Consider the following 57,671-nt stretch of genomic DNA (forward strand, 5'->3'; position numbering starts at 1 on the left):
GTATACCTTTCCAAACACCCAAAACGAAGCGGCCCCCGGCTCTGTACAGGCAGAGACAGGGGCCGCTTTTGGCACAAAAACCCCCGGCCTTCTCGCTGGGAGAAAGCCGGGGGCGTTCTGGATGCGGGGACAGACTTAGTAGGTGATGCCCTGGGCCAGCATGGCGGCGGCCACCTTCAGGAAGCCGGCGCAGTTGGCGCCCACCATCAGGTTGCCCTCCTGGCCCACTTCCTTGGAAGCGTCGTAGCTGGCGTGGAAGATGCCCTCCATGATGCCCTTCAGCTTGGCGTCCACTTCCTCAAAGGACCAGCTCAGACGCTCGCTGTTCTGGCTCATCTCCAGACCGGAGGTGGCCACGCCGCCGGCGTTGGTGGCCTTGGCGGGTCCGTACAGCACGCCGTTGGACAGATAGACCTCGATGGCCTCGGGGGTGCTGGGCATATTGGCTCCCTCGCACACCACGGTGCAGCCGTTCTTCACCAGGATCTCAGCGGATGCCTTGTTGATCTCGTTCTGGGTGGCGCAGGGCAGCGCGATGTCGCAGGGGGTCTCCCAGATGCGGGTGCAGTCGGCCACATAGGTGGCGCCGGGGTGGGTCTCGGCGTACTCCTTGATGCGGCCGCGGCGGACCTCCTTCAGATCCTTGACGTAAGCCAGGTCGATGCCGTTGGGGTCGTAGACGTAGCCGTTGGAGTCGCTCATGGTGACCACCTTGCCGCCCAGCTGGGTGGCCTTTTCGCAGGCGTAGATGGCCACGTTGCCCGAGCCGGAGATGACCACCGTCTTGCCGGCAAAGCTGTCATTGCGCATGCACTTGAGAGCCTCGGCGGTGAAGTAGCACAGGCCGTAGCCGGTGGCCTCGGTGCGCACCAGGCTGCCGCCGAAGGTCAGGCCCTTGCCGGTGATCATGCCGCCCTGGAAGCTGTTGGTCAGGCGCTTGTACTGGCCGAACATATAGCCGACCTCGCGGCCGCCCACGCCGATGTCGCCGGCGGGACAGTCGGTGAACTGGCCGATGTGGCGGTACAGCTCGGTCATGAAGCTCTGGCAGAACCGCATGACTTCCATATCGCTCTTGCCCTTGGGGTCAAAGTCGGAACCGCCCTTGCCGCCGCCCATGGGCAGGGTGGTCAGGCTGTTCTTGAAGATCTGCTCAAAGCCCAGGAATTTCAGGATGCTCTGGTTGACCGAGGGATGGAACCGCAGGCCGCCCTTGTAGGGGCCGATGGCGCTGTTGAACTGCACGCGGTAGCCGCGGTTGACCTGCACCTTGCCCTGGTCGTCCACCCAGGGCACACGGAAGGTGATGATCCGCTCGGGCTCCACCAGCCGCTCGATCAGGCCGGCCTTCTCGTATTCGGGGTGCTTTTCCACCAGGGGCTGGATGCTCTCCAGCACCTCGATGACCGCCTGCAAAAACTCAGGCTCGTGGGCGTTGCGCTGTGCCAGGCCCTCATAGACCCGCTTCAGGTATTCATTCGTCAGCATTGCATTTGCTCTCCTTTCCCAGATGCAGGGCATACAAAACGCAGCTCCTGTGCACTTGACAGAAGCTGCCCTGTGCACGTCCTTGTGCGTTGCATCCCCGATTCTTACACCAGACTTTGCGTGAAAGCTGGCCGTTCCCTCTTGCAAGGTACTTTATTATTATAAAGCATTTGGAAAAAGTTTTCAATAGAAAATCTGTCTCCCGGATTAAAAAAACAGAATAAAATGCAAAACCACTTCACAAAAGCAAAAATGGAACCCAAAAAGAAAAGTCTGCTTCACAATGTAAAGCAGACTTTGGGCAGGACGGGAAGTTGGAAAGCCGGCGCGGTCACAGGGGCTTGACGGCCCGCACGGCGATGAAACAGGGGATGCCCATTTCATGCAGGCGGCCGGCGCCGTTGGTGTCCTCGTAGAGGGCGGTAAGGCAGAAGCCCGCGGCCAGCTGGCCGCCCAGCTGCTCCTCCATGGTGTGGGAGAACTGGACGCCGCCGTCGTTTTCCTGCAGCTCACGCATCTGGTCGGGGTTTTTCAGAGGATTAAAGGGGAGGCTGTTGACCACCCGCTCCTCGGCCTCGTCCACCGTGTAGCCGAAACCGTTGTCGTAGCCCCCCAGCAGCGCCCCGCCGGGCTTGAGCACCCGGTAGCACTCCCGGAAAATGGGCTCCACCTTCTCCACATAGCAGTTGGAGACGGGATGGAAGATCAGATCGAAGCTGTCATCCGGAAAGGGGAGGGGCTTTGTCATATCGGCCCGCACGATTTGGACCGCATAGCCCTCCCGCCGGGCCACCATCCGCTCGCTTTCCAGCTGCTTTTCGGAGTAGTCCAGTACGGTGCACTCGGCCCCCAGCGCCGTCAGAATGGGGATCTGCTGGCCTCCGCCGCTGGCAAGGCCCAGCACCTTTTTGCCCCGCAGGTCGCCGAACCAGTCGTGAGGGACCGGTTTGGTGGGGGTCAAAAGCAGGTCCCAACGGCCTTCCAGCGCGTCGGCGTACTGCTGGTGGGTGATGGGGATGCCCCATTCCCAGCCGGTCTCCACCCAGCGGTCGATAGCCTGGGCGTTTATGCTTTGGTAGTCCATAGGGACCCTCCTTTCCGTGAGGCGGCTTTACTTGAGCAGGCCTTCCACTGCGTCGGCGGCGCCCTCCAGGACCTGGCCGCCGTAGGCCTCGATCCGGCCTGCGTCCGCCAGCTGGGCCAGCTGGGGATCGATGGGCATTTTGGACAGGACCTTCAGGCCATGCTTGGCGGCGATCTCATCCACATGGCTGTCCCCGAACAGGGAGATGTGTTTGCCGCAGTCGGGGCAGACCAGGTAGCTCATGTTTTCCACGATGCCCAGAATGGGAATGTTCATCATCTGGGCCATGTTGACCGCCTTGGCCACGATCATGCTGACCAGCTCCTGGGGGCTGGCCACCACGATGATGCCGTCCACCGGCAGGCTCTGGAAAACGGTCAGGGGCACGTCGCCGGTGCCCGGGGGCATATCCACAAAGAGGAAATCGACGTCCTTCCAGACCACGTCGGTCCAGAACTGCTTGACCGCCCCGGCAATGACCGGGCCGCGCCAGACCACAGGGTCCTCCTCGTTCTCGACCAGCAGGTTGATGCTCATGACGTCGATGCCCATCCGGCTCTGGATGGGCCAGCAGCCCTGGCTGTCGGCCATGGCCCGGCCATGGATGCCGAACAGCTTGGGGATGGACGGGCCGGTGATGTCGGCGTCCAGGATGCCGCAGCGGTAGCCGCGGCGGCGCATGGCGCAGGCCAGCAGGGCGCTGGTCATGCTCTTGCCGACGCCGCCCTTGCCGGACACCACGCCGATGACCTTTTTGACGCTGCTGTTGGGGTTGGGCGCCTCATGCTGGGGCGCCTGCTGCCGGGAAGGGCAGTCCGCCCCGCAGCTGGAACAATCATGGGTGCATTCTTGGCTCATTCTCTCATGCGCCCGCAGATGGTGGGCGCTACCTCCTGTTCAATTTGGTATGATGGCTTGCCACATTATAATAGCACAAACCCGGGCGAGATACAAGGCGGGGCATACCCGGGCCAAAGCCGGCATACCTTGTCAGGAAGGAGGGATGCGCCGTGCGGCAGAGTTATCTCAAAAATGCGGCCCTGCTGACCGTGTCCGACGTGGCCTTGCGGCTGGCGGGCATGGGGCTGCGGATCTATCTGGCCAACGCCCTGGGAGGCGAGGGGATGGGACTATACCAGCTGGTGCTGGCGGTCTATTCGCTGTTCGTCACCCTGGCTACGTCGGGGGTGTCGGTGGCCTCCACCCGGCTGATGGCCGAGGAGATGGCCTGCAGCCGCCCCCGGGCCCGCGGGATGCTGACCCGGCTGTGCGGTGTGGCCCTGGCGCTGGGACTGGCGGCCATGGCGGGGCAGTGGTGCCTGGCCGGTCCGGCGGCCCGGTGGTGGTTGGGGGATGTGCGCGGGGCCAAAGCCCTGCGTGCGGCCGCCCTGGGGATGCCCTTTATGGCAGTGGCGTCGGTGCTGCGCGGCTTTTTTATCGCCCGTGGGCAGGTGGGACCCAACGTGGCCAGCCAGCTGGCCGAACAGGCGTTCCGCATCGGGGTGATGGTGGCCGCCCTGGAGGCCACCGAAGGGCTGGACGTGGGGACCCGGTGCGCGGTGGTGCTGGGGGCCACGGCGGCAGGGGAGGCCCTGTCGGCCGCCCTGATGGCCGTATTCTGCCGGCGCGACGCCCCGGAAGCCTTTGGCCATGACCGGGCGCAGGCTCCACAGGCCGCAGGGCGCCGCATCTGGGAGATCTTCTGGCCGGTGGAGGGAGGCCGGTGCCTGGCCAGCGCCCTGCACACCGCCGAGAATATGCTGGTGCCCGCCTGCCTGGCGGTCTACCTGGGACAGCGCAGCACAGCCCTGGCCCAGTACGGCACCCTGAAAGGGATGGCCCTGCCGCTGGTCAACTTCCCCTTTGGGCTGCTGGGCAGCCTGGGGGTGCTGCTGATGCCCGAGATCACCCGGGCCCATATCCGGGCAAACCGGCCCCGTCTGACAAGCCTGCTGCGGAGGATGCTGCGTCTGACCGTCTATTTTTCGGCCTTTGTGGGGATGGTCTTCTGGGTGTGGGGACAGCCTTTGGGCCTTGTGCTGTACGGCAGCCGGGAGGCGGGGGCCTATTTGGAGATCCTGGCACCGGCCCTGCCGCTGCTCTACCTGGAAAGCATGGTGGACAACGCCATGAAGGGGATCGGGGAGCAGCGGGCGGCTTTCCGGTACAGCGTGTGGGACTCGATGCTGCGGATCGGGGCGGTGGTCCTGCTGCTGCCCCGGCAGGGGATGCGGGGGTTTTTGCTGGTGATCCTGCTGTCCAGCCTGTTCACCTGCGCGGCCAACACCCGGCGGCTGCTGGCTGCGGCGGGCATCCGGGTGGAGCTGGCCCGCTGGCTGGCAGGGCCGCTTGGGGCGGCGGCCGCCGCCGGGGCCGCGGGCTGGGGGCTGCGCCGGGCGCTGGCCCCCCTTCTGTCCGCCGGGCAGGGGATGCAGCTGCTGGCTTTGGCCCTGGGCGGGGCGGGCATGGGGGCGGTGTGTCTGGCCGCCGGCTGGCCCTTCGGACTGGGGGCCGAGATACGGGCGGCCTGCCGCGGCGGAAGAAACGCTGAAAGTTCTGGACACAGCCGGGAAAACTGAGTATAATATAAGATGTTTATCTGCGGGGGACGGTCTGGCCGGCGGCCCGCAGACAGCAATAAACGGCGCTGAGCCGCCGGAGAATAAGAGGACGTATCTTGAAAAAGGAAACCAAACGCAAGGGGTCGATCTTGCTGCGGCGGGCGCTGCTGTTCTTGATCGATCTTTTGATCGTATGCTTCAGTTTTTATCTCGGGCTGCTGCTGCGCGCCGACGGTGCGCCGGACGTGGATATCTGGTGGCCCCACAACCTGGCTCTGCTGTACGAGAACCTGCCCTGGATCGCGGCGCTGTATATGCTGTCCTTCGCGGCGGGGGGCCTGTACTCCATCCTGTGGAAGTATGCCGGCGAACGGGATCTGATCCGCCTGTGCGTGATGGTGGCGGTGCCCACGGTGGCGGTGTATTTCGTCAACCGCCTGTTCGTCCATGGCGTGCTGTTCAACTCGGCCAACTGCATCGCGGCGGTGTTCATCCTGCTGTTCGTGGGCGGGCTGCGGCTGGCCTGGCGGCTGTTTTTGGACCATCCTCTTGGGGCGGCCCTGCGGGGCGTGCCCACCAACGACCCCAACCGTCCCATGCTGATCGTGGGCGCGGGGGAGGCCGGCGCCTGGGCCATCAACGTGTGCAAATCCAACAAGACCTATGGCCGCCCGGTGGTGGTGGCGGACGACGCCCCCGAAAAGCTGAACAAGACCATCCACGGGGTGCCGGTCAAGGGCACCCTGGAGGATATCCCCGAGCTGTGCACCCGCTACAACATCTATGGCATCATCATCGCCATCCCCACGCTGCGGGGCAGCCGTCTGAACCACGTCATCGACCTGTGCATCTCCACCCACTGCAAGGTGCAGGTCCTCAGCGACCCCCAGTCGGTGGGCACGGGCAGCGCCCCCCAGCAGGCGTTCCGTGAGCTGAACACCGCCGATTTCCTCTCCCGGGACGAGGTCACCTTGGACACCGAGAAGATCAGCGGCTACCTGAAGGACAAGGTGGTGCTGGTGACGGGGGGCGGCGGCAGCATCGGCAGCGAACTGTGCCGCCAGGTGATGCGCTTCGGCCCGGCCCGTCTGCTGATCTTTGACATCTATGAAAACTGCGCCTATGAGCTGCAGATGGAATTGCAGCGCAAGTACGGCCGCCAGGCCCCCATCGAGGTGCTGATCGGCTCGATCCGGGACAAAGAGCGGCTGGACGAGGTGTTTGAGACCTACCACCCCCAGGTGGTGTTCCATGCGGCGGCCCACAAGCATGTGCCGCTGATGGAAGTCAGCCCCGCCGAGGCGGTGAAAAACAACGTCATGGGCACCAAGAACCTGCTGACCAGCGCCAGCGAGCATCATGTGGAGCGGCTGGTGCAGCTGTCCACCGACAAGGCAGTCAACCCCACCAGCGTCATGGGCTGCACCAAGCGCATCTGCGAAATGCTGATCCAGACCTTTGCCCAGCACACCGAGATGAAATGCGTGGCGGTCCGCTTTGGCAATGTGCTGGGCAGCCACGGCAGCGTGATCCCGCTGTTTGAAGCCCAGATCAAGCAGGGCGGCCCGGTGACTCTGACCGACGAGAACATCGAGCGCTATTTCATGACCATCCCCGAGGCGGCCCAGCTGGTGCTGCAGGCCGGAGCCCTGGCCGAGAGCGGCAGCATCTATGTGCTGGATATGGGCAAGCCGGTCAAGATCATCGACCTGGCCCGGCAGCTGATCCGCTTTTACGGCTATGAGCCGGGGGTCAACATGGAGATCAAGGTGGTGGGCCTGCGCCCCGGCGAAAAGCTGTATGAGGAGCTGATGATGGACGAGGAGCAGGACAAGATGCGCCGCACCGAGCACAACAAGATCTTTGTGGCGCCTCCCCGGGACATCAAGCTGGACGTGTTCTACCAGCAGCTGCAGGATCTGTTCCAGGCTGCCGAACACAACGATGAAAAGGTCGTGCAGCAGCTGCAGAAGATGATCCCCACCTTTACGCCGGTGCGGGAACAACTGAAAAAATAAAGACGAGAGGGATGTCGATTTATGATGGACAAGAAACCGTTCCTGACCGAGGCGCAGGCCCAGCAGATCCTGCAGGACGTGCCCACACCCTTCCACATTTACGATGAAAAGGGCATCCGGGAGAACGCCCGCCGCATCAACGAGGCGTTCAGCTGGAACAAGGGCTTCAGGGAATACTTTGCGGTCAAGGCCCTGCCCAACCCCTATATCCTGCAGATCCTGCGGGAGGAGGGCTGCGGGGTGGACTGCTCCTCCTTCACCGAGCTGATGCTCAGCGAGGCGGTGGGCTTTGCGGGGGAGGAGATCATGTTCTCCTCCAACCAGACCCCCAGCGAGGATATGAAGAAGGCCGCCCAGCTGGGGGCCTACATCAACCTGGACGACGCCACTATGGTGGACTTCCTGGACCGTGTGGCCGGCGTGCCCGAGACGGTGTTCTGCCGCTACAATCCCGGCGGCACCTTCAGCCTGGGCGAGAGCGAGGAGGGCTTCCAGGTGATGGACCGGCCCGGCGAGGCCAAGTACGGTATGACCGAGGAGCAGATGGCGGACAGCTTCCGCCGTCTGAAGGCCAAGGGCGCCCGGACGTTCGGCATCCACGCGTTCCTGGCTTCCAACACCATCTCGGATGAGTATTATCCCCAGCTGGCGGCCATCCTGTTCCGGCTGGCGGTGCGCCTGTCCAAAGCGGCGGACGTCCATATCAAGTATATCAACCTGTCGGGAGGCGTGGGCATCCCCTACCGTCCCGGCCAGCCCGAAAACAACATCTACGCCATTGGCGAAGGGGTGCGCCGCCAGTTCGAGGAGATCCTGGTGCCGGCGGGCATGGGGGATGTGGCCATCTTCACCGAGATGGGCCGGTTCATGACCGGGCCTTACGGCGCCCTGGTGTCCACCGCCATCCACGAAAAGCACATCTACAAGGAGTACATCGGTCTGGACGCCTGCGCGGCCAACCTGATGCGCCCGGCCATGTACGGGGCCTACCACCACATCACGGTGCTGGGCAAGGAGGACGCCCCCTGCGACCACACATACGATGTGGTGGGCGGTCTGTGCGAGAACAACGACAAATTTGCGGTGGACCGGATGCTGCCCCGGATCGACATCGGGGACCTTATCTACATCCACGATACCGGCGCCCACGGCTCGGCCATGGGCTACAACTACAACGGCAAGCTGCGCAGCGCCGAGGTGCTGCTGTGCACCGACGGCGAACACCGCCTGATCCGCCGGGCCGAGACCCCCCAGGACTACTTTGCCACTCTGGATTTCACCCCCTTCTACAAGGAGATGTTCCCCGGCGAGGACGAAAAGAAGTAACCTGGGCTTATCGGAAAAGTCCTCCGGCTGCCCGGTCGTTGGGACCCGGCAGGTACACCATCAGGCAACGAGGCGAGAGAGATGTTTTTTGGTTTTCAGCTGACCTGCGGCATGATGCTGCTCTATTATGGCTACACGGTGATGAAAAATCCCCGGGTCTGGGGCGACCAGGGGCGCAACGCCATCAAGCCCGAAAACTTTGCCGAATATGCCCGGCAGAACGGCCTGTTCTTTATGAAAGCGGGGTTCGTCATCTGCATTGTGGGTGCCCTGGACGCCCTGGGCTGGCTGGACGGGCTGCTGTATGTGCTGCTGTATGTCTTTGGACTGGCCTTTGCCTTTGTGCCCCTGAGCCGCTGGTGCAAGGAACATGAGGGCCACGCCTGGCCCTGGCGCCATGTGGAGAGCGAGAAAAAGCGGATCCGCCGCCTGCGCAGAGAGCAGGAAGAACAGCAGGCCGGAGAGGACCCGGAAGGCCCTTCCCAAACATAACAAGCATAACAAGATAAGGCCCTTTCCCATACGGGAAAGGGCCTTTTTGTTTGCTGACGCAGGAGCGGGCGGCTCAGAAGTTTTCCTGGGGACGGTATTGCAGCGCCTCCAGCAGGGCGTTCACCTCGATCTGTTCGGTGCCGGCCAGGTCGGCGATGGTGCGGGCCACCCGCAGGATGCGGTCGTGGCTGCGGGCGGACAGCCCCAGCCGGTCAAAAGACTTCTTCAGCAGCTGGTCGGCGTCGGGCTCCATCTGGCATACCTCGCGCACCTGGCTGGCGGACAGGCGGGCGTTGCAGGGAACGTTCTGGTAGCCCAGGGCTTCGAACCGCTCGGCCTGGATCTGGCGGGCGGCCAGGACCTGCTGGCGCATCTCGGCGCTGCTTGTCTGCTGGCCCGTGCCATGAAGCTCGCTGTAAGAGATGGGGGCCATCTGGACGTACAGATCGATGCGGTCCAGCAGGGGACCCGACACACGGCTGCGGTACTGCTGCACCGCGCGCGCAGAACAGGTGCAGGGCCGGGTGGGATGGCCGAAGTAGCCGCACCTACAGGGATTCATGGCGGCCACCAGCTGGAAGTGGCTGGGATAGGTGGCGCTGCCCGCCGCCCGGCTGATGGTGATCTGCCCGTCTTCGAGGGGCTGGCGCAGCACTTCCAGGCTTTCCCGGGGAAATTCGGGCAGCTCGTCCAAAAACAGTACGCCCGCATTGGCCAGGCTGCACTCACCCGGACGGAACTGGCTGCCGCCTCCGGCCAGGGCTGCCGGGCTGGCCGAGTGGTGGGGACTGCGGAAAGGCCGGGTGGTGATCAGGCCGCTGCCCCGGGGCAAAAGGCCCGCCACCGAATAGATCTTGGCCGTCTCGACCGACTCCTCCCGGGTGAGGGGCGGCAGGATGCCGGGCAGGCGTTTGGCCAGCATCGACTTGCCGGTGCCGGGCGCGCCGATCATCAGGACATTGTGGCCCCCGGCGGCGGCCACCACCATGGCCCGGCGGGCCATATCCTGTCCCAGCACATCGGCAAAGTCGGGGCAGGCGTCCGGGCCGCTGTCCGGCACAAAGGGGATGGCCTCGGTGGGCGGGATGAGCGTCTCGCCTTCCAGCGCCTCCACCACCTGGGTGACCGTCTGGGCGGGGTAAACGCACATCCCGGTGCTGCCGCAGGCCTCGGCGGCCTCCGCGGCATTGTCAGCGGGCAGATAGAGGGCCTGCACCCCGGCCTCGGCGGCGGCCAGGGCCATGGGCAGCACCCCGGCCACGGGCCGCAGGGAACCGTCCAGGGCCACCTCCCCCAGAAAGGCGGTGCCGGGGGAGGGGACACGGATCTGGCGTGAAGCGGCCAGCACCGCCAGAAGCAGGGGCAGGTCGTAGACGGGACCGGTCTTGCGGACATCGGCGGGGGCCAGGTTGACCGTCACCCGGCCTGCGGGCCAGCGGTAATGCAGGTTGCGTGCGGCTGCCCGCACCCGGTCGGCGCTCTCCCGCACCGCCGAGTCGGGCAGTCCCACGATGGCAAAGGCGTCCATCCCCAGACAGACGTCCGCCTCCACCACCACCTTGAATCCTTGCAGGCCGTTCAGGCCAAAACTTTGCAATACAGCGTACATGGGTGCCCCTTTCTGCCGGTCAGTCCGGCTGTTTGGAATGGTCGAGGGCGTCGAACTGCCCCAGGATCTGGGGATCTTTCAGTTTGATGACCTTGCCGGTGAGGTAATGCAGGGTGTTTTCTTTGGGAATATCCAGAAAGCTGATCCGCACGGCGCACAGCGCCTGGGTGCGGGCGCCGGCACGCTGGTTGGCTTTGCGGTTGCCGTATTTGATGTCCCCCAGTACGGGCCGGCCCAGGTAGGCCAGGTGGGCCCGGATCTGATGGGTGCGCCCGGTGACCAGGCCGATCCGGCACAGGGCGTACGGCCCGGCGGTGCGCAGCACGTCCACGTCGGTGACGATCTGCTTGCGGCGGCCCGCCTGGTCGGGGTGGGCGTGTATGCTGACCTTGTTGGCTTTTTCGTCGTGCTCCCACCAGGCCGTGAAGCGGCCCCGGGGCGGGATGCCCACCGTGATGGTGTAATACTCCTTCTTCAGCCGGTCGGTGCGTATGATCTCGTTCATGTCGCGCAGGGCGGCATAATTTTTGGCCGCGATCACCAGGCCCTCGGTGCCGCGGTCCAGCCGGTTGCACAGGGCGGGGGCAAAGCGGTTTTCCCCGCCGGGAAGGTATTCCCCCTTGCCGGCCAGATACTGGGTGAAGGCGTCCACCAGGTTGGCGTCCCCGGTGCGGTCGCTGTGGCACAGCAGATGGGCGGGCTTGTAGAGGACGGCGATGTTTTCGTCCTCGTACACCACCTGCACGCTGGGCTGGCGTGTCCTGGGAGGTTTGGCGGGGCGGGGAGCCGCCGTCCCGGACGGGAAAAACTCGTCGTTGATGTACAGCTGCACCAGATCCCCGGCGGCCAGCCGGTCCTCGGGGGCGGCCCGTTTGCCGTTGACCTTGATCCGCTTGTTGCGGAAGCTCTTGTACAGCAGGCTGGTGGGCAGCCCCACCGTCACACTCTGGACGAAGCGGGACAGCCGCACCCCCGCGTCGTTGGATGTTGCGGTAAATTCTTTCATGGGCATTCTCCTCATTGATTTAAGTCCATGATAAACGATTTTCGCCCCTGCGTCAACGGGCAGAACGGATCTGGGACGCCAAAATGTTGCAGCATCCGACCGAAAGCGCTTTCGGGAAGAGGCTTTCAGGAAAATTTGCCCGGAGGGCTTGAGTTTTTGCACAAAGAAAAGTATCCTTATAGTACAGGACGGTTGAGAGAACCGATCGAACGGGCGCGCTGCGCAGGCAGCCGCCTGAGGAAGGAGCAGGAAATTATGGCTGGCAAAAAACAAATCCATGCAGGGCACCGCCAGCGGATGCATGACCGTGTGAGCCAATATGGGCTGGAGAGTCTGGCCGAACATGAGGTGCTGGAATATCTGCTGTACTTTACCAACGCCCAACGGAACACCAACCCCATCGCCCATGCGCTGTTGGAGCAGTTCGGGGATCTGGCAGGGGTGCTGGAGGCGACCGAGGCGGAGCTATGCCAGGTGGAAGGGGTCGGCCCCGCCAGCGCCAGGCTGCTGCATCTGCTTCCCCAGGTCTGCACGTGTTACAACCGCAGCCGGACCAACGACCGCCGCAAGCTGCAGACGGTGGAACAGATGGGCAGCTACATGATGAACCGTTTCCGCGGCCTGAACAAGGAACGGGTGCTGCTGGTCTGCCTGGACAAAAACCGCCGCATCACCAATACCTCCTGGCTCAACGCCGGCAAGGACGATCAGGTGGACCTGCCCGTACAGGAGGCCATCGCGCAGGCGGTGCGGATGCGGGCCTGCAACGTCCTCATCTGCCACAACCACCCCAACGGCAACGTGCTGCCCTCCCGGCAGGACATCGAGGCCACCGCAGAGCTGGCCCGGGGAATGTACCTGGTGGGGGTGCGGCTGCTGGATCATATCATCGTCACCGAGAATGAGTTCATCTCCCTGCGCCAGCGCAACGAAATGTCCGACCCCGGCGGGATCAAGCTGGATCTGTTCGCCCCCCGGGAAGTATAACGTCTGCCCGGGCCGGAAACGCCGGCCCGCTGGCTTTGCGCGCCCTGCCGCTGCCCGCCTTTGACAGGCTGGCCGGCAGGTTTTCTTTTAAAAGCCACTGTACATAATAAAACAAATGTGGTATAATCTGAGACGATTACACAACTATTGATTGTTAAAACCGGGTAAAAGCACCCTGAGGGAGGGATGCGTTATGGAAGAAAGACCATTCAAACTGGTGTCGCCTTATCAGCCCACCGGCGACCAGCCCGAGGCCATCCAGCAGCTGGTGGCGGGGGTGCAGCGGGGGGACCGCTGCCAGACCCTGCTGGGCGTCACCGGCAGCGGCAAGACCTTTACCATGGCCAACGTCATTGCCCAATGCAACCGGCCTACCCTGGTGCTGGCCCACAACAAGACGCTGGCCGCCCAGCTGTGCACCGAGTTCCGGGCCTTTTTCCCTGAGAATGCGGTGGAGTATTTCGTATCCTACTACGATTACTACCAGCCCGAGGCCTATATCCCCAGCACCGACACCTATATCGAAAAGGACAGCGCCATCAACGATGAGATCGACCGCCTGCGCCACTCGGCGACGGCGGCTTTGTCTGAGCGGCGGGATGTGATCATCGTGGCGTCGGTGTCCTGCATCTACTCCCTGGGCGACCCCATCGACTACCGCAGTATGGTCATCAGCCTGCGGCCGGGCATGGAGATGAGCCGGGAGGAGCTGTGCCGCCGTCTGGTAAACCTGCAATATGAGCGCAACGACGTGAACTTTGTGCGAAATAAGTTCCGCGTGCGGGGAGACACGGTGGACATCTACCTGGCCTATATGAGCGAGCTGGCCATCAAGGTGGAGTTTTTCGGGGACGAGATCGACCGCATCACCGAGTTCAACCCCGTCACCGGCGCCCGGCAGAACGTCGTCAAGCATGTGGCCATCTTCCCGGCCAGCCACTATATCGTCAGCGCCGAGAAGAAGGCCGCCGCCATCGAAAAGATCCGGGCCGAATGCGACAGCCAGGTCAGGCAGTTCACCGCCCAGGGCAAGCTGATCGAGGCCCAGCGGATCGCCCAGCGCACCAGCTACGACATCGAGATGCTCAACGAGGTGGGGGTGTGCAAGGGGATCGAGAACTATTCGGCGGTGCTGTCGGGGCGCGCTCCGGGCAGTATGCCCACCACCCTGCTGGATTATTTCCCCAAGGATTTTTTGCTGTTCGTGGACGAGAGCCACGTCACCCTGCCCCAGGTGCGGGCCATGTACGGCGGGGACTACGCCCGCAAAAAGACCCTGGTGGAGTACGGCTTCCGGCTGCCCTCCGCCTTTGACAACCGCCCCCTCAAGTTCGAGGAGGTGGAGAGCAAGCTGAACCAGATGATCTTCGTCTCGGCTACTCCCGGACCGTATGAGCAGGCCCACAGCACCCAGGTGGCCCAGCAGGTGATCCGGCCCACCGGCCTGCTGGATCCGCCCATCTCGGTGCGTCCGGTGGAGGGCCAGGTGACCGACCTGCTGGGGGAGATCAACGCCCGCACCGCCCGGGGCGAGCGGGTGCTGGTGACCACCCTGACCAAAAAGATGGCCGAGGATCTGACCGATTACCTGACCGACCAGGGGGTCAAGGTGAAATATATGCACCATGAGGTGGACACCTTCGAGCGGATGGAGCTGATCCGGGACCTGCGGCTGGGCACCATCGACGTCATCGTGGGCATCAATCTGCTGCGGGAAGGCCTGGACCTGCCCGAGGTCAGCCTGGTGGCCATTCTGGATGCAGACAAGGAGGGTTTCCTGCGCAGCGAGACCAGCCTGATCCAGACCATCGGCCGGGCGGCCCGCAACGCCGACGGCCTGGTGATCATGTACGCCGATACCGTCACCGACAGCATGGAGCGGGCCATCACCGAGACCGAGCGCCGCCGCGCCATCCAGATGGCTTACAACGAGGCCCATGGCATCGTGCCCCGGACCATCGTCAAGGAGATCCGGGACTCCATCGAGATCAGCGACAAGGCCGAGAATGCCAAAGCCGGCACCCGCCGCATGGGCAAGAAGGAGCGGGAGGCCGCCATCGAGCGTTTGACCCGCGAGATGAAGGAGGCTGCAAAGCTGCTGGAATTCGAGCACGCGGCCTTCCTGCGGGACCAGATCGACCGGCTGCGCCGGGGCGAGAACCCCACCGTGGACTCGGACGCCGAGGCCGAGCGCCGCGCAAACCATGCACAGACACAGAGAAAGGGACGAAAACATTTTGGCAAACGATAAGATCGTCATCAAGGGCGCCCGGGAGCACAACCTGAAAAACGTCAGCCTCACCCTTCCCCGGGAAAAGTTCATCGTTATGACCGGGCTGTCGGGGTCGGGCAAGTCCAGCCTGGCGTTCGACACCATCTATGCCGACGGCCAGCGCCGCTATGTGGAGAGCCTGTCCAGCTACGCCCGGATGTTCCTGGGCCGGATGGACAAGCCCGATGTGGACGAGATCACCGGCCTGTCGCCGGCCATCTCCATCGACCAGAAGACCACCAGCCACAACCCCCGCTCCACCGTGGGCACCGTCACCGAGATCTACGATTACCTGCGCCTGCTGTACGCCCGCATCGGCGTGCCCCACTGCCCGGTCTGCGGCAGGGTGATCAGCCAGCAGAGCGTGGATGAAATGGTGGACGCGGTGCTCAAGCTGGAGGAGGGCACCCGCTTCCAGGTGCTGGCCCCGGTGGTGCGCCAGCGCAAGGGCACCCAGCAGAAAGAGCTGGAGGCTGCCCGGCGGGCCGGCTATACCCGCGTCAAAGTGGATGGGAACCTCTACGACCTGGACGAGGAGATCACCCTGGAAAAGAACATCAAGCACACCGTGGAGGTGGTGGTGGACCGGCTGGTGATCCGCAAGGGGGTGCGCAGCCGCCTGGCTGACAGCCTGGAAACCGCCCTGAGCCTGACCGGCGGGGTGGCCGAGGTGGAGGTGATCGGGGGCGAGACCATGACCTTCAGCCAGAATTTCGCCTGCCCCGAACACGGTGTGTCCATCAGCGAACTGACCCCGCGGCTGTTCTCCTTCAACAATCCCCAGGGCGCCTGCGATACCTGCACCGGCCTCGGCATTTTTATGAAGGTGGACGAGGACCGCATCATCCCCAACCGCAGCCTGTCCATCCGGCAGGGGGCCATCAAGGCCAGCGGCTGGTACTATGCCGAGGGATCGGTGAGCGAGATGTACTACAAGGCCCTGGGCAAGCGGTACGGCTTCACCCTGGATACCCCCATCCGGGACTTCAGCACCGAGGCCCTGAACGCCCTGCTCTACGGCACCAACGGCGAAAAGCTGGAGCTGCACCGCACCAACGAGTTTGGCAGCGGCAAATATATGGCGGCCTTTGAGGGGATCGTGGAGAACCTGGAGCGCCGCTTCCGGGACACCGGCAGCGAGTGGATGAAAGAGGAGATCGCCGGGGTGATGTCGGGGGTCAAATGCCCCGCCTGCCAGGGGCAGCGGCTCAAGCCGGTGGTGCTGGCCGTGACGGTGGGGGATATCAACATCAGCCAGTTCTGCGAAATGTCCATCCGGGAGGAGCTGGCCTTCATCCGGGCCAACGAGGACAAGCTGACCGAAAAGCAGCGCCAGATCGGCGGGCAGATCCTGAAGGAGATCCGCACCCGTCTGGAGTTTTTGCAGAGCGTGGGGCTGGATTACCTGACCCTGGCCCGCTCGGCGGGCACCCTGTCGGGCGGCGAGAGCCAGCGCATCCGGCTGACCACCCAGATCGGCAGCGCCCTGTCGGGGGTGCTGTATGTGCTGGATGAGCCCAGCATCGGCCTGCACCAGCGGGACAACGACAAGCTGATCGACACCCTCAAGCATCTGCGGGATCTGGGCAACACGGTGATCGTGGTGGAGCACGACGAGGACACCATCCGGGCCGCCGACTACATCGTGGACGTGGGTCCGGGGGCAGGCGTACACGGGGGCGAGATCGTGGCCGCCGGCAAGGTCAAGGATATCTGCAAGGCCAAGCGCAGCGTCACGGGAGATTACCTTTCGGGGCGCAAGCGGATCCCGGTGCCCGCATCCCGCCGCACCGGCAGCGGGCACGTCCTGCGGGTGAACGGCGCCCGGGAGAACAATTTGCAGGACATCACGGTGGATTTCCCGCTGGGCACCTTCACCTGTGTCACCGGCATCTCGGGCTCGGGCAAGTCCAGCCTGGTGAATGAGATCCTCTACAAGACCCTGGCCGGCGAGCTGAACGGCGCCCGCACCCGTCCCGGCAAGAGCGACGGCGTGGACGGGCTGGACTATGTGGACAAGGTGATCGGCATCGACCAGCAGCCCATCGGGCGGACGCCCCGTTCCAACCCGGCTACCTACACCGGGGTGTTCAACGACATACGGGCGGTGTTTGCCCAGACCCAGGACGCCAAGATGCGGGGATATGGGCCGGGACGGTTCAGTTTCAACGTCAAGGGCGGCCGGTGCGAGGCCTGCGAGGGCAACGGCATTTTGCAGATCGAGATGCATTTTCTGCCCGACGTCTATGTTCCCTGCGAGGTGTGCAAGGGGGCCCGCTACAACCGGGAGACCCTGGAGGTCAAGTACAAGGAAAAGACCATTGCCGACGTGCTGAACATGACGGTGGAGGAAGCCGTGGTCTTTTTTGCCAACCAGCCCAAGATCGCCCGCAAATTGCAGACTTTGCTGGATGTGGGCCTGGGCTATGTCACCCTGGGTCAGAGCGCCACCACCCTGTCGGGCGGCGAAGCCCAGCGGGTCAAGCTGGCCAATGAGCTGGCCCGCCGCTCCACCGGCAAGACGGTGTATATCCTGGACGAGCCCACCACCGGGCTCCACATCGCCGACGTGCACCGGCTGATCGAAGTGCTGCAAAAGCTGGTGGACGCGGGCAATACGGTGATCGTCATCGAGCACAACCTGGACCTGATCAAATGCGCCGACCATATCATCGACCTGGGCCCCGAGGGGGGCGCGGTCGGCGGCAGGATCGTGGCCACAGGCACCCCTGAACAGGTGGCCGCCGTGCCGGACAGCTTTACCGGGCAGTACCTGCGCCCCCTGCTGGAGCGGGACCGGGAAGCCCGGGCCGGCGGGCCGGAAGAAATTTGAAAAAAGCTGTTGACAAACCACCGGCTTCTGAGTATAATATTGTTCGTCGCCCCGGTTCGGACGGGCCGGGGCAGATATCCGGGTGTAGCGCAGTTTTGGTAGCGCGCTTGAATGGGGTTCAAGAGGCCGTGAGTTCGATTCTCGCCACTCGGACCAGAAGCCGGGCTGTATTTCGCAGGAAATACAGCCCGGCTTTTTCGTTGTGGAAAAGGAGGGAACGGGTATGGATTGGTTTTGGGCGCTGCGGGCCCGGCTGGGGCTGGACCCGGCGGTCAACAAGGGGATCGAAGGGGAGGACGCAGTGGCCGGGAAGCTGGCCGAGAAAGGCTGGTTCCGGGTCAAGGGGCTGTGCCTGCGCAACCTCTATCTGCCCGCGGGGCAGGAGGGGACCGCCGAGATCGACCTGGCCTATCTGACCCGCCGGGGGATCTATGTGATCGAAAGCAAGAATTACAGCGGCTGGATCTTTGGCCGGGAGGAAGAGGCGGAGTGGGTGCTATCGGTGTATGCCGGCAGGGACTGGCTGGGCCGCATCAAGACCGAAAAACATCCCTTTTACAATCCGCTGTGGCAGAACCGGGGGCACATCCGCGCTCTGGAAGCGCTGACCGGCCCCGATGTGCCCCTTTGGTCGGTGGTGGTGTTCCCGGGCCGGTGCCATCTGGCCGATGTGGAGTGGGACAGCGAAGATACCCAGGTCTGCCTGCTGGAACAGCTGCCCCGCGCCCTGCGCCGGATGGGGCGGCGGACCCTCAGCCGGGGGCAGGTGCGGCGCCTGTACGAGCAGCTGCAGCCCTACACCCGGGCCAGCTGGGGGGAGAAAAAGGCCCACATCCGGCAGGTGCGTCGGCTCGAAAAGGCCCGGGCCCGGGACGGCGGCCCGGGGCGCTGCCCCTGGTGCGGCGGGGCGCTGGTGCTGCGAACGGCCCGCCGGGGCAGCCAGGCCGGACGGCAGTTCTACGGCTGCATCCATTATCCGGACTGCACCTATACACAGGAACTTTGAAGCGAAAAACCATGCGCCTGCCCTTTGGGGCGGGCGCTTTTGGCTGTAAGGCTGTCAACCCCCCGGAGCGCAGAAATAAAAGGTAAAAAATTGTAAAGTATACACAAATTTAAAGGTAATACTATGGGGTAATTGCGAAAATATGGTGAAAGTTTGCCCTCGAACTATTTACAAAAAGGTAACAGACGCGCTAAAATAGAGACACAATCGTTGATCGGAAGGGAAGATGGCAAACGTGCAAACACAGAACCGATGGCGCCGCCGCATGGCCGCGCTGATGCTGACCGTGATGCTGCTGGTGCCCTGTATGCCCCGGGCCCTGGCAGCCGATCTGAGCGTAGACGCAGGGTTTTATCTCAAGCAGAGCCGCAGCGGCACCTGCACCCTGACCGCCGCCGCCATGATGCTGCGCCGCCGCGCCTATCTGGACGGCCTGGCCGACTGGGTGGACGTGACCGAAAACAGCGTCCGGCCGCAAGCCTGGGCCAACGGCCTTTCCCACAGCTTTACATACAAGGCCATGAAGGTGCGCTATGCCACCCTGCCCGCCGACCAGGGCGCCAAGACCCAGGCCCTCATCGACCTGCTGGCGGCCCATCCCGAAGGCATCGTCCTGTATGACCGCAGCCAGCCCCACGCCATCCTTCTGACCGATTACACCAACGGTGTGTTCTATTGCTCCGACCCGGCGGGCAACATCACGGCCGGGCGGGTACCCATCGACAGCGCCAGCGTGTCCATTGCGGGTTCCTCCTGCTACTGGTACATCGCTGAGGACCAGAACGCCGCCTCCGCCGCAGCCCAGAGCATCGAGCTGCAGCTGGTGGGGGTGACCTATCCCGTCAACGTCCACACCGGTTCGGGCCTGAGCCTGAACGGCGCCGTGTCGGCCTCCAGCGGCAGCACCCTCACCGAGGTGGCGGTGCTGATCGAGGACACCGCCGGCAACACCGTCATGAGCGCTTCCGCCAGCTTGACCGGCACGGAATCCAGCTGGTCTTTGCAGCAGGTGGACGATCAGATCCGGTTCGGCACCCTGCCCGCCGGCAGCTACACCTACCTGATCATCGCGGAGGACGCCGCAGGGGACAGCCTGTGCTTTGCCAGCAGCTTTACCGTTTCGGACGGCCCGACCGCCGACGGCTGCTACTGGTCGGTGCAGGACCCCGAGGGGGCCATGCTGCAGCAGGAAGCCCCTGCCGCACAGGAGCCCGCAGCGGAAAGCTCGCTGGGCAGCCAGGTGGCCGCCTTCCTTGAGGGTCTGGGCAGCCTTTTCTGAGAGCCAAACAAACCATGAAGCGGCCCCGGCGCTGTCTGACTACGCCGGGGCCTCTTTTTCTTCCATCATTCCTCCCGGATGACGGTGCCGGGGAAGTAATGGGCCAGGATCTCCTGCCAGCTGCTGCCCTGCTGGGCCATGGCTCTGGCGCCCCATTGGCTCATGCCCACCCCGTGGCCGTAGCCCCGCGTGGTGATGGAAAAGTCGTCCCCCTGCAGCTGGATGGAAAAGCAGGCGCTGCGCAGCCCCAGAGCGGCCCGCAGCCGGGTGCCCTCCACCATTTGCCCGCAGACCGGCAGGGAGGCTACATAGCCCGACGGGGTGTAGCTGGCCGCGCCGAACCAGGCGGAGGGGTCGATGCCGGCGGTCTGGATGCCCAGAGCCGACGCCAGGGCCGCGCTGACCTGCTGGGCCGACAGCTGCACCGTCACTTCATAGCCGTCGGCCTGCCGGTCGGAACTGCTGTCCACTGCGGTCAGGTAGGGCAGGGGAGCATCCCAGACGTTCTCGCTGGCCTCGGTCTGGCCGTTGGAGATGGCAAAGTAACTGGCCCCCGCCGGGGCTCCGTCGTAGTACAGCACCGCCCCCGCCACCTGGTCGATGAGGGCGGACAGGCGGGCGTAGTTTTCGGCGTAGGCGGTGCCCCAGTAGCTGCGCAGCACCGGGTCGGTCAGACAGCCCTGCCGCCGGGCAGGGTCTACCGTCAGCCAGGGGCCTTCGGCATCGGCCCGGTGGTCCCGGCAGTAGAGGATGTAGCTGTGGCTGGCCACGGCCTGGGCTTTCAGGGCCTCGTCGGGCCAGCTGACGGGCATCTCGGAGGCCACCGCCCCGATCAGGTAATCCCGCATGGAGAGGGTGAGATCCTGGCCGCTGTCCTGGTCCCGGAGCAGCACCTGCTGATCCGTGCTGCCGGACGGGGCCAGCCCTCCGAGGCTGCCCGGTTCCAGGGAGGAAGCCTGCGCCTGGGAGGAGGCCGGGGAAACGGGGGCGGCAGTGCCCAGCAGCCTGCGGGCCAGCAGATAGCCTGCCAGGGGCAGGGCGCTGCCCAGCGCCAGCAGGAGGGCGAATAAAAGAGCGATGGCTTTTTTCATGCCGAAACAGCCTCCTTTGGGGGTAAGGGATGGTCAGAATCAGGATACCACCGCCCCGGCGCAAGAAAGGACGAAACCCGCCCTGCGCTCAGAAAGGAAATATGAGGAGAGTGTGAATAAAGTCGGAACTTTTGCTCTGCATGGAGGGTTCGGACGGTTTTGACTTGAATTTACTTAACAAAAGCGATATTATAGGACCATCTACCACATTTTCGGAAAGGAGATCTGGTATACTGTTACAGAGGAGTTTGGAATCGAAAGACCGCGGGCCGGGGGCCTGCCGGGAACTTTGGAAGGGAAGGGATATGCCATGATGAACACCAATGTGGGAAACCATGACCACGAGGCCATGAAAGGGCTCTGTGAGGAGTACCTGGCCAATAACTACATCGACCCCGAGACCAGTGAGCGGCTGGGGGTCAAACGGGGATTGCGCAACCCGGATGGCACCGGTGTGCTGGCCGGCCTGACCAACGTCTGTGACGTTGTGGGTTACCGCAAGGACCAGGAGGGGCACATCATCCCCATCCCCGGTCGGCTGATCTACCGCGGGGTGAACATCAATGAGATCGTGGACGAAGCCTACCGCAACGACCGCTTCGTCTTTGAAGAAGTGATCTGGCTGCTGCTGTTCGGCAGCCTGCCCACCAAGGCGCAGCTGGACTCGTTCTGCAACATCCTGGCCGAGCACCGGGCCCTGCCCGACGGCTTCATGGACACCATGAACGCACCTTCGCCCAACATCATGAACAAGATGCAGCGCTGTGTGCTGGGCATGTACTCCTACGACGAGAACCCGGAGGACCTGAGCCTGGAGAACCTGCTGCACCAGAGCATCACCCTGATCGGCTGTATGCCCACCATGATGGTCAACGCCTACCAGATGAAGCGCCGGGTCTACGACAAGCAGAGTATGTTCTTCCATCTGCCCCAGCCCGGCCACTGCACCGCAGAGCACATCCTGAGCACCTACCGCCCGGACCAGAAGTTCACCCATGAGGAAGCCAAGCTTCTGGATACCTGCCTGCTGCTGCACGCAGACCACGGCGGCGGCAACTGTTCCACTTTCTCTACCCGCGTGGTGTCCTCTTCCGGATCGGACACCTATTCCGCCATCGCGGCGGGCATCGGCGCCCTCAAAGGCCCCAAGCACGGCGGCGCCAACCTGCAGGTCAACCGGCAGCTGAAGGATATCCTGGCCCACGTGGAGGACCCCGACGACGATGAGGAAGTGCGGGAATACCTGCGCCGCATCCTGCGCAAGCAGGCCGGGGACGGCAGCGGCCTGATCTACGGCATGGGCCACGCGGTGTACACCATCAGCGACCCCCGTGAGGTGATCCTGAAAGAGCGCGCCCGCCACCTGGCCTATGAGAAGGGCTTTGAAAAAGAGTACAATATGCTGTGCAGCGTCGAGCGGCTGGCCCCCGCCATCTTTGCGGAGGAAAAGGGCAGCTCCAAGCCTGTGTGCGCCAACGTGGACCTGTTCAGCGGCCTGATCTACCAGATGCTGGGCATCTCGGAGGACCTGTACACCCCGTTGTTCGCCATCGCCCGTCTGCCGGGCTGGTGCGCCCACCGCATTGAGGAAGTCATCTTCGCCAACCGGATCATCCGCCCGGCTTACAAGTACCTGGGCGTCCGGCAGCGCTATAAGCCCCTGGAGGAGCGGTAAGCCATGCAGAAACGTGTCGTCGGCTGTCTGGCGGCGGGGGCAGCGCTGGGAGCGGCCCGCTTTGCCGACCTGGCCCTGTGGACCGACCGTGACACCGGCCTTGTGACTGCGGGCTGGGTGGGATGGCGGTATCTGGCCCTGTTCGCATTTGTGGCGGCGGTGCTGCTGGTGTCCTGGCGGGGCAGCTGGCAGGCCGGGCCTGTGGTCCGGCCCGGGGGCCGGGTGCCGGCCGGGGCGCTGGATGTGTCCGCCGCCCTTGCCGCCCTTTGTATGCTGGAACAGGCGGTCGGGAGCTTTGTCCAGGCCGAAGGGGGCGCCAGCCTCGTCCGCGGGGCGCTGGCCGTGGTGTGCGCCCTCTGGCTGGCTGCCCTGGACTGGTACTGGCTGACAAACCGCAGGGAAAGCCCCGCCGCCCCGCCGCCCTGGATGGCCTGGCTGGGTGTGGCGGGCAGCCTGGTGTTCGTGTGGGATATCCTGCGCAGCTTTATGACCAACGGCTCGAGCTGGCACCGGGTGGCACAGACGGCGGCGGTGTGGCAGCAGCTGGCTGCTTTGCTGCTGCTGTCCGCTTTGCTCCGGGCCGTCTGCCTGCCCGGAGAGCCCAACCCCCGGGCGGTGGGGCGCTATGGGCTGCTGGCGTTCGGGCTGTGCCTGTGCTGGCAGCTGCCCCAGTGCATCCTGCTGCCGGGCGGCCCCGGAGACTGGGCCCTGTGCGCTTTGGGGCTGCTGGGAGGGCTGTGCGCCGTGCTCTGCGCGGGGCCGGGACTGGAAAAACGGGGCAGCCACGCGGCTGACTGAATCAACAAAAATACCAAAAAATCCTGAACAAAATCAGCCAGAATCTATAAAAACAAAAATCCGCTCGTTATTTCTTTGTCGGACACTTGCAGGTTTCGCAATTTTGTTCTATAATAAAGACACCGTGAAATTTATCCGGATTCCAAGGGTAAAAATTTTAGGAGGTACTATACAATGGCTGTAAGAGTTGCTATCAATGGTTTTGGCCGCATTGGCCGTCTGGCTTTCCGTCAGATGTTCGACGCTGAGGGCTACGAGGTCGTCGCGATCAACGACCTGACCAGCCCCAAGATGCTGGCCCACCTGCTGAAGTACGACACCGCTCAGGGCTCCTTCTGCGGCAAGATCGGCGAGAACAAGCACACCGTTTCTTCCACCGAGGACTCCATCGTCGTTGATGGCAAGGAGATCAAGATCTACGCCATTAAGGACGCAAAGGACTGCCCCTGGGGCGAGCTGAACGTTGATGTCGTGCTGGAGTGCACCGGCTTCTACACCAGCAAGGAGAAGAGCATGGCTCACATCGCTGCCGGCGCCAAGAAGGTCGTCATCTCCGCTCCTGCCGGCAACGACCTGAAGACCATCGTCTACTCGGTCAACGAGAAGACCCTGACCAAGGAAGATCAGGTCATCTCCGCTGCTTCCTGCACCACCAACTGCCTGGCTCCCATGGCTGATACCCTGAACAAGACCTATCCCGTCGTCTCCGGCATCATGACCACCGTGCATGCTTACACCGGCGACCAGATGATCCTGGACGGCCCCCAGCGCAAGGGCGACCTGCGCCGCGCTCGTGCCGGCGCTCAGAACATCGTGCCCAACAGCACCGGCGCTGCCAAGGCCATCGGCCTGGTCATCCCCGAGCTGAACGGCAAGCTGATCGGCTCTGCCCAGCGTGTGCCCGTTCCCACCGGCTCCACCACCATCCTGGTGGCTGTCGTCAAGGGCAAGGACGTCACCAAGGAGTCCATCAACGCCGCTATGAAGGCTGCCGCTTCTGAGTCCTTCGGCTACAACGAGGATCAGATCGTTTCTTCCGATGTCATCGGCATGCGTTACGGCTCTCTGTTCGACGCTACCCAGACCATGGTCGCCAAGATCGACGATGACACCTATCAGGTTCAGGTCGTGTCCTGGTACGACAACGAGAACAGCTACACCTCTCAGATGGTCCGCACCATCAAGTACTTCGCTGAGAACTGCTAAGTACGGAGGGTACTCCAAAGACCTAATCAGGGCCGCAGCCTTTCGGGGCTGCGGCCCTTTTTGGTCGGCGCACTGGACAAGCGGCCTGCAAAAGTGGTTTAATAGGATTGTATCCAACAAGATCCCCAGAGGGAGGCGAGCCGTTATGTCTGATATCACCCGGGAGAGCGGGCGGGGCAGTTTCCGCCTGCTGTATCCGCCCGATGTGCCGGCGCGGGGAGCGCCTTTGCCCGACGCGGGCTTTTTCCACACCCTGCAGATCGACCAGATGGTGTCGGTGCGCAGAGAGAGCTGGCGCGGCCTGCCCGACCTGCGGCTGGAACAGTTTTACGCCGCCGACCCGGCGGTGCTGGCCTGGCGGCTGGACGTGGTGGCCGATTTGGTGGACAGCGAAGCCCTGCGCAGCCTGCTGCAGGATGCGCTGCCCATGCTGCGGGACGCCGCCGAGATGCGCAAGGTGCTGAACAGTTCCTCCTCCACGGTGGAGAGCAGCCTGGCCTCGGTGCGGTATCTGGAGATCTATCTGGAGCTGGTGGAGCTGTTCCACGCCCGGCTGGCGGCGGCGCAGATCCACAGCGACGGTTTTGCGGCCCTGCGAAACGAGGTGGAGGCCCGGCGCAGCAGCCGGGATTACCAGACCCTGAGCCGCCAGCTGGAACAGACCCAATACCAGATCGGCCATGTCAAGAGCATCGCACTGGGGGTCAACCTGGACGGTACCCTGCGGGTGACCGATGTGGGGGTGCTGTCCATCAACACCGAAAAATACCGCCAGGGCAGCGTGCTGGACAAGCTGCTGGGCCGGGACAAGGCCGGCCCCATGGTGTGCATCTCGGGCTTTGCCAACCTGGCCAAGACCGCCCGGGAGGAGGAAAAACACGCCCTGGACCAGGCGGTCTGCCGGGCGCTGGACACCGCCTTTGCAAAGACCATCCGGAGCTGGGAGCCGGTGATCGACCAGTATTTCCGGGACGAGACTGCTTTCTTCATCGGGCTGCTGGACGATTTTCGATTTTTGTCGGCGGCGGTCAGCTTTTTGCTGCAGCTCCGGGCGCTGGGGTGCCCCTTGTGCCGCCCGGAGATCCGCCCCATGGAGGAAAAGGCCCTGCGGCTGAAGGATGTCTGCAACCCCATGCTGGCCCTGCGCACCGAGGGCCAGGGCCCGGTGGTGTCCAACGATTTCGGCTACGACGAGAAGGGCCGTTTCTATCTGGTCACAGGTCCCAACCACGGAGGCAAGTCCATCTTCTGCTACTCGGTGGGGATGGCCCAGGCCCTGTTCCAGCTGGGGCTGCTGGTGCCGGCCCGGGAGGCCGTCATGAGCCCGGTGCACTGTATCTATACCCATTTCCCCACGTCGGATGAGGACAACTACGGCAAGGGCCGGCTGGAGAGCGAATGCGCCCGGATGAGCCAGATCCTGCGGCAGCTGCAGGGGGATGACCTGCTGCTGATGGACGAGAGTTTCAGTTCCACCAGCCTGCTGGAAGGCAGCTACATCGCGGGAGAAGTGCTGTCGGCCATCGCGGTGCTGGGCTGCGGCGGGGTGTATGTCACCCATATCCATGAGCTGACCCAGCAGGTGGACCGGTTCAACGCCGTGCCGGGGCGCACCGGCTGCATCGACAACCTGGTGGCCCAGATGGAAAACGTAGCCGATGGCACCCGCAGCTACCGGGTGCTCCGCACCACCCCCGACGGCCTGAGCTATGCCAAGGACATTGCGCGCAAATACGGCCTGAGCCAGGAGGAGATCCTGGCAGAACACGGCATCCGCCTGCCGGACTGACGGGACATAAAATGGACCCCATCCATGCACTGCACGGATGGGGTTTGCGTTTTTGGGTCAGAATTGGGCAGGGTAGAGGCCCTGCCGGGTGAGGGCGGCCAGGGCGGCCACCACTCCGGGCTTATCTTCCCGGTAGGTGACGCCGTACCACTTGTCGGCGCTGTGCAGTACCTTGAGCTGGGCCTTGTCCTCCGCGATCAGCTGGGAGATGACGGAGGGCAGGAAGTATTCGCATTTGAGGGGGTTTTGGGGCAGTTCTTCGGCCAGGAAGCGGGAGAAGCGGGCCTCGGCCTCGGCCAGGAAGCTGGCCCCCAGCCCCCACAGCCCCATGCTGACGGTGGTGGAGCCGGGCAGGGTGACCCAGCTGTCCCCGTCGGCGTACTGGATCAGGCCGTCCCGCTGGACGATCCTGGTGCGCTCGGTGACGCTTTGCAGCATACCGTCGGGGCCCACCTGGCACACCCCCCGGGAGACGCTGCCGTTTTCGGTGACGGTGTTTTGCAGCTGGTAGCCCACCATGCAGTACTGGTAGCGGGCGCCGTCGGTGTGGGTGGACAGGTGATCGTAGACGGCCTGGAAGGCCTGGGGCCCGTAGTAGTCATCCGAGTTGATGACCGCAAAGGGACCTTCGATCAGGCTGCGGGCGCTGAGCACCGCCTGTCCGGTGCCGAAGGGCTTGGTCCGCCCGGCCGGGACGGTATAGGGGGCGGGCAGGTCCTCCAGGGCCTGGAAAGCGTAGCCCACCTCCATCAGGTGGGACAGCCGGTCCCCGATGGCGGCGCGGAAGTCGGCTTCGTTTTCTTTGCGGATGATGAAGATGACCTTCTCAAAGCCGGCGCGCCGGGCGTCGTAGATGGAATAATCGATGATCAGCTGCCCGGCGGGGCCCACCGGGTCCAGCTGTTTCATGCCGCCGTAGCGGCTGCCCATGCCGGCAGCCAGCACGACCAAAACGGGTTTTTGCATCATGTAACCTCCTTTGTGTGGCGCTGTCTCCATTATAGCCCCGCAGGGCGGCCGCTGGCAAGACCCGCCGGCCCAAAAGCCGGGGCGGCGGCGCTTTTTTGACAGTCTGGATACTTTTGCCCGGCCGGCAGGGGAATGTTTGGCAGGGGGCGGGCAAAGAACTTCTTGCTTTGCGCCTTTGAATTGTATATAATAGAGGTATCCACGGGGAGACCCGATGATGACAAAACTCACTTCAGGCAAAATAAGATTTGAGAGGAGTTTAGAACAATGGGTTTAGGTAAGAAGACGATCGACGACGAGAATTACTGCGGCAAGAAGGTGCTTGTCCGCTGCGACTTCAACGTCCCGATGAAAGATGGTGTCATCACCAACGAGAACCGCATCAACGCGGCCCTGCCCACCATCCAGAAGCTGATCAACGACGGCGCAAAGGTGATCCTGTGCAGCCACCTGGGCAAGCCCAAGAACGGCCCCGAGGCCAAGTTCAGCCTGGCGCCTGTGGCCAAGGCCCTGAGCGCAAAGCTGGGCAAGGACGTTGTCTTTGCCGACGATGACAACGTGGTGGGCGACAACGCCAAGGCCGCTGTGGCTGCCATGAACAACGGCGACGTGGTGCTGCTGCAGAACACCCGCTTCCGCAAGGAAGAGACCAAGAACGTGCCCGCATTCTCGGAGGATCTGGCCAGCCTGGCCGACGCCTATGTGGACGACGCCTTTGGCAGCTGCCATCGCGCACACTGCTCCACCGCCGGCGTCACCGACTACATCAAGGATACCGCTGTGGGCTACCTGATGGAGAAGGAGATCCGTTACCTGGGCAACGCGGTCAACGATCCCGTCCGTCCCTTTACCGCCATCCTGGGCGGCGCCAAGGTGGCCGACAAGCTGAACGTCATCTCCAACCTGCTGGAGAAGGTGGATACCCTGATCATCGGCGGCGGCATGGCCTATACCTTCATCAAGGCTCAGGGCTACGAGATCGGCAAGAGCCTGTGCGATGACAGCAAGATCGACTACTGCAAGGAAATGATGGAGAAGGCCAAGGCCAAGGGCGTCAAGCTGCTGCTGCCCGTGGATACTGCCTGCGTCAAGGACTTCCCCGATCCCATCGACGCTCCGGTCGAGACCGTTGTCTATCCCATCGACAAGATGCCCGCCGACATGGAGGGCTGCGACATCGGCCCCGAGACCATGAAGCTGTTTGCCGACGCGGTCAAGGCGTCCAAGACCGTGGTCTGGAACGGCCCCATGGGCGTGTTCGAGAACCCCACCCTGGCTGCCGGCACCCTGGCTGTGGCCAAGGCTATGGCTGAGAGCGATGCCACCACCGTCATCGGCGGCGGCGACAGCGCTGCAGCGGTGCAGCAGATGGGCCTGGGCGACAAGATGACCCACATCTCCACCGGCGGCGGCGCTTCTCTGGAGTACCTGGAGGGCAAGGAGCTGCCCGGCATCGCGGTCATCCAGAACGCATAAGGACAGTCGCTTTTTCACAACCGTATGTGATGGGTGCGGCGGCGATGCGCCGCCGCGCCCTTTTGTTTGCAGCAGGTTGCGAGGACCTGCCAGGGAAAAGATAAGGAGAGATCAAGATGGATAAAGCAAAGCGCAAGGCCGTTATTGCCGGCAACTGGAAGATGAACAAGACCGCCACCGAGGCTGCCGCCCTCATCGACGAGCTGATCCCCGCCGTCAAGGACGCATCCTGCGAAGTGGTCATCTGCACCCCCTACACCGACCTGGTCACCGCCGTGGCCAAGACCAAGGGCACCAACATCCATGTGGGCGCCGAGAACGTCCACTTTGAGAAGTCGGGCGCCTACACCGGCGAGATCAGCGCCGATATGCTGGTGGACCTGGGCGTGGAGTACGTCATCGTGGGCCACTCGGAGCGCCGCCAGTATTTTGCCGAGACCGACCAGACCGTCAACAAGCGTGCTCTGGCTGCTCTGAACGCCGGCCTCAAGACCATCATCTGCGTGGGCGAGAGCCTGCAGCAGCGGGAAGAGGGCGTGACCGAGGAGCTGGTCCGGATGCAGACCAAGATCGCCCTGCGGGACGTCACCGCCCAGCAGATGGCCAACGTCATCATCGCCTATGAGCCTGTGTGGGCCATCGGCACCGGCAAGACCGCCACGGCCGACCAGGCCCAGGAAGTGTGCGCCCAGATCCGCAAGGTGATCGGCGAGCTGTACGGCGAGGAAGTGGCCGAGGCCACCACCGTCCAGTACGGCGGCAGCATGAACGCCAAGAACTGCGAGGAGCTGGTGGGCAAGAAGGACGTGGACGGCGGCCTGATCGGCGGTGCCTCCCTCAAGGCAGCCGACTTTGCGGTGATCGTCAACGCCGCTTCCAAGGGCTGAGAACGGCCTTTGGCTGCACCAAATAAACCAAGGAGTTAAAAATCATATGGCAAAGAAACCCATGATGCTGTGCATCCTTGACGGCTTCGGCTGGGTGCCGGACCAGACGTATGGCAACGCCATCGTCGCCGCCAAGACCCCCTATATCGACCATCTGTTCGCGACCTGCCCCCACGTCACCATTGGCGCATCGGGCATGAGCGTGGGCCTGCCCGACGGCCAGATGGGCAACTCGGAAGTCGGCCACACCAACATCGGCGCGGGCCGCATCGTCTACCAGCAGCTGACCCTGATCACCAAGTCCATCCAGGACGGCGAGATGCAGAAAAATGAGGTGCTGGTGCGCAACATGAAGGCCGCCATCGACCATGGCAAGGCCATCCACTTTATGGGCCTGATGGGCACCGGCGGCGTCCACAGCCACGAGGACCACCTGTTCGGCCTGCTGGATATGGCCAAGGCCCTGGGGGCCAAGGACGTGTACGTCCACGCCATCATGGACGGCCGTGACACCGACCCCCACGACGGCGAGCACTTCCTGCAGAGCGTCCAGAACAAGCTGGATGCGCTGGGCATCGGCACCATCGCGTCGGTCAGCGGCCGCTATTACGCCATGGACCGCGACAAAAACTGGGACCGTGAGGAGAAGGCCTATGCCGCCTTTGTCTACGGCGAGGGCGACCACGCTGCCGACTGGAAGGAATGCATCCAGCGCAGCTACGCCAACGGCGTCACCGACGAGTTCGTGGTGCCCTGCGTCACCTGCGAGGGCGGCCGCGTAGCCGAGGGCGATACGGTGGTGTTCATCAACTTCCGCCCCGACCGCGCCCGCGAGATGACCCGCATCTTTGTGGACGATGACTTTGACGGGTTCGAGCGCCGGTACGGCCGCTTCCACGTCAACTACGTCTGCATGACCGAGTACGATGCCACCATGCCCAACTGCGAGGTGGCCTATCCTCCCGTGGACCTCAAAAACGTCATGGGCGAGTATATCGCAAACCTGGGCATGACCCAGCTGCGCATTGCCGAGACCGAGAAGTACGCCCATGTCACCTTCTTCTTCAACGGCGGCCGCGAGGAGCCCTTTGAGGGCGAGGACCGCTGCGTCATCCCCAGCCCCAAGGTGGCCACCTACGACCTCAAGCCTGAGATGAGCGCCCCCGAGGTGGCAGAGGAGTGCGTCAAGCGGATCGAGAGCGGCAAGTATGACGTGATCATCCTGAACTTTGCCAACTGCGACATGGTGGGCCACACCGGCGTCTTTGATGCCGCCGTCAAGGCTGTGGAGGCTGTGGACCAGTGTGCCGGCAAGGTGATCGACGCAGTGCTGGCCGCAGGCGGCAAGGTGATCCTGACCGCCGACCACGGCAACGCCGACAAGATGAAGAACGAGGACGGCACCCCCTTCACCGCCCACACCACCAACCCCGTGCCCTGCGTGGTCATCGGCGCAGGCAATGACTTCCAGCTGCGGGAAGGCGGCGTGCTGAGCGACCTGGTGCCCACCATGTTCGAGCTGATGGGCATTCCCCAGCCCAAAGAGATGAGCGGCAAGAGCCTGATCGTCCACGCATAAGGCCCGGCCCGTTCGAGCACACAACAAACAAGGCCCCGCAGGCGGCGTCGAAGGACGCGGTCTGCGGGGCCTTTTGCAGGGTGAGGGATACTTTTATTTGAGGAGGCCGTGGATATCACGAATACTTATAAAAGCCTTCCCCCGCGATGACGCCCAGTTTGCCTTTGTCGAGGTACTCCTCTTTCAGAAGTTTAGCCAATCTGGCGTGCATACAGGTGGGGTCGGTGTGGGTGTCCCGGTGGTTCATTATCACATGGATGATACCTGTAATACAAGTATACATAGAAAGAATGGAAAGTCAAGGGCGGGTTAGAGGGCAAAGGTCAGTCTGTCAGCTGGTCCGGACGGCACGCCGGCCCCGGCGGTGCAACACCGCCGGCAGCGGTCTGAAAAACCGACGTCGGGCGGTAAAAAGAAACAGAAAAAATTGGAACTTCCTCTTGCATTCCGGCCGGTTTTTTGGTATACTATATCAGCCGCTTGGCGTGGGCGCCTGAAACGGCCCCGATGCGGGCCTGCCTTGACGGCCAGCGAGTACAGAGAAAAGGATGAAAAATATGTACGCAATCATCGTTACCGGCGGTAAGCAGTACCGCGTGGAGCAGGGCGACATCGTCTACATCGAGAAGCTGGACGCTGAAGCTGACTCCGAAGTGAAGTTTGATCAGGTCCTCGCTGTGGGCGAGGAGGGCTCGGTCAAGGTGGGCGCTCCCGTCGTGGAGGGCGCCAGCGTTTCTGCCAAGGTCATCAAGAATGGCAAGGGCAAGAAGCTGAACATCATCACCTATCGTCCCAAGAAGCACAGTGCTCGCCGTATGGGCCATCGTCAGCCCTACACCAAGGTTGAGATCACTGCGATCAACGGCTAAGGAGGAAGTTTACAATGGCACACAAGAAAGGCGTAGGCAGCACCAAGAACGGCCGCGACTCCATGGCCCAGCGTCTGGGCGTGAAGCGTGCCGATGGGCAGAAGGTCCTGGCTGGCAACATCCTGGTCCGTCAGCGTGGCACTCACATCCATCCGGGTGAGAACGTTGGCAAGGGCAGCGATGACACCCTGTTCGCTCTGGTGGACGGCACCGTCCGTTTTGAGCGGGTGGGCAAGACCGGCAAGAAGTGCAGCGTCAAGCAGTAACTTCGCGCGGGCCTGAGAAACTGCAGATCAAAGAGCCGGACCAGGTTTCGTGGCCCGGCTCTTTTGCTTGTGTCCCCACATCCCTGCCCATGCAGAGAAAAGGAGAAAACTATGGCAGTACAGACGAATTTTATTGATATCGCCACCATCTGGCTCCACGCGGGCAAGGGCGGCGACGGGGCGGTCAGCTTCCACCGGGAAAAGTTTGTGGCGGCGGGCGGCCCGGACGGCGGCGACGGCGGCCGGGGCGGCGACATCCTCTTTGTGGTGGATGACAACCTTTCCACCCTGATGGATTTCCGCTACAAGCGCAAATATGTGGCCCAGGCGGGCGGCAATGGCCGCGGCAGCAACTGCCATGGCGCCAACGCCCCCGACCTGGTCATCAAGGTGCCCATGGGCACCGTCATCAAGGACGCAGCCAGCGGCCTTGTCATTGCGGACCTGTCCGACCACCAGCCGGTGGTGGTGGCCAAGGGGGGCCGGGGCGGCTTTGGCAACGCGCATTTTGCCACCCCCACCCGCCAGGTGCCCAAGTTTGCCAAGCCCGGCCTGCCCGGCGAGGAGCTGCAGGTGACGCTGGAACTGAAATTGATCGCCGACGTGGGCCTGATCGGCTTCCCCAATGTGGGCAAATCGACCCTGATCTCCACCATCAGCGCGGCCCGGCCCAAGATCGCCAACTACCATTTTACCACCCTGGTGCCCACCCTGGGTGTGGTGTCGGTGGGGGAGGGGGCCAGCTTTGTCTGCGCCGACATCCCCGGCCTGATCGAGGGCGCCAGCGAGGGCGTGGGCCTGGGCCACGACTTTCTGCGCCACGTGGAGCGCTGCCGCCTGCTGCTCCATGTGGTGGATGTGTCGGGCAGCGAGTGCCGCGACCCCGCCGATGACTTTGAAAAGATCAACCAGGAGCTGGCCCGCTTCAGCCCGGCGCTGGCGGCCCGGCCCCAGATCGTGGTGGGCAACAAGTGCGATCTGGCCACCCAGGAACAGATCGACGCCTTCCGCCAGTATGTTGAGGCCAAGGGCCTGACCTTTGTGCCCATCTCGGCGGCCACCATGCAGGGAGTCAAGGCCCTGCCCGGCCTGGTGTACAACCGGCTGAAGGACATCCCCCCGGTGCCGGTGTTCGCGCCCGAATACAAAAAGCCGGAGGCCAAAGCCGACGGCCGGTCCTTCACCATCACCCGGCTGGAGGCCCACCGCTGGTCCATCGACGCTCCCTGGCTGGAGCGCATCCTGGCCGGCAGCAACGTGGACGACTACGAGAGCCTGCAGTTCTTCCAGCGGCAGCTGGGTGAGAGCGGCATCCTGGACGCCCTGGTGGAAAAGGGCGTGGAGGAGGAAGATACCATCCTCATCGGCGATTACCAGTTCGACTATATCTTCTAAGGAGGGCGCAGTATGGAAAAGATGCCCGCCCAAAAGATCGACCTGCGGGAGATCAGCCCCCTGGCTCTGGCCTTTGTGGGGGACAGCGTGCTGGAGCTGCTGGTGCGCCAGCGCCTGGTGGAATACCACCGGATGGCCCCCGGCCGCCTGAACGCCGAAAAGGTCAAGTATGTGTCCGCCCGGGCCCAGTTCCGGGAGGAGCAGCTGCTGGAGCCGCTGTTCACCACCGAGGAGATGGACGTATTCAAGCGGGGGCGCAACGCCAGCCGCACCGCCGTTTCCAAGCACGCCACCCCCGAGGAATACCGCGCCTCCACCGGCTTTGAGTGCCTGTTGGGCTGGCTGTACCTGCGGGGGGATACTGCCCGCATCGGCCAGCTGTTCGAGGCCATGTGGGCCGGCTACGACCCCGCAGAATGACAAAAAAGCAGGCCAGGCCGGATGTATGCGTCTGCACATATCCGGCCTGGCCGCTCTCAGCTTTGCAGGATCAGAGGAAGGAAAAGAACGTTTCGCCCTCTTTGGGGGACGGGTCAGCGGCAGTTTTTGCTGCTGGTCTTGGTGCTCTTGGCGTTCTTCGCGCCCTCGTCATCTGCGCCCTTGGTGTACTGGTTGGGATGCTTGTGCTCGTTGGATGCGGCGTTGATGGTGCGGCTGTTGCCGGCCGTGCGGGTGTTGTTCTGGCTGCCGGACTGGGTCTTGCAGTTGTTGCTGCGATTTTCCATGGTGTGATTGCTCCTTTCGGATGTTGGATCGGGATGAGGTCGCTTGCCTGCAGGGGCTTTTGCCCCCGCTGGTGATAGTTTGGCCGAAAGGGGCGGCAATATTCAAAGACTTTTGACAGTGAAAAGGTGGTATCCTGTGCCAACAGAATATTTTGAAGCTAGGGAGCGGGCCCTGCTGGGAGAACGCTATGACCGGCTGTACGCTCCGCCGGGCGCAGAGCCTGCCCGGGGCGTGACCGTCTCGGCGCTGCGGATGAGCCCCGAGGCTTTCCGGGCCGGGGCGGGCTTTGGACTGGAGGCGTCCCCTTTCTGCGCCGCGGGCTTTGTGGTGACCGAACCGGGCTTTAAGCCGGGGCGCCATCCCTGGCACCATGCGGGGGTGTTCTACTCCCAGGAACCCTCGGCCTCGGCGGCGGCCCCCTTGCTGGGGGTGCGGCCGGGGATGCGGGTGCTGGACCTGTGCGCCGCGCCCGGCGGCAAGACCAGCCAGCTGGCGTCCGCTCTGGCGGGGCAGGGGCTGCTGGTGGCCAACGAGTATGTGGCGGCCCGGGCCGAGATCCTGAAAAGCAACCTCGAGCGGATGGGGGTATCCAACGCTGTGGTGCTCAACGAGAGCCCCGAGCGGATCGCCGCCGCCCTGCCCGCCTTTTTTGACCGCATCCTGGTGGATGCGCCCTGCTCGGGGGAGGGGATGTTCCGCAAGGAGCCTGCCGCCCTGGCCCAGCATTCGGAGGCCCTGGTGGCCCAGTGCGCGGCCCTGGGAGCGTCCATCCTGGACAGCGCCGCGGAGGCCCTGGCCCCCGGCGGAGAGATCCTTTACTCCACCTGTACCTTTGCCCCGCAGGAGGATGAGGGCCAGGTGGCGGCCTTTCTGGCGCGGCATCCGGAATTTGCCCTGGCCGACGTGATGGAGCGGGCTTTCGCGCCCTTTGGCAGTCCCGGCGAGGCCAACCGCACCGGCGGCTTGCCGCTGGATGTGTCGCTGGTCCGCCGGATCTGGCCCTGCCAGGGGGGCGAGGGACATTTTATGGCGCGTCTGGTCAAGGCGGGGCCCCCGCCCGACATCGACCGCGCCGCCCAGGAATCCCTCTGGCTGGCGCGGATGCAGCGTCCCGCCGCCGAAAAGAAAAAGCCTGCCCGGCCCGCCCGGGGCCGCAGGGGGGCCGAGGCCGCCGCGCCTGCCCAGGTACTGGAGGCATGGCGCGCCTTTGCACAGGAGACGTTCCCCGCCCTGGCGGGCCGGCCCGCCGTGGCACTGGGGGAGAATGTGCTTCTGCCTCCCGCCTGCCCGCCCCTGGGGCTGCACATCCTGCGGGCCGGGGTGCTGGCGGGCGAGGTGCACAAGGGAAGGTTTGTGCCGGGGCATCACCTGTTCACCGCCTTTGGGGCGTTTTGCGCCAACATCGAGGCCCTGGACAGGGCGGACCCCCGCTGCGCAGCCTACCTGTCCGGCCAGGAGATCCCGGCCGGCACAGCCCGGGAGGGCTGGTGCTGCGTCACGGTGGACGGCTGCCCCCTGGGGGGCGGCAAGGCGTCGGGGGGCAGGGTGAAGAACCACTACCCCAAAGCCCTGCGGCTGCTGGGCTGAGCCAATTTTCTCTTGAAGACACAGCCCAGTTGTGCTAAAATAGATAAGACACTGCAACATGACATTTTGTACCATGTAGATGTTTTAAATCGCTAGGAGGCTTACCCCATGTCAGGACATAGCAAATGGAACAACATCAAGCGCAAGAAGGAAAAGACCGACGGCGCAAGGGCCAAGGTCTTTACCAAGATCGGCCGCGAGATCAGCGTCGCGGTCCGGAACGGCGGCCCTGACCCGGCCTCCAACGGCAAGCTGGCCGACCTGATCAGCAAGGCCAAGCGGATGAACGTGCCCAACGACAACATCCAGCGGATCATCAAGAAGGCCGAGGGCGGCGACAAGACCGAGTACGAGGCCATCAACTACGAGGGCTACGGTCCCGGCGGCGTGGCCGTCATGGTGGAGACCCTGACCGACAACCGCAACCGCACCGCCGCAGACCTGCGCCACTATTTTGATAAAAACGGCGGCAACCTGGGCACACTGGGCTGTGTGGGCTTTATGTTCACCCAGAAGGGCGTCATCGACATCTCTCTGGAGGACAAGGACGCCGACGAGGCCATGATGGATGCTCTGGACGCCGGCGCCGAGGACTTTGACGCCGGGGAGGATGCCGCCGAGATCACCACCGATCCCGACAGCTTCTCGGCGGTGTGCAATGCGCTGGAGGCCAAGGGCTATGAGTTCATCTCGGCCGACCTGGCCATGGTGCCCATGACCACCACCCGCCTGACCGACCCCGACCAGCTCAAGCAGATGGGCAAGCTGCTGGATGCGCTGGAGGAGGACGACGATGTGCAGAACGTCTGGCACAGCCTGGAGAACGAGGAAGACCTGCCGGAATAACGCCCGGCGCCAAAAAAGCAAAACAGGGAGCCGGGCCGTGGCTTTGGCCCGGCTCTTTCTGCTTTTGGAAGGTCCCATGGAAGGGGGATGAACGATGGACGACGCGCACAAGATCCTTTGCCCGTACTGCCGGGCCGAGCTGGAGGAGGGAGCGGCCGGCTGTCCCCACTGCAAGCGCAGTTTTGAGGGGCGCAACCCGGCCGGAGCCCTGCCGGTGGGCACCCTGCTGGCGGGACGGTATACCGTGGGGGAGATGCTGAGCCTGGACGGGGAGGGTATCCTCTACCGGGGTGTGGAGAACCGGGGCCGCTTCCGGGTGACCATCAAGGAATATTTTCCCATCACCCTGTCGGCGGAGCGGGGCAGCGACTGGCAGCTGCGCCCCAAGCCCGGCAGCGAAGTGCTGCTCAAGACCACCCGGATGGATTTTGCGGACCTGTACCGCTCGATCCAGCGGATCACCCCCGCCACCGGCCTGGAAGCGGTGCTGGATGTGGTGGAGGCCAACAACACCGTCTATGCGGTGCTGGAAAACCCCGGCGGCATCCCTCTGGACCAGTGGCTGGACAAGCAGAAAAAGAACGTCCCTCCCGAGGCCGCCTGCGCCATGCTGCAGCCGGTGTTCAACGGGGTGGCGGCCATGCACCAGGTGGGGCTGGTGCACCGGGGCATCTGCCCGGAAAACATCCGGGTGCTGGACAACGGCCGGGCCCGGCTGACCGGCTACGCCACCATCGGCCTGCGGACCGCGGGCAGCGGCCTCCACGGCCAGCTGTACGAGGGCTACTCCGCCCCCGAGCAGTATTCGGCGGTGGAGTTTGAGGGGCGGTACACCGATGTGTACAGCCTTTCGGCGGTGTTCTACCGGATGGTCTGCGGCCAGAGCCCTGTGCCGGCGGCCCAGCGGCTGGTGACCGACTCCAACCTGGGGGCCCGCACCGTCAACCCGGCGGTGCCCGCCTATGTGTCCGAGGCGCTGGACCTGGGCCTTCAGCTGGAGCCCGCGAGGCGGATCCAGACGGTGCCCCAGCTGGGACGGGCCCTTTCCTCGCCCCAGGCCGCCGAGGAGGAGGCGCGCACCCTCCATGCGGCGGGCCGCCGGCTGCAGCGGGAGAAAAAGCCCGCCCTGAGCCTGACCGCTATCCTCACCGGCATCCTGATCCTGCTGGCGGTGCTGACCCTGCTGACCCTGTGGGGCCTGCTGGGCCGGGTGGGACAGCCGGAGGAACCCCCTGCTTCCTCCCAGGCGTCCAGCGCCCCCAGCGCCGTCACCGTCAACTATGTGCCGGATTTTGTGGGGATGACCTATTCCCAGATCCAGACCAACCGCCAGTATGCGGGCATCTACCTGTTCTATGTCACCGAGGAGTACAGCGACAGCGCCCCCGTGGGCACCGTGCTGACCCAGGAGCCCGCCGCAGGAACCGCCATCACCGAGGGGGAGAACCCCACCATCCGGCTGGTGATCAGCAAGGGACCCCAGATGGTGGAAATGCCCAATACCATCGGCTTTACCCAGGAGGGCGCCATCCATGAGCTGGAGAGCCGGGGACTGGTGCCCAGCTGCTTCATGGTGGTGAACGACGGCTCCTATGCCTCGGGCTGCGTGGTGGCCTGCAGCGTGGAGCCGGGCACCATGGTGGAGGCCGGCAGCACCATCGTAGTGTATATCGCCGCCGACCGGGACGTGCAGATCACCACCACCCCCGAGACGGCAGACCCCGCCGGCCAGGGAGAGAGCCAGGACGGCGATCCGGAACAGACCCCGGCGGAGTGAGCCGGAACAAAAAACGATCCAAACAGAAACGGGAGCCCTTGCAACGGGGCTCCCGTTTCTGTGTTTAGGATAGGAAAGAGAATGGCGTAAGAAAAATTAGAGGTTGGTGTAGCCCATCAGGTACTGGTCCACCTGGGCGGCACAGTCCCTGCCTTCCCGCAGGCCCCACACCACCAGGCTCTGGCCCCGGCGCATATCGCCGCAGGTGAATACCCGGTCCACGTTGGTTTGGAAGCGATGGTCGGCGGCACAGCCCCGGGCGTTCCGTTCCACTCCGAAAGCCTGGGCTACATAGTCCTCGCACCCCACAAAGCCCGCCGCGATCAGGGCCAGCTGGCAGGGATAGGTGAACTCCTCCCCGGTGGGGACCATGACGGTGCGTCCGGTGTCAGGGTCCTGCCGGGGCTCCAGTCGGGCCACCACCGCGCCGGTCAGCTGGCCGGCCTCGTCCTTCAAAAATTCCTTGACGGTGGTCTGGTAGGCCCGTGGGTCTTTGCCAAAGCGGGCGATGCACTCCACCTGGCCGTAGTCCACCTTGCGCACCCGGGGCCATTCGGGCCAGGGGTTGGAAGGGGTGCGCTGGGCGGGCGGCTCGGGCATCATCTCAAGGGCCAGCAGGTCGGTGCAGCCCTGGCGCAGCGCGGTGCCCTGGCAGTCGTTGCCGGTGTCGCCGCCGCCGATCACCAGTACGTTTTTGCCCGCGGCGGAGATGGCCCGGCCGTCGGCCAGGTCCGAATCCAGCAGGCTGCGGGTGACGCTGGTCAGATAGTCCACCGCGAAAAAGACCCCGGCGGCATCGCGGCCCGGAACGTCCAGATCCCGGGGCTTTTTGGCCCCGCAGCACAGCACCACCGCGTCGTAGTGAGCCAGTACCTCGGCGGCGTCCACCGTGCGGCCCACGTCCATGCCGGTGAGGAACTCCACTCCCTCCTCCTGCATGATCCGGACCCGGCGCTCGACGACCGCTTTATCCAGCTTCATGTTGGGGATGCCGTACATCAGAAGGCCGCCAGGGCGGTCCTCCCGCTCGTAAATGGTGACGGTATGCCCCCGCTTGTTGAGGTATTCGGCCACCGAGAGCCCCGCAGGGCCCGAGCCGATGACCGCCACGCTCTTGCCGGTGCGGGTGGGAGGCGGGCAGGCCGGCATCCAGCCCTTGGCATAGCCCCGCTCGATGATGGCGTGTTCGTTCTCCCGCACCGAGACGGCGCTGCCGGTGACGTCCCCGCAGGTGCAGGCGGCCTCGCACAGGGCGGGGCAGACCCGGCTGGTGAACTCGGGGAAGCGGTTGGTGGCCAGCAGGCGGCGGAGGGCCAGCTCCCATTTGCCCCGGTAGACCAGCTCGTTCCACTCGGGGATGAGATTGTTGAGCGGGCAGCCCGAGGCCGCCCCGCCGATGGTCATGCCTGCCTGGCAAAAGGGCACGCCGCAGTCCATGCAGCGGGCCGCCTGGGTCTGCTGCTCCTCCCGGGGCAGCCAGACGTGGAATTCATTGAAATGCTCCAGCCGCGCAAGGGGTTCCAGTTCGGCGCTGGTCTTGCGCTGGTAATCCATAAAACCTGTCGTTTTACCCATGATATCCTCCCTTACCTGCTTTTCTGCTGGGCGTAGAATGCCTCGATCTGCGCCTGCTCTCCGTCAAGGCCGCGCTCTTCCATCGAGGCGATGACCCGCAGCATCCGGTCGTAGTCGTAAGGCAGGACCTTTTTGAATTTGGGCAGGAATGCGCCGAAGCTGTCCAGGATCTCCTTGCCCCGGGGGCTGCCGGTGGCCTCCACGTGCTCCCGGATCAGCTCCTTGAGGGTGGCCACGTCGTGTTTGTGCTCCACCGGCTCCAGGCTGACCGTCTCCTTGTTGACCCGCTGGTAGAAGTCCCAGTTCTCATCCAGCACATAGGCGATGCCGCCGGTCATGCCGGCCGCAAAGTTTTTGCCGGTCTGGCCCAGCACCACCACTGTGCCGCCGGTCATGTACTCGCAGCCGTGGTCGCCCACGCCCTCCACCACGGCGGTGACGCCGGAGTTGCGGACGCAGAACCGTTCGCCGGCCACACCCGAAATAAAGGCTTTGCCGCCGGTGGCGCCATAGAAGGCCACATTGCCGGTGATGATGTTCTCCTCGGGCTTGTAACAGATGCCCTGGGGCGGGCGCACCACGATCTTGCCTCCCGACATCCCCTTGCCCATGTAGTCGTTGCAGTCGCCGGTGAGGCAGAGGGTCAGACCCTTGGGGATGAAGGCCCCGAAGCTCTGGCCGCCCGCACCGGCGCAGTGGACGGTGAAGGTGTCATCGGGAAGGGTATTGCCGTACCGGCGGGTGATCTCGCTGCCAAAGATGGCTCCGAAAGCCCGGTCGGTGTTGGATACCTGGACGCTGACCGACTGGGGGTTCTTGCTGCCCAGCTTGAACTTTTTCATCAGCACCCGCATATCCAGGGTCTTTTCGAGGTGGAAGTCATAGGTGTCCTCGGGCTGGTAGTGGACGTTCAGGTCGCGGATGGCGGGGTTGTGCAGGATGGCGTCCAGATCCAGCTTGGCGGCACGGCCGGCGCAGGGCTTGACGTGCAGCAGGTCGGTGCGGCCCACCAGTTCGTCCATGGTGCGCACCCCCAGCCGGGCCATGTATTCCCGCAGCTCGGTGGCCACAAAGGTCAGGTAATGGATGATGTATTCCGGTTTGCCCATAAAGTGCTTGCGCAGCTCGGGGTTCTGGGTGCAGATGCCCATGGGGCAGGTGTCCAGGTTGCACACCCGCATCATGACGCAGCCCTCGGCCATCAGCAGGCTGGTGCCAAAGCCGAACTCCTCTGCGCCCAGCATACAGCTGATGGCCACATCCCGGCCGCTGAGCAGTTTGGAGTCGCTCTCCAGCCGTACCCGGGTGCGCAGCCCGTTGAGGATCAGGGTCTGATGGGTCTCGGCGATGCCCAGTTCCCAGGGCAGGCCGGCATTTTTGATGGAGGTGCGGGGGGCTGCGCCGGTGCCGCCGTCGTAGCCCGACACCAGGATAACCTGCGCGCCGCCCTTGGCCACACCGGCGGCGATGGTGCCCACCCCCGCCTCGCTGACCAGCTTGACGTTGATGCGTGCATCCCGGTTGGCGTTTTTCAGGTCGTAGATCAGTTCGGCCAGGTCCTCAATGGAATAGATGTCGTGGTGGGGCGGGGGAGAGATCAGGCCCACGCCGGTGGTGCTGTGGCGGGTCCTGGCGATCCAGGGGTAGACCTTGCTGCCGGGCAGCTGGCCTCCCTCGCCGGGCTTGGCGCCCTGGGCCAGTTTGATCTGGATCTCCTCGGCGGACACCAGATACTGGCTGGTGACGCCGAACCGGGCCGAGGCCACCTGCTTGATCTTAGAATTGCTGGCACTGTGGTAGCGCTCCTCCGGCTCGCCGCCCTCGCCGGTGTTGCTGCGGGCGCCGATCTGGTTGAAGGCCAGAGCGATGGTCTCGTGGGCCTCGCTGCTCAGGGCGCCGTAGCTCATGGCCGCCCCCTTGAACCGCTTGAGGATGGACGAGACCGGCTCCACCTCCTCCAGGGGAATGCCTCCGTTGGACGGATAGCTGAAATCCAGCAGGCTGCGCAGGTGCATCCCGTTTTCGCCCATGTTGTCCACCGCCTGGGTGAACTGCTTGAAGGCGCCGTAGTCGTTTTCAAAGCAGGCCTTGCGGAACAGGTAGATGGTCTGGGGGGTGAACAGATGGTCCTCTTTGCCGCTGCGGAACTTGTGTTCCCCGCTGCTGGCCAGCTGCATATTGATGTCCAGGCCCAGCGGGTCGAAGGCGGCGCTGTGCCGGGCCTCCACGTCAGCCTGGATATCATCCAGGCCGATGCCTCCCACCCGGCTGACCGTGCCGGTGAAGTACTTGTCGATGACCTCTTTGGAGATGCCCACAGCCTCAAAGATCTGGCTGCCCTGGTAGCTCTGGATGGTGGAAATGCCCATCTTGGAGGCGATCTTGACGATGCCGTTGAGGACGGCGGTGTTGTAGTCGTCCACGGCGGCATAGAAATCTTTGTCCAGCAGCCCGTCGCCGATCAGCTGGCCGATGGCCTCATGGGCCAGGTAGGGGTTGACGGCGCAGGCGCCATAGCCCAGCAGAGCTGCAAAGTGGTGGACTTCCCGGGGCTCGGCGCTCTCCAGGATGAGGGCCAGGGCGGTGCTCTTTTTGGTGCGGATCAGGTACTGGGACACCGCCGACACCGCCAGCAGGCTGGGGATGGCCACATGGTATTCATCGATATCCCGGTCGGACAGGATGATGATGCTGGCCCCCTCTTTATAGGCCCGGTCCACTTCCAGAAAGACCCGGTCGATGGCCTTTTCCAGGCTGGTGTTCTTGTAGTAGTTGATGGACACGGTGGCCACCTTGAAGCCGGGTACGTTCATGTGGCGGATCTTGAGCAGGTCGGTCTCGGTCAGGATGGGGTTGTGCACCTTGAGCACCTTGCAGTTTTCGGGCTGGTCCTCCAGCAGGTTGCCGTGGGCGCCGATGTAGACGCTGGTGGAGGTGACCACCTTTTCCCGGATGGCGTCGATGGGAGGATTGGTCACCTGGGCAAACATCTGCTTGAAATAGCTGAACAGGGGCGGATGCTGGGTGCTCAGCACCGCCAGGGGGGTATCGGTGCCCATGGCGCCGCTGGGTTCGGAGCCCTGCCGGGCCATTTGCAGCAGGATCACGTTGATCTGCTCATAGCTGTAGCCAAAGGCCTTCTCCAGGCGTGTCAGCTCGTCGGCGGTGTAAGAGGGGACCTTGCAGTTGGGGATCTTGAGATCCTGCAGCTGGACCAGGTTGCGGTCCAGCCACTCGCCGTAGGGTTCCCGGCTGGCGTAGTATTCTTTCAGCTTTTCGTCGTCCACCACCTCGCCCTTGACGGTGTCCACCAGCAGCATCTTGCCGGGGCGCAGGCGGTCCTTGACCAGGATGTTGTCGGGGGCGCAGTCCAGCACGCCCACCTCGGAGGACAGGATCATCCGGCCGTCCCGGGTGATGTAGTAGCGGCTGGGACGCAGGCCGTTGCGGTCCAGCACCGCGCCCACCACGTCGCCGTCCGAGAACAGGATGGCCGCAGGGCCGTCCCAGGGTTCCAGCATGGTGGCATAATACTGGTAGAAGTCCCGTTTTTTCTGGCTGATGTTCTTGTTGTTCTCCCAGGGCTCGGGAATGGTGATCATCACCGCCAGGGGCAGGTCCATGCCGTTCATCACCATGAACTCAAGGGTATTGTCCAGCATGGCGGAATCCGACCCGGCGGTGTTGACGATGGGCAGGATCTTGTTCATGTCCTCCTGCATGATGCGGGAGGAGATGGATTCCTCCCGAGCCAGCATGGCGTCGGTGTTGCCCTTGATGGTGTTGATCTCGCCGTTGTGCAGGATGAACCGGTTGGGGTGGGCGCGCATCCAGCTGGGGGTGGTGTTGGTGGAAAAGCGGCTGTGCACCATGCCGATGGCCGACTCGTAGTCCTCGTCCTGCAGATCGGCGTAGAAGCGGCGCAGTTCGCCCACCAGGAACATCCCCTTGTAGACGATGGTGCGGCTGGACAGGCTGGCCACATAGGTGCCGTTGCTGGCCTGCTCGAATACCCGCCGGACGATGTACAGCCGGCGGTCAAAGTCGATGCCCTTGGACACCTTGGCGGGCTTTTTGATGAAGCACTGCCAGATGGCGGGCATACAGTCCCGCGCCTTCTGGCCCACTACCTCGGGGGACACCGGAACCTGGCGCCAGGCCAGGAACTCCAGCCCCTCCTTGCGGGTGACCAGTTCGAACAGCTTCATGGCGCGGGCCCGCAGGTGCTCGTCCTGGGGGAAGAAAAACATCCCTACGCCGTATTCCCGCTCGGCGCCGATGGTGATGTTCAGACCCTCGGCAACCTTGGAGAAGAATTTGTGGCTGATCTGCAGCAGGATGCCCACGCCGTCGCCGGTCTTGCCTTCGGCGTCCTTGCCGGCCCGGTGTTCCAGATGCTCCACGATGGTCAGCGCGTCGCTGACGGTCTGGTGTGATTTGCGCCCCTGGATGTCCACCACCGCGCCGATGCCGCAGGCATCGTGCTCGAACTGGGGGTCATACAGGCCAGCGGGCGCTGTGCGTTCGGTAAATCGATCCATTTCCTTTCCCATCCTCTGTCGTAATCTCTGAAAAGGCAGTTGACGGGCCGCGGCCCACTCCGCGTCCCGGCGGGTAAAAAAGAAAAGGCGCCCCTGACGGGCGCAGCTGGCCCGTCAGGAACACCTTTGTTCCCGTACTGTTAATTATAATCCGTATTGAATCAAATTCAAGTGACGGATGCAACAAATAATATACCTGAGCCGCACCGGATTTGCGGCAAAACGCACAGGGACAGCCGTTTACAGGCTGTGGTCCAGCAGATAGATCATCAGCCGCTGGGCCATCCTGGCCTCCGGGATGGGAAAAGCAGGGAATACATGGGTCATCCCCTCAAAGACATAAGTGCGGTGGGGCAGGCGTTTCTGGTCCAGGATGCGGTGGAATTTCATGGTGTCAGGGTAGAGGATCTCCCGTGTGCCGGTGATCATGGTGATGGGCGCTACCCGTGCCGGATCTCCAAACATGGGACTGACATAGGGGTTGGACAGCTGGCTGTGGCCGCCGGCCCACATTTCGCCCATGATCCGCAGCCGCCAGGGGGAGAGGGAGGGGTCCAGCTTCTCATAGAGGTCCAGGTCCTCGGGGTCGGTGTGCAGGTCCAGCCAGGGGCAGATCAAAAGCAGCTGGCGGGGCTGAGGGCGGCCCAGATCGCTGAGGCGGTAGGCAAAGCCCAGGGCCAGCCCGCCGCCGGAGGAATCCCCCGCCAGGGTGATCTGCCGGGGACCGTATTGGGCGCACAGACTGTCGTAGAGGGCCAGCAGCTTGGGAAAGGTGTCGGCGTAGCTGTGGTCCGGGATCTTGGGATAGACCGGGAACACCGCCATGGACCCGATGCCCCGGGCCAGGTTGGCCAGCATCTTGAAGTGGAAGCTGGTGGGCGGGTTCATATAGGCGCCGCCATGGAGATACAGCAGCACCTTCTGACGGGGCTTATCCTGCCCGCCCCAGAAAAAAGTCTGCATCCCGCAGCTGTTGTCCTCGGTCACGGGGCAGCCCACCAGCTTTTCGGGGTTGGGGAAGGGCTGGGCGTTGACCTGCTGCATCCTGTCGATATAGGCAAGGCAGTGCTGTTTGGTCTTTTCGGTGCAGGGGGTCTGTTTGCTGGTGGCTTTCAGCAGGGCGTGCAGGCCATGGCTCTGCAAAGAAGGGGAGAGGGTATAGGTGCGCAGCATGATAGCTCCTTTCCGGCATAGAACAGCCGCTGACTGCCTGCCGCCGCCCATGCGCCGGCAGATACGGTATACTTGTAATACAAGTATAGCCTGAACGACAGGAAAGTCAAGGAGAGGGAAGGGAAAAGAAAAAGCCCCAGCATGGAGCCGGGGACACAAGGCAAACAAAAACACCCGCCTGGACGCTTGACCTTGCAAGCACCCATGCGGGCTGTATGATGGTGGACCCGGAGGGATTCGAACCCTTGACCTCTCGGATGCGAACCGAACGCTCTCCCAACTGAGCTACGGGCCCATATCGATGCGGGGCGCGGCGGCGCCCTGCGGCCTCCTTACTATACCGCGTTTTGGCGGAATTGTCAAGGGATTTTTGTGGGGATCGCAAACGGGGCGTCCTCCAGGCCGGGGATGTTTCTCAGTTCCACCACCAGCTGCAGCCAAAGGGCCTGGGCCTTGTACAGGTCTTCCTCGGGGCTGGGGGAGTGGAGGACCGGGCGGACCTGGTCGAGGGCAGGGCGGGGCATGGCCAGGGTGGCCACCGTGCCGCGGCCCCTGGGACGGCGGGACAGCTCCAGCTGCCAGCCGGACAGGCGGCAATATTCCTGGCAGAGCAGCAGGCCGGTGCGGGTGCCGCCCAGGAAATGGGCGCGGTTGGCGTCCATGGAGGCATAGTTGTTGTTGTCCGGCAGGCCGCAGCCTGTGTCGGTCAGGGTAAGGGTCGCACCCCCCTGACCGTCGGGGTGCAGCACAAGGGCGACCGTCCCCCCCTCCGGCGCGCAGGCCCGCAGGGCATTGGACAGCAAATGAAGGCAGATCTGGCTCAAAAAGCGGCGGTCGGCCTGGATGTACAGCGGACTCTGGGAGCCGCAGTCCAGGGTGAGGCGGATGTGCATGCGCTCCTTGAGGGACTGGCTGACCGAGCAGAGCACCCGGACAAAGGCGCACAGATCCAGCGTCTCCCACTGGGGCTGCTCGCCCCCCTGGATGCACCGCAGCAGGGCGGTGGTGTTGTTCAGGGTGCGGTCCAGGCGGCTGGAAGCGGCCTGCATATCCCGCAGGCAGGCCTGGAGCTTGTCGGAGACGGGGGTTTGTTTGTCCTGGATCAGATGGTTCAGGCGGCGCTGGGACAGCTCGATCATATCCAGAGAGCGCTGCCACTCGCCTTCAATGGTGCGAAGAGGCAGCTTTTCCAGCAGGGCGTCCCGGGAAGAGCCGGGGCCATTCTCATACAGGCAGGATCTCTCGTTGTTCACTTTGCAGATCTCCTTCTGGTGACGGCTCTGCCGACTGGAGCAGCAGGTCGGTCTTGATGGCATACAGTAGGGTGCCGGCGGTGAACTTTCCACGGCGGGGCGGCTGACGCTCCTTAAAGGCCCGCCAGGAGGGCAGGTCTTTCTTGTCCAGGGCAGAGATGACGCGGCGGATACCGCTGTCCACGGCCTTGACCGAGACGTTGTGCCGCTCGCTGACCTGCTGCAGGATATCCTTGCGGATGGCCAGCTTCTCCCGGCTTTTCAGCAGCAGGCTGACCGTCTCCAGCAGGTACTCGCAGCCGGAGGTGGACGGCTCGACGCCCCACTCGGTGAACATACGGATCAGGGAGGCCGAGGAGATGGAGCTCTGCTGCATCCGCTCAGGGGCCGCATCCAGCAGCAGGTTGCGCAGCATGGGCAGGTCGGGCGCCTGTACGCCTGCCCGGGCCAGCAGCTGCAGACATTGGCTGTCAGGCAGGGCGGCCTGCTGGCTGTCCAGGCTCCGGGGCGTGATGAGCAGGATCTGGGGCCGGTGCGCCAGGGGCAGTTCCATCACCTGGCGGTACAGCTGGTCGGCGTCCATGTCGCTCAGGGCGGTGTCCAAGATCAGGGCGTGGTAGGGCGGGCCGCTTTGCAGCGCCTGCATCACCTGCTGGCCGGTGGTGTATGCGTCAAAGAGGAACAGGTCCTCTTGGCTGGCAAAATAGCCGCGGCAGACACGCAGAAACTGCCCGTCGTAGCTTGCCGCCGCTACCCGCAGGATATACCGGTCGCTCTTTTCACTCACTGCAAACGCCATCCTTCCCATCCAACTGCTGTATTATGGGGTAAAAATCCGCAATAACGTCCCGCCAAATCTCTGGCTGGACTGCATTTTCATACAGATACCGCAAAACAGGGTAGCAGGACTGGGGTGGCGCATCCAAAACCAGACTGTCGCAGCAGGCTGCCGCACCGGTACGGGACAAGGTCAGCCGGCAGGGACCGCTTGTGCCTGCAGGGGCCAGCGCATAGGTCAAATGATAAGGCAGCTGCAGCTTCTCGATCGCAGAAAATTCCCTGGTCAATGGTGCATATGCTTTCATGATACAGATTCTCCTCCTGCATAGATCCGTTTGTAACTTGCCCCACGGTGATGGACCATATCGAGGCTATGCTTTTATTTTAATGAAGCCCCGGCCCGTATGCAACGAGAAAAATGCGTCAAAATGCGTCAGCGGGCGTCGCAAGCGCGGCAGGAAGAAAGCTGTTTTTATAAGGATACCGCGAAACGCCCCGTTCTGCAAGCCTTTTTTGGCGAAAAAGAGTGACAAATGGGCGGCATTCACAGAATGTTTGCTTTTTGGTTACAGAGAAAGTAGAAATTTCGTGTAAAATAAAGTGAACCGATTGCGTCCTGTAAAAAAATACGATATAATTTATTATGTTTGCGGACGGGACTCTCTGTTCGCTATCTAACAATGGGTGGGGCGGGCGCCCCATCATGGCATTCCCTAGCAGGAGGATCAAAACTTGAGAGTTGGTCTTGATATAGGCAGCACGACCATCAAATGCGCCGTGCTGGACGAACAGGAGAAGCTGCTGTATTCGACCTACGAGCGTCATTACAGCCACATCCTGGAAAAGGCGCAGGAACTGCTGCGCCGCATCGATAAAGAGTACCTCCATGGCGGCAAAGCGCTGCTCAGCATTTCCGGCTCGGCCGGCATGGGTCTGGCGGACAGCTGCGGCGTGCCCTTTGTGCAGGAGGTGTTTTCCACCCGGGTGGCAGTCAAGCGGTTTGTGCCCCAGACCGACTGCGTCATCGAGCTGGGCGGCGAGGACGCCAAGATCCTGTTCCTCACCGGCGGCACCGAGGTGCGGATGAACGGCAGCTGTGCCGGCGGCACCGGCGCCTTCATCGACCAGATGGCCACCCTGCTGAAGATGAGCGCCGACGAGATGAACCGGGCGGCAGAGGGGGCCCAGCGCACCTACACCATCGCTTCCCGCTGCGGCGTGTTCGCCAAGAGCGACGTGCAGCCCCTCATCAACCAGGGCGCCCGCGCCGAGGACATCGCCGCCAGCATCTACAAGGCCGTGGTCAGCCAGACCATTGCGGGCCTGGCCCAGGGCCGGCCCATCCAGGGCAACATCCTGTATCTGGGCGGCCCCCTGACCTTCAGCTCGGTGCTCCGCCAGAGCTTTGACGAGGCGCTGGGGGTCACCGGCATCTGCCCCGAGAACAGCCTGCTGTATGTGGCGCTGGGCGCAGCCCTCTATGCCGACAAGGCCTTCAACCTGTCGGAGGTGGCCTCGGCCCTGGACCGCTACGCCGCCACCGCCACCTACGCCAGCGAGCCGCCCCTCTTTGCCAGCAAGGAGGAGTACGAGGCCTTCCATGCGCGGCATATGTCCCACAGCGTGCCCTATATGCCCTTTGGGGCCCAGTGTGGCCCGGTGCATATCGGCATCGATTCGGGTTCGACCACCGTCAAGCTGGTGGTGGTGGACGAGCAGAGCCGCATCCTCTACACCAACTACCAGCCCAACCTGGGCAATCCGCTGCCCCTCATCCAGGAGCAGCTGCTCAAGATCTACCATGAACACCCGGGCCTCCAGGTGGCCAGCGTGACCACCACCGGCTACGGCGAGGACCTGGTCAAAAACGCGTTCCGCTGCGACTATGGCCTGGTGGAAACGGTGGCCCATTTCACCGCCGCCAAATACTTCATGCCCGACGTGGATTTCATCATCGACATCGGCGGCCAGGACATGAAGTGCTTCAAGATCGAGGATGGGGCCATCAGCAACATCTTCCTCAACGAGGCCTGTTCTTCGGGCTGCGGCAGCTTTTTGCAGACCTTCGCCCAGGCTCTGGGCTACGATGTCAAGGAGTTTGCCGCTCTGGGCCTGTTTGCAGACCGTCCGGTGGACCTGGGCAGCCGCTGCACCGTCTTTATGAACAGCTCGGTCAAGCAGGCCCAGAAGGACGGCGCCAGCATCGAGAACATCAGCGCGGGCCTGTCCATCAGCGTGGTCAAGAACGCCCTGTATAAGGTCATCCGCGCTTCCAGCCCCGAGGAGCTGGGCCGCAAGATCGTGGTGCAGGGCGGCACCTTCTACAATGAGGCGGTGCTGCGCGCCTTTGAAAAGGAGATGGGGGTGGAGGTCATCCGCCCCGACATTGCCGGCCTGATGGGCGCCTATGGCGCGGCCCTGTTCGGGCTGCGGCGCAGCCATAAGGCGGGACAGCCGCGTTCCTCCATGATGAGCCAGGAGGAGCTGGAAAACTTCACCCAGAAGGTGGTCAGCGTCAAGTGCGGCGCCTGCGGCAACCACTGCCAGCTGACCGTCAACACCTTCGCCGACGGCCGCAAGTACATCTCGGGCAACCGGTGCGACAAACCCGTCACCGGCAAGGGCGAGGACAACTCCCTCAACCTCTACGCCTACAAGCAGGAACTGCTGGCTTCCTATAAGCCGGTGCCCGGCAAGCGCGGCTCCATCGGCATCCCCCTGTGCCTCAACTTCTATGAGCTCCTGCCTTTCTGGCACGCGTTCTGGACCCGGCTCGGCTTTGCGGTCCATGTCAGCCCGGTGTCCAGCCGGGGCCTGTACCTGGCAGGCCAGGCCACCATCCCCAGCGACACCGCCTGCTTCCCGGCCAAGCTCAGCCACGGGCACATCAAGGCCCTGTCGGCCATGCAGCTGGACGCCATCTTCTACCCCTGCCTGACCTACAACATCGACGAGGGCCTGGGGGACAACCATTACAACTGCCCGGTGGTGGCTTACTACCCCGAGGTGCTGGAGGGCAACTGCCCCGAGCTGGAGGGCAGGAAGTTCATCAGCGATTACATCGGCATCCACCGCCCCAAGGACTTTGTCCACAAGATGGCCAAAGAGATCCTGCCCAAATACTTTGGCGGCATCTCCCAGAAGGAAGTGCAGGAGGCCGCCGACGCGGCCTACGCCGAGTACGCCGCCCATATGGCCAAGATCCGTGCCAGGGGCGGGCAGATCATCGACGAGGCCCGCCGCCAGGGCAAGCGGATCATCGTGCTGGCCGGCCGGCCCTACCATGTGGACCCGGAGGTCAACCACGGCATCGACCGGCTGATCGTCCGGCACGGGGCCGCGGTGATCACCGAGGACAGCATCTCGGACCGTGTGCAGAAGTTCCCCACCAGCGTGCTGAACCAGTGGACCTACCACAGCCGCCTGTATGCGGCGGCCAAATACTGCACCACCCAGCCCGATATGGACCTGGTGCAGCTGGTCAGCTTCGGCTGCGGCGTGGACGCCATCACCACCGACGAGACCCGCGAGATCCTGCAGGAGGGCGGCAAGCTGTACACCCAGCTGAAGATCGACGAGATCACCAACCTGGGCGCGGTGAACATCCGCCTGCGCAGCCTGTTTGCGGCTTTGGAGGAGCGGGACGAGGTGGCCCGGGAGAAAAAACAGGAGCAGGCCGCCGCGCCTGCCCAGCCCGCCGCCGTCCGCTGACCAGATAGGAGGTTACCGTGGAATACAATTATCCCAAATTCACCAAGGAGATGAAGCAGACCCACACCATCCTCATCCCCAACATGGCGGTGACCCAGTTCCGTCTGCTGAAATACGCCCTGGAGCACGAGGGCTACCGGTGTGAGATCCTGGGCAACTGCGGCAGCGCCGTGGCCCAGCTGGGTCTGAAGTATGTGCACAACGACACCTGCTATCCGGCGCTGCTGGTCATCGGCCAGTTCATCGACGCGCTGAACAGCGGCAAATACGATCTGGACCACACCGCCCTGCTGATCACCCAGACCGGCGGCGGGTGCCGTGCTTCCAACTACATCCATCTGCTGCGCAAGGCCCTGGTCAAGGCGGGCTACCCCCAGATCCCGGTGGCCAGTTTGAACTTCTCGGGCCTGGAAAAGGACAGCGGCTTCCAGATGACGGTGCCCCTGCTGCGGCAGGCGGTGGCCAGCATCTTCTATGGGGATATGCTGTGCGCTCTGCGCAACCAGGTGGCGCCCTATGAGGATACCCCCGGCGCGGCCGACCGCCTGGTGGATACCTGGATCAGCCGTCTGGGCCGGGCCCTGCTGGCCGACAAGGGCTATACCGCCCGGGAGATGAAGCACACCTTCCCCCTCATCGCGCGGGAGTTTGCCACCATCCCGGTCACCCGGGTGCCCAAGGTCAAGGTGGGCGTGGTCGGGGAGATCTACGTCAAATACAGCCCCCTGGGCAACAACGACCTGCAGAAATTCCTGGAGTCGGAGGGATGTGAAGTCAACTTCCCCGGCCTGATGGGCTTTGTGCAGTACTGCGCCTTCAACATGGGGGAGGACCACGTCCTCTACGGCGGCGGCAGCGTCAAGAAGTTCGGCGTGGACCGTCTGCTGGACTGGCTGGACGGCATCGAGCGCTCGATGCTCAAGGCCATTTCCGGCGCGGGCTTCTATGCCCCCGGTCCCTTCAAGGAGCTGATCGAAAAGCCCAAGGGGGTCATCTCGCTGGGCGCCAAGATGGGGGAGGGCTGGCTGCTGACCGCCGAGATGATCGAGCTGGTGCAGGGCGGCTATCCCAACATCGTCTGTGCCCAGCCCTTTGGCTGCCTGCCCAACCACATCGTGGGCAAGGGGATGGTCAACAAGATCCGGGCGCTGTACCCCATCGCCAACATCACCCCCATCGATTACGACCCCAGCGCCACCAAGGTCAACCAGGAGAACCGCATCAAGCTGATGCTGGCGGTGGCCAAGGAGAGGCTGGAAAACCCCGCCCCCGTGGATGCAAAGCCCCTCACCGCCGAAGAACTGGCGGGCGGCGCGCCCACCATCGGCCGGCACGGCGTCTGAGGACGCAGTCCTGGGCCGTTCCATAAGAATACCGCTGCGCCGGGCCAGACCCGCGCAGGAAGTCCGAAAGGGCCTGCTCTCTGCAAAGACAGAGGGCAGGCCCTGTTTTGTTCTGCCGGGACGCAAAAAAGGGCGGCGCAGCCCGAAAGCTGCGCCGCCCTGCGGCGGTTCTGGGTTCAAACGGCCATGCGCTTAGCGCTTGACCTGGAAAGCGCCCATGCCGGGATACACGGCGGAAGCGCCCAGCTCCTCCTCGATGCGGAGCAGCTGGTTGTACTTGGCAACACGCTCGGTACGGCTGGGAGCACCGGTCTTGATCTGGCAGGTGTTCAGAGCCACAGCCAGGTCGGCAATGGTGGTGTCCTCGGTCTCGCCGGAACGGTGAGAGGTGACAGCGGCGTAGCCGGCCTTGTGAGCCATCTTGATGGCCTCCAGGGTCTCGGAGACGGAGCCGATCTGGTTCAGCTTGATCAGGATCGCGTTGCCGCAGCCCATGCTGATGCCCTTGGCCAGACGCTTGGTGTTGGTGACGAACAGGTCGTCGCCCACCAGCTGGACCTTGTCGCCCAGCTCGCGGGTCAGCTCCTGCCAGCCCTCCCAGTCCTCTTCATCCAGGCCGTCCTCGATGGAGATGATGGGGTACTTCTCGACCAGGCTCTTCCAGTGAGCGATCAGCTCGCTGGAGGTGTACTCGGTGCCGGCCTTGGGCAGCTTGTAGTGGCCCTTGCCCTTGACGGGATCCTTCCACTCGGAGGAAGCGGCATCCAGAGCGATCATGAAGTCGGCGCCGGGCTTGTAGCCGGCCTTCTCCACAGCGGCCAGGATGGTCTCGATGGTCTCCTCATCGCTGGACAGGTTGGGGGCAAAGCCGCCCTCGTCGCCCACGGAAGTGGCCAGGCCCTTGCTCTTCAGGATGGACTGCAGGTTATGGAAGACCTCAGCGCACATACGCAGAGCCTCCTTGAAGGAGGTAGCGCCCACGGGCATGATCATGAACTCCTGGGTGTCGACGGTGTTGGTAGCGTGTGCGCCGCCGTTCAGAATGTTCATCATGGGGACGGGCAGGCGGTTGCCGTTGACGCCGCCCAGGAAGCGGTACAGGGGCAGGCCCAGGGAAGCGGCGGCAGCGCGGCAGACTGCGATGGACACAGCCAGGATGGCGTTGGCGCCCAGGTTGGACTTGTCTTCGGTGCCGTCGGCCGCGAGCATCGCAGCGTCCACAGCGTAGATGTCGGAGGCGTCCATGCCGACGATGGCGTCAGCGATGACGGTGTTGACATTCTCCACAGCCTTGGTCACGCCCTTGCCCAGGTAACGGCTCTTGTCGCCGTCACGCAGCTCGAGGGCCTCGAACTCGCCGGTGGAAGCGCCGCTGGGGCTGCAGCCGCGGGCGACGGTGCCGTCAGCCAGGGTGACCTCAGCCTCAACAGTGGGGTTGCCGCGAGAGTCCAGAATCTCACGACCGACGACCTGTTCAATTTCCAGATAATTCATGATCGAATACCTCCTGATTTCTCATTATCCTGCGCAGGGCCCGGCGGAGGGCCGTGCCCCTTGGCGGGCAGGCAGCCCTGGGGGCTGCGCCTGCCTGATGCGCGCCTGATTATCTTTATTCTACCACACACCGGCCCAAGGCTCAAGAGTGAAACGGGAAGTTTCGTTCGTTATTATTCTAACGATACGCGCCGGCTCACAGCTGCCCCTGCAAATGCCGGGCCAGATACAGGCCGGTGGCGCTCTGGGGACAGGCTGCCACCTGCTCCGGGGCGCCGGCGGCCACCAGCCGTCCGCCGGCCTGGCCGCCGCCGGGACCCATGTCCACCATATAGTCGGCGTTGGCCATCATGTCCAGGTCGTGCTCGATCACCACCACCGTGGCCCCTGCCTGCAAAAGACCCTCAAACACTCCGATCAGGGTGCGGATGTCCAGCGGGTGCAGGCCGATGGTGGGCTCGTCGAACACAAACAGGGCGTCGTCCTGGGGGCGTCCCATCTCAAAGGCGATCTTGAGCCGCTGGGCCTCCCCGCCCGAGAGGGCAGGGGTGCCTTCGCCCAGGGTCAGGTAACCCAGTCCCAGCTGACTGAGCAGGTCCAGCTTTTCCTCCACCTTTTTCACCCCGCGGAACAGCTCCCGGGCCTGGTCCACCGTGCAGGCCATCAGCTGGGGCAGGCTGACGGTGCGGCCGTCCCTGGCGGTGTAACGGATGGCATCGGCCTCTCTGGCGTAGCGCAGCCCCCCGCAGTCGGGGCAGGTGACCGCCACATCGGGAAGGAACTGGATGTCCATGGTGATCTGTCCGGTGCCGTCGCAGCCGGGACAGCGCAGGGAACCGGTGTTGTAGGAGAAATCCCCGGCCTTGCGTCGGGCGGCTTTGGCCTCGGGCAGGGCCGCAAACAGCCGCCGCAGATCGTCCAGCACCCCGCTGTAAGTGGCCACCGTGGAGCGGACGTTGGCCCCGATGGGGGCCGCGTCGATCATGTTGACCCGGCGGATGCCCTCGGCCTCCAGGGCTTTGACATGGCCCGGCAGGGGCTGTCCGGCGATCCGGGCCTGCAAAGCGGGCACCAGGCTCTCCAGCACCAGGGTGGTCTTGCCCGAGCCGGATACCCCGGTCACCACCGTCAGGCGGCCTTTGGGCAGCCGGAGGCTCAGGGGATGGACGGTATGCAGGGGACCGGTCTCCAGGGTGATGGCGCCTTTGGCAAACAGCGCTTCGCCCTGGACGCGCTGCCGGGCCCGGATCACCTGGCCCCCCGCCAGGAAAGGTCCGATCAGGCTGTCGGGGTCTTGGGCGGCGTTCTGCACCGTGCCGGCGGATACCACACGGCCCCCGTACTCCCCGGCGCCCCGGCCCATCTCCACCAGCCAGTCGGCGGCCCGCAGCACCTGGGTGTCATGCTCCACCAGAACGACGGTGTTGCCGTGGCTTGTCAGGTCCCGGATGACCCCCAGCAGGCCCTCCACATTGGCGGGATGCAGCCCAATGGAAGGTTCGTCCAGCACATACAGCACGCCGGTGCTCTGGCTGCGTACCGCCCGGGCCAGCTGTACCCGCTGCCGCTCTCCGGTGGAAAGGGTGCTGCCGGCCCGGTCCAGGGCCAGATAGCCCAGGCCCAGGTCCAGCAGGCGGCGGGCGGTGTTTTGGAATTGGGATGCGATGCTGGCGGCCATCTCCTGCATGGGAGGGGGCATCTCCCCGGGCACGGCGGCCACCCAGCCGGTCAGTGCGTCCAGCGTCATGGCCGAGGCCTCGGGCAGAGAAATGCCCCGCAGCAGGGTGGAACGGGCCCGGGCGCACAGCCGGGTCCCGCCGCAGTCGGGGCAGGGGGACTGTTTGAGGAACTTTTCCACCCGCTTCATCCCCTTGTCGTCCTTTACCTTGGACAGGGCGTTTTCCACCGTATACACCGCGTTGTAGTAGGTGAAGTCCAGCTCGGCGGCCTGGTTGGAACTCTTGGCCTTGTAGAGGATGTGCTTTTTGACGGCGGGGCCGTGGTAGACGATCTCCTTTTCCCGGCTTGTCAGGTCCCGGAAAGGCACGTCGGTGCGCACCCCCATCTCCCGGCAGACGTCCACCATCAGGGACCACATCAGGCTGTTCCAGGGTGCCACGGCCCCCTGGTCGATGGTCAGGCTGTCGTCGGGCACCAGGGTGCTCTCATCCACGGCGCGCACCACGCCGGTGCCCCCGCAGGTGCGGCAGGCCCCGTCGCTGTTGAAGGAAAAGCTCTCGGCGCTGGGCGGGTCGAACACCGCGCCGCAGACCGGGCAGGTCAGCCTGCGGTCCAGCGCCACGTCGGGACTGGGGGGCAGGTGATGGCCGTTGGGGCACAGGTGGCTGCCCAGCCGGGAATACATCAGCCGCAGGCTGTTCAGCAGCTCGCTCATGGTGCCGAAGGTGGAGCGCACCCCCGGCACGGCGGGGCGCTGGTGCAAAGCCAGAGCCGCCGGGATGTTGGAGATGCTGTCGATGCGGGCGGCGGCCGCCTGGGTCATCCGGCGGCGGGTGTAGGCCGACAGGGCGTCCAGATACCGCCGGGAGCCCTCGGCGTACAGCACGCCCAGGGCCAGGCTGGATTTGCCCGACCCCGATACCCCTGCCACTGCGGTGACCTTGCCCAGCGGAATGTCGATGTCGATGTTCTTCAGGTTGTGCACCCGGGCGCCCCGCACCTGGATGGCAGTGGGACCGTGTTGGTTTGGCATGGAAAAACGCCTCCTTCATCAAAAAGCAAAACGCCCCGTCCGGCCGGCAGGGGCAGGCGGACGGGACGTACGGGTCAGTCTGCAAAAATGCAGTAGATCACGGAATATTGATAAGGGCCTGTCGCAAGGACGCGCCCGTTGGAGATGACGGTGATGGAGTCCCCCTGGACCTCCAGGACGTAGAGATGCTC

At 63.7% G+C, this 57,671-nt stretch carries 43 protein-coding genes and 2 tRNA genes (1 of these 45 running past the window's edge); 26 read left to right on the plus strand and 19 right to left on the minus strand.

Annotated features, from left to right (window positions below):
- Positions 1-135 precede the first annotated feature (135 nt).
- From gdhA to B5E66_RS00015, 3 genes are all read right to left on the minus strand, one after another.
- Positions 136-1,488, minus strand: coding sequence for an NADP-specific glutamate dehydrogenase (gene gdhA / locus B5E66_RS00005; RefSeq protein ID WP_087227942.1), 1,353 nt, complete (start codon positions 1,486-1,488; stop codon positions 136-138).
- 331 nt (positions 1,489-1,819) lie between these two features.
- On the minus strand, positions 1,820-2,572 hold the full coding sequence (locus B5E66_RS00010; protein WP_087227943.1) for a class I SAM-dependent methyltransferase: 753 nt from the start codon (positions 2,570-2,572) through the stop codon (positions 1,820-1,822).
- 27 nt (positions 2,573-2,599) lie between these two features.
- Positions 2,600-3,430 (minus strand): Mrp/NBP35 family ATP-binding protein, encoded by an 831-nt coding sequence (locus tag B5E66_RS00015; protein ID WP_087227944.1) that lies wholly within the window; start codon positions 3,428-3,430, stop codon positions 2,600-2,602.
- 152 nt (positions 3,431-3,582) lie between these two features.
- On the opposite strand from B5E66_RS00015, the gene B5E66_RS00020 reads away from it, so the two are divergent.
- The 4 genes from B5E66_RS00020 (at position 3,583) to B5E66_RS00035 (ending at position 8,969) form a co-directional block, all read left to right on the plus strand.
- Positions 3,583-5,151: an oligosaccharide flippase family protein gene (locus B5E66_RS00020; RefSeq protein WP_087227945.1), complete on the plus strand. Its 1,569-nt coding sequence runs from the start codon at positions 3,583-3,585 to the stop codon at positions 5,149-5,151.
- Between the two features lie 98 nt (positions 5,152-5,249).
- The gene (locus B5E66_RS00025) at positions 5,250-7,151 is read left to right on the plus strand and encodes a polysaccharide biosynthesis protein (RefSeq protein WP_087227946.1); all 1,902 of its coding nucleotides are present in this window, start codon (positions 5,250-5,252) and stop codon (positions 7,149-7,151) included.
- 24 nt (positions 7,152-7,175) lie between these two features.
- Positions 7,176-8,477: a diaminopimelate decarboxylase family protein gene (locus tag B5E66_RS00030; protein ID WP_087228163.1), complete on the plus strand. Its 1,302-nt coding sequence runs from the start codon at positions 7,176-7,178 to the stop codon at positions 8,475-8,477.
- 81 nt (positions 8,478-8,558) lie between these two features.
- Positions 8,559-8,969, plus strand: a complete 411-nt coding sequence (locus tag B5E66_RS00035) for a hypothetical protein (protein WP_087227947.1) — start codon at positions 8,559-8,561, stop codon at positions 8,967-8,969.
- Between the two features lie 73 nt (positions 8,970-9,042).
- Here the strand turns inward: B5E66_RS00035 and B5E66_RS00040 are convergent, their stop codons facing one another.
- Both B5E66_RS00040 and B5E66_RS00045 read right to left on the minus strand, forming a co-directional pair.
- Positions 9,043-10,578 (minus strand): YifB family Mg chelatase-like AAA ATPase, encoded by a 1,536-nt coding sequence (locus tag B5E66_RS00040; protein ID WP_087227948.1) that lies wholly within the window; start codon positions 10,576-10,578, stop codon positions 9,043-9,045.
- A 19-nt stretch (positions 10,579-10,597) separates the two neighbouring features.
- Complete coding sequence (locus B5E66_RS00045; RefSeq protein ID WP_087227949.1) at positions 10,598-11,584, minus strand: RluA family pseudouridine synthase; 987 nt, start codon at positions 11,582-11,584, stop codon at positions 10,598-10,600.
- 255 nt (positions 11,585-11,839) lie between these two features.
- Between B5E66_RS00045 and B5E66_RS00050 the strand changes: the two genes are divergently transcribed.
- The 6 genes from B5E66_RS00050 to B5E66_RS00075 all read left to right on the plus strand — a co-directional run bounded on the left by B5E66_RS00050 (position 11,840) and on the right by B5E66_RS00075 (position 19,961).
- Positions 11,840-12,571, plus strand: coding sequence for a JAB domain-containing protein (locus B5E66_RS00050; RefSeq protein ID WP_087227950.1), 732 nt, complete (start codon positions 11,840-11,842; stop codon positions 12,569-12,571).
- Between the two features lie 193 nt (positions 12,572-12,764).
- Positions 12,765-14,822, plus strand: coding sequence for an excinuclease ABC subunit UvrB (gene uvrB, locus B5E66_RS00055; protein WP_087227951.1), 2,058 nt, complete (start codon positions 12,765-12,767; stop codon positions 14,820-14,822).
- On the plus strand, positions 14,776-17,676 hold the full coding sequence (gene uvrA / locus B5E66_RS00060; RefSeq protein WP_446718498.1) for an excinuclease ABC subunit UvrA: 2,901 nt from the start codon (positions 14,776-14,778) through the stop codon (positions 17,674-17,676). The genes uvrB and uvrA overlap by 47 nt, the downstream gene beginning before the upstream one ends.
- Positions 17,677-17,754: 78 nt before the next feature.
- Positions 17,755-17,832 (plus strand) — tRNA-Pro (locus B5E66_RS00065).
- 67 nt (positions 17,833-17,899) lie between these two features.
- Positions 17,900-18,682, plus strand: a complete 783-nt coding sequence (locus tag B5E66_RS00070) for an NERD domain-containing protein (RefSeq protein ID WP_087227953.1) — start codon at positions 17,900-17,902, stop codon at positions 18,680-18,682.
- A 226-nt stretch (positions 18,683-18,908) separates the two neighbouring features.
- Entirely contained in the window at positions 18,909-19,961 is a 1,053-nt protein-coding gene (locus B5E66_RS00075) for a hypothetical protein (protein WP_087227954.1), read from the plus strand.
- A 65-nt stretch (positions 19,962-20,026) separates the two neighbouring features.
- Here B5E66_RS00075 and B5E66_RS00080 read toward each other — a convergent pair whose 3' ends face one another.
- Complete coding sequence (locus tag B5E66_RS00080; protein ID WP_087227955.1) at positions 20,027-21,052, minus strand: SpoIID/LytB domain-containing protein; 1,026 nt, start codon at positions 21,050-21,052, stop codon at positions 20,027-20,029.
- Between the two features lie 313 nt (positions 21,053-21,365).
- Between B5E66_RS00080 and B5E66_RS00085 the strand changes: the two genes are divergently transcribed.
- From B5E66_RS00085 to B5E66_RS00100, 4 genes are all read left to right on the plus strand, one after another.
- The gene (locus B5E66_RS00085; protein ID WP_087228164.1) at positions 21,366-22,727 is read left to right on the plus strand and encodes a citrate synthase; all 1,362 of its coding nucleotides are present in this window, start codon (positions 21,366-21,368) and stop codon (positions 22,725-22,727) included.
- Positions 22,728-22,730: 3 nt separating this feature from the next.
- Positions 22,731-23,525 carry a hypothetical protein gene (locus B5E66_RS00090; RefSeq protein WP_087227956.1) on the plus strand — a complete coding sequence of 265 codons (795 nt, stop codon included), beginning with the start codon at positions 22,731-22,733 and terminating at the stop codon, positions 23,523-23,525.
- A 174-nt stretch (positions 23,526-23,699) separates the two neighbouring features.
- Positions 23,700-24,731, plus strand: a complete 1,032-nt coding sequence (gene gap, locus B5E66_RS00095) for a type I glyceraldehyde-3-phosphate dehydrogenase (RefSeq protein WP_087227957.1) — start codon at positions 23,700-23,702, stop codon at positions 24,729-24,731.
- Between the two features lie 145 nt (positions 24,732-24,876).
- Positions 24,877-26,520 carry a MutS-related protein gene (locus B5E66_RS00100; protein ID WP_158098284.1) on the plus strand — a complete coding sequence of 548 codons (1,644 nt, stop codon included), beginning with the start codon at positions 24,877-24,879 and terminating at the stop codon, positions 26,518-26,520.
- A 57-nt stretch (positions 26,521-26,577) separates the two neighbouring features.
- Here the strand turns inward: B5E66_RS00100 and B5E66_RS00105 are convergent, their stop codons facing one another.
- Positions 26,578-27,486: a nucleotidyltransferase family protein gene (locus B5E66_RS00105; RefSeq protein ID WP_087227959.1), complete on the minus strand. Its 909-nt coding sequence runs from the start codon at positions 27,484-27,486 to the stop codon at positions 26,578-26,580.
- A 270-nt stretch (positions 27,487-27,756) separates the two neighbouring features.
- Here B5E66_RS00105 and B5E66_RS00110 point away from each other — a divergent pair, with 270 nt between their 5' ends.
- The 3 genes from B5E66_RS00110 (at position 27,757) to gpmI (ending at position 31,431) form a co-directional block, all read left to right on the plus strand.
- The gene (locus tag B5E66_RS00110; protein ID WP_087227960.1) at positions 27,757-28,965 is read left to right on the plus strand and encodes a phosphoglycerate kinase; all 1,209 of its coding nucleotides are present in this window, start codon (positions 27,757-27,759) and stop codon (positions 28,963-28,965) included.
- Between the two features lie 116 nt (positions 28,966-29,081).
- Entirely contained in the window at positions 29,082-29,852 is a 771-nt protein-coding gene (gene tpiA, locus B5E66_RS00115; RefSeq protein ID WP_087227961.1) for a triose-phosphate isomerase, read from the plus strand.
- Between the two features lie 46 nt (positions 29,853-29,898).
- Positions 29,899-31,431 carry a 2,3-bisphosphoglycerate-independent phosphoglycerate mutase gene (gene gpmI / locus B5E66_RS00120; RefSeq protein WP_087227962.1) on the plus strand — a complete coding sequence of 511 codons (1,533 nt, stop codon included), beginning with the start codon at positions 29,899-29,901 and terminating at the stop codon, positions 31,429-31,431.
- Between the two features lie 115 nt (positions 31,432-31,546).
- Here gpmI and B5E66_RS13035 read toward each other — a convergent pair whose 3' ends face one another.
- Complete coding sequence (locus B5E66_RS13035; protein ID WP_158098285.1) at positions 31,547-31,684, minus strand: hypothetical protein; 138 nt, start codon at positions 31,682-31,684, stop codon at positions 31,547-31,549.
- 304 nt (positions 31,685-31,988) lie between these two features.
- On the opposite strand from B5E66_RS13035, the gene rplU reads away from it, so the two are divergent.
- From rplU to B5E66_RS00140, 4 genes are all read left to right on the plus strand, one after another.
- Positions 31,989-32,300: a 50S ribosomal protein L21 gene (gene rplU, locus B5E66_RS00125; RefSeq protein WP_164474852.1), complete on the plus strand. Its 312-nt coding sequence runs from the start codon at positions 31,989-31,991 to the stop codon at positions 32,298-32,300.
- Positions 32,301-32,314: 14 nt separating this feature from the next.
- Complete coding sequence (gene rpmA, locus B5E66_RS00130; protein WP_087227964.1) at positions 32,315-32,566, plus strand: 50S ribosomal protein L27; 252 nt, start codon at positions 32,315-32,317, stop codon at positions 32,564-32,566.
- Between the two features lie 111 nt (positions 32,567-32,677).
- On the plus strand, positions 32,678-33,961 hold the full coding sequence (gene obgE / locus B5E66_RS00135) for a GTPase ObgE (RefSeq protein WP_087227965.1): 1,284 nt from the start codon (positions 32,678-32,680) through the stop codon (positions 33,959-33,961).
- Positions 33,962-33,973: 12 nt separating this feature from the next.
- Positions 33,974-34,381 (plus strand): Mini-ribonuclease 3, encoded by a 408-nt coding sequence (locus B5E66_RS00140; RefSeq protein WP_242958046.1) that lies wholly within the window; start codon positions 33,974-33,976, stop codon positions 34,379-34,381.
- Between the two features lie 113 nt (positions 34,382-34,494).
- Here the strand turns inward: B5E66_RS00140 and B5E66_RS00145 are convergent, their stop codons facing one another.
- Complete coding sequence (locus tag B5E66_RS00145) at positions 34,495-34,686, minus strand: hypothetical protein (RefSeq protein ID WP_087227966.1); 192 nt, start codon at positions 34,684-34,686, stop codon at positions 34,495-34,497.
- A gap of 136 nt (positions 34,687-34,822) precedes the next feature.
- Between B5E66_RS00145 and B5E66_RS00150 the strand changes: the two genes are divergently transcribed.
- The 3 genes from B5E66_RS00150 to B5E66_RS00160 all read left to right on the plus strand — a co-directional run bounded on the left by B5E66_RS00150 (position 34,823) and on the right by B5E66_RS00160 (position 38,897).
- The gene (locus B5E66_RS00150) at positions 34,823-36,274 is read left to right on the plus strand and encodes an RsmB/NOP family class I SAM-dependent RNA methyltransferase (protein WP_087227967.1); all 1,452 of its coding nucleotides are present in this window, start codon (positions 34,823-34,825) and stop codon (positions 36,272-36,274) included.
- A 108-nt stretch (positions 36,275-36,382) separates the two neighbouring features.
- Positions 36,383-37,120, plus strand: a complete 738-nt coding sequence (locus B5E66_RS00155) for a YebC/PmpR family DNA-binding transcriptional regulator (protein WP_087227968.1) — start codon at positions 36,383-36,385, stop codon at positions 37,118-37,120.
- Between the two features lie 94 nt (positions 37,121-37,214).
- Entirely contained in the window at positions 37,215-38,897 is a 1,683-nt protein-coding gene (locus B5E66_RS00160; RefSeq protein WP_087227969.1) for a PASTA domain-containing protein, read from the plus strand.
- A 96-nt stretch (positions 38,898-38,993) separates the two neighbouring features.
- Here B5E66_RS00160 and B5E66_RS00165 read toward each other — a convergent pair whose 3' ends face one another.
- From B5E66_RS00165 to B5E66_RS00195, 7 genes are all read right to left on the minus strand, one after another.
- The gene (locus tag B5E66_RS00165; RefSeq protein WP_087227970.1) at positions 38,994-40,472 is read right to left on the minus strand and encodes a glutamate synthase subunit beta; all 1,479 of its coding nucleotides are present in this window, start codon (positions 40,470-40,472) and stop codon (positions 38,994-38,996) included.
- An 11-nt stretch (positions 40,473-40,483) separates the two neighbouring features.
- A complete protein-coding gene (gltB, locus tag B5E66_RS00170) occupies positions 40,484-45,013 on the minus strand; it encodes a glutamate synthase large subunit (RefSeq protein ID WP_087227971.1) in 4,530 nt (1,509 codons plus the stop codon).
- 240 nt (positions 45,014-45,253) lie between these two features.
- Positions 45,254-46,186, minus strand: coding sequence for an alpha/beta hydrolase (locus tag B5E66_RS00175; protein WP_158098286.1), 933 nt, complete (start codon positions 46,184-46,186; stop codon positions 45,254-45,256).
- 219 nt (positions 46,187-46,405) lie between these two features.
- A tRNA-Ala gene (locus tag B5E66_RS00180) sits at positions 46,406-46,481 on the minus strand.
- 64 nt (positions 46,482-46,545) lie between these two features.
- The gene (locus B5E66_RS00185) at positions 46,546-47,439 is read right to left on the minus strand and encodes a sensor histidine kinase (protein ID WP_158098287.1); all 894 of its coding nucleotides are present in this window, start codon (positions 47,437-47,439) and stop codon (positions 46,546-46,548) included.
- Positions 47,411-48,238 carry a sporulation initiation factor Spo0A C-terminal domain-containing protein gene (locus B5E66_RS00190; RefSeq protein ID WP_158098288.1) on the minus strand — a complete coding sequence of 276 codons (828 nt, stop codon included), beginning with the start codon at positions 48,236-48,238 and terminating at the stop codon, positions 47,411-47,413. Before B5E66_RS00190 ends, B5E66_RS00185 begins: the two co-directional genes overlap by 29 nt.
- Complete coding sequence (locus B5E66_RS00195; protein ID WP_242955878.1) at positions 48,219-48,524, minus strand: hypothetical protein; 306 nt, start codon at positions 48,522-48,524, stop codon at positions 48,219-48,221. Before B5E66_RS00195 ends, B5E66_RS00190 begins: the two co-directional genes overlap by 20 nt.
- A gap of 427 nt (positions 48,525-48,951) precedes the next feature.
- Here B5E66_RS00195 and B5E66_RS00200 point away from each other — a divergent pair, with 427 nt between their 5' ends.
- Both B5E66_RS00200 and B5E66_RS13485 read left to right on the plus strand, forming a co-directional pair.
- Positions 48,952-51,930 carry an acyl-CoA dehydratase activase gene (locus B5E66_RS00200; RefSeq protein WP_087227975.1) on the plus strand — a complete coding sequence of 993 codons (2,979 nt, stop codon included), beginning with the start codon at positions 48,952-48,954 and terminating at the stop codon, positions 51,928-51,930.
- A 17-nt stretch (positions 51,931-51,947) separates the two neighbouring features.
- Positions 51,948-53,273: a 2-hydroxyacyl-CoA dehydratase gene (locus B5E66_RS13485; protein ID WP_087227976.1), complete on the plus strand. Its 1,326-nt coding sequence runs from the start codon at positions 51,948-51,950 to the stop codon at positions 53,271-53,273.
- A gap of 192 nt (positions 53,274-53,465) precedes the next feature.
- Here the strand turns inward: B5E66_RS13485 and eno are convergent, their stop codons facing one another.
- The 3 genes from eno to B5E66_RS00220 all read right to left on the minus strand — a co-directional run.
- Positions 53,466-54,767 (minus strand): phosphopyruvate hydratase, encoded by a 1,302-nt coding sequence (gene eno / locus B5E66_RS00210; RefSeq protein ID WP_087227977.1) that lies wholly within the window; start codon positions 54,765-54,767, stop codon positions 53,466-53,468.
- Positions 54,768-54,963: 196 nt separating this feature from the next.
- The gene (locus B5E66_RS00215; protein WP_087227978.1) at positions 54,964-57,480 is read right to left on the minus strand and encodes an excinuclease ABC subunit UvrA; all 2,517 of its coding nucleotides are present in this window, start codon (positions 57,478-57,480) and stop codon (positions 54,964-54,966) included.
- 74 nt (positions 57,481-57,554) lie between these two features.
- On the minus strand, positions 57,555-57,671 hold the 3' portion of the coding sequence (locus B5E66_RS00220; RefSeq protein ID WP_087227979.1) for a hypothetical protein. Its footprint extends 96 nt past the window's final position; only the last 117 of its 213 coding nucleotides appear in the window; the start codon falls outside the window, past its right edge; its stop codon occupies positions 57,555-57,557.

The organism is Faecalibacterium sp. An121 (genome assembly GCF_002160915.1).
GTDB lineage: Bacteria > Bacillota > Clostridia > Oscillospirales > Ruminococcaceae > Faecalibacterium > Faecalibacterium avium.

What these genes read in the sequence shown, in the direction of transcription:
- gdhA (WP_087227942.1), bottom strand. Translation starts at nt 1,488, where the DNA reads ATGCTGACGAATGAATACCTGAAGCGGGTCTATGAGGGCCTGGCACAG.
- B5E66_RS00010 (WP_087227943.1), bottom strand. Translation starts at nt 2,572, where the DNA reads ATGGACTACCAAAGCATAAACGCCCAGGCTATCGACCGCTGGGTGGAG.
- B5E66_RS00015 (WP_087227944.1), bottom strand. Translation starts at nt 3,430, where the DNA reads ATGAGCCAAGAATGCACCCATGATTGTTCCAGCTGCGGGGCGGACTGC.
- B5E66_RS00030 (WP_087228163.1), top strand. Translation starts at nt 7,176, where the DNA reads ATGGACAAGAAACCGTTCCTGACCGAGGCGCAGGCCCAGCAGATCCTG.
- B5E66_RS00035 (WP_087227947.1), top strand. Translation starts at nt 8,559, where the DNA reads ATGTTTTTTGGTTTTCAGCTGACCTGCGGCATGATGCTGCTCTATTAT.
- B5E66_RS00040 (WP_087227948.1), bottom strand. Translation starts at nt 10,578, where the DNA reads ATGTACGCTGTATTGCAAAGTTTTGGCCTGAACGGCCTGCAAGGATTC.
- B5E66_RS00045 (WP_087227949.1), bottom strand. Translation starts at nt 11,584, where the DNA reads ATGAAAGAATTTACCGCAACATCCAACGACGCGGGGGTGCGGCTGTCC.
- B5E66_RS00050 (WP_087227950.1), top strand. Translation starts at nt 11,840, where the DNA reads ATGGCTGGCAAAAAACAAATCCATGCAGGGCACCGCCAGCGGATGCAT.
- uvrB (WP_087227951.1), top strand. Translation starts at nt 12,765, where the DNA reads ATGGAAGAAAGACCATTCAAACTGGTGTCGCCTTATCAGCCCACCGGC.
- uvrA (WP_446718498.1), top strand. Translation starts at nt 14,776, where the DNA reads ATGCACAGACACAGAGAAAGGGACGAAAACATTTTGGCAAACGATAAG.
- B5E66_RS00070 (WP_087227953.1), top strand. Translation starts at nt 17,900, where the DNA reads ATGGATTGGTTTTGGGCGCTGCGGGCCCGGCTGGGGCTGGACCCGGCG.
- B5E66_RS00075 (WP_087227954.1), top strand. Translation starts at nt 18,909, where the DNA reads ATGGCAAACGTGCAAACACAGAACCGATGGCGCCGCCGCATGGCCGCG.
- B5E66_RS00080 (WP_087227955.1), bottom strand. Translation starts at nt 21,052, where the DNA reads ATGAAAAAAGCCATCGCTCTTTTATTCGCCCTCCTGCTGGCGCTGGGC.
- B5E66_RS00085 (WP_087228164.1), top strand. Translation starts at nt 21,366, where the DNA reads ATGAACACCAATGTGGGAAACCATGACCACGAGGCCATGAAAGGGCTC.
- B5E66_RS00090 (WP_087227956.1), top strand. Translation starts at nt 22,731, where the DNA reads ATGCAGAAACGTGTCGTCGGCTGTCTGGCGGCGGGGGCAGCGCTGGGA.
- gap (WP_087227957.1), top strand. Translation starts at nt 23,700, where the DNA reads ATGGCTGTAAGAGTTGCTATCAATGGTTTTGGCCGCATTGGCCGTCTG.
- B5E66_RS00100 (WP_158098284.1), top strand. Translation starts at nt 24,877, where the DNA reads ATGTCTGATATCACCCGGGAGAGCGGGCGGGGCAGTTTCCGCCTGCTG.
- B5E66_RS00105 (WP_087227959.1), bottom strand. Translation starts at nt 27,486, where the DNA reads ATGCAAAAACCCGTTTTGGTCGTGCTGGCTGCCGGCATGGGCAGCCGC.
- B5E66_RS00110 (WP_087227960.1), top strand. Translation starts at nt 27,757, where the DNA reads ATGGGTTTAGGTAAGAAGACGATCGACGACGAGAATTACTGCGGCAAG.
- tpiA (WP_087227961.1), top strand. Translation starts at nt 29,082, where the DNA reads ATGGATAAAGCAAAGCGCAAGGCCGTTATTGCCGGCAACTGGAAGATG.
- gpmI (WP_087227962.1), top strand. Translation starts at nt 29,899, where the DNA reads ATGGCAAAGAAACCCATGATGCTGTGCATCCTTGACGGCTTCGGCTGG.
- rplU (WP_164474852.1), top strand. Translation starts at nt 31,989, where the DNA reads ATGTACGCAATCATCGTTACCGGCGGTAAGCAGTACCGCGTGGAGCAG.
- rpmA (WP_087227964.1), top strand. Translation starts at nt 32,315, where the DNA reads ATGGCACACAAGAAAGGCGTAGGCAGCACCAAGAACGGCCGCGACTCC.
- obgE (WP_087227965.1), top strand. Translation starts at nt 32,678, where the DNA reads ATGGCAGTACAGACGAATTTTATTGATATCGCCACCATCTGGCTCCAC.
- B5E66_RS00140 (WP_242958046.1), top strand. Translation starts at nt 33,974, where the DNA reads ATGGAAAAGATGCCCGCCCAAAAGATCGACCTGCGGGAGATCAGCCCC.
- B5E66_RS00145 (WP_087227966.1), bottom strand. Translation starts at nt 34,686, where the DNA reads ATGGAAAATCGCAGCAACAACTGCAAGACCCAGTCCGGCAGCCAGAAC.
- B5E66_RS00155 (WP_087227968.1), top strand. Translation starts at nt 36,383, where the DNA reads ATGTCAGGACATAGCAAATGGAACAACATCAAGCGCAAGAAGGAAAAG.
- B5E66_RS00160 (WP_087227969.1), top strand. Translation starts at nt 37,215, where the DNA reads ATGGACGACGCGCACAAGATCCTTTGCCCGTACTGCCGGGCCGAGCTG.
- B5E66_RS00165 (WP_087227970.1), bottom strand. Translation starts at nt 40,472, where the DNA reads ATGGGTAAAACGACAGGTTTTATGGATTACCAGCGCAAGACCAGCGCC.
- gltB (WP_087227971.1), bottom strand. Translation starts at nt 45,013, where the DNA reads ATGGATCGATTTACCGAACGCACAGCGCCCGCTGGCCTGTATGACCCC.
- B5E66_RS00175 (WP_158098286.1), bottom strand. Translation starts at nt 46,186, where the DNA reads ATGCTGCGCACCTATACCCTCTCCCCTTCTTTGCAGAGCCATGGCCTG.
- B5E66_RS00190 (WP_158098288.1), bottom strand. Translation starts at nt 48,238, where the DNA reads ATGGCGTTTGCAGTGAGTGAAAAGAGCGACCGGTATATCCTGCGGGTA.
- B5E66_RS00195 (WP_242955878.1), bottom strand. Translation starts at nt 48,524, where the DNA reads ATGAAAGCATATGCACCATTGACCAGGGAATTTTCTGCGATCGAGAAG.
- eno (WP_087227977.1), bottom strand. Translation starts at nt 54,767, where the DNA reads ATGAATTATCTGGAAATTGAACAGGTCGTCGGTCGTGAGATTCTGGAC.
- B5E66_RS00215 (WP_087227978.1), bottom strand. Translation starts at nt 57,480, where the DNA reads ATGCCAAACCAACACGGTCCCACTGCCATCCAGGTGCGGGGCGCCCGG.